Genomic DNA, 57671 nt, shown 5'->3' with positions numbered 1-57671 from the left:
GATTGGGCAGTTATATGACCTATTGCGTTGGCCTCCGCCTGAATAAGGGCCTTGTTTTCATGTCCGACACGCGGACCAATGCGGGCGTCGACAACTTTTCGGTTACGAAGAAGTTATTCAAGTGGGAAATTCCTGGCGACCGCGCGATCACCATTCTGACGGCAGGTAACCTGGCGACCAGCCAGGCGCTGATCAGCCTTTTGGAAGAAAGGTCCAAAACGGCATCCGAACGCAACCCGACGATCCTGGAACAGCCAACGATGTTTCAAGTCGCCCGCCTTGTCGGCGCGACATTGAAAGAGGTGATCGACGAAAGCGGGGTCGACGGACAGGAGTCCAGCGCAAAGTTCCGCGCTTCGGTCATCGTCGGTGGGCAGATCAAAGGCGGTGAGCCGACCTTGTTCCTTGTCTATCCTGAAGGCAATTTCATCGAGGTCACGGACGATTCCCCATTCTTCCAGATCGGTGAGACAAAGTACGGCAAACCCATCCTCGTCCGCGCCTACGACCCCGAGATGAGCTTTGAAGATGCGATCCGCCTATTGATGGTTTCGATGGACTCGACGATCAAGGCCAATCTGTCGGTAGGCCTGCCGCTGGACATGCAAGTTTATGAAAAGGGCAGCTTCCGGATTGGAGCACAAGCGCGTATTGCGGTGGATGATCCATATTTCGCAACTGTTTCAGAGGGTTGGGGCGATGCCCTGCGGGCAGCATTAGAGCACCTGCCCCAATTCTCATTCAACCAAAACTGATCGGTCATCCGGCCTGATCACCTCCGAACCGCTGCCGCCTAGCCCTGCAATGCTCTTACCCCGACATCTCCCTCATCCCGCGCTTGCATGGCGAGCACAGCGGCATGCGCTGCGGCGGCGGTCGTGAAGTAAGGTATTTTGTCGTAAAGGGCGACGGCGCGGATCGAACGGCTGTCTTCGACTGCGGCAGCGCCCTCGGTCGTGTTGAAGACCAGTGCGATGTGTCCGTCTTTCAGCCGGTCGACGATTGTCAGACCGCCCTCGTAGACTTTGTTCACCACTTCGCAATCAATTTTGTTTTCAGTGAGCCAGGCGGCGGTGCCGCGTGTGGCCACGATATTGAACCCTAGTTTCAGGAGTATTTGCGACGCTTCCAACATGTCCGCCGTCTTGTCCGCGTCCTTGATCGAGATAAAGACCGTGCCCGCGTCGGGCAGGTTGGTGCCTGCACCTAACTGTGCCTTGAGGAACGCGCGGGGGAAGGACCGGTCCCAGCCCATAACCTCTCCGGTGGAGCGCATTTCGGGGCCGAGGATCGTGTCGACGCCGGGGAAACGGGCGAAGGGCAAAACGGCCTCTTTCACGCTGAACCACGGGGTTTTCGGGTCGGCAAGGGTGAAGGCATCGCCCAGGGGCAAAATCTCCATCGGGTTGTCGGTGACCGGGTAGGGGTCGCGCAGCGGGAAGTTCGACAGTGGTTCACCTGCCATCAGCCGCGCGGCGATAGAGGCGATGGCGCTATCCGTCGCCTTTGCCACGAAGGGTACGGTGCGGGAGGCGCGGGGGTTGACCTCGATCAGGTAGACCTCTTCGTTTTTGACGGCGAACTGGATGTTCATCAGGCCGACGACGTTCAGCGCCTTGGCGAGTTTTTCGGTCTGCGCGCGGATTTCGGTGATCACTGCGTCGGACAGTGAATGCGGCGGGAGCGAGCATGCGCTGTCGCCGGAATGCACGCCGGCCTCTTCGATATGCTGCATGATGCCTGCGACATGGGTGTTTTCGCCGTCAGACAGGCAATCCACGTCAACCTCAACCGCGCCTGACAGGTAGCTGTCGAGCAGGACGGGGCTGTCGCCTGACACCACCACAGCGTCAGAAATGTAGCGGCGCAGCTGGTCCATATCGCGCACGATTTCCATTGCGCGCCCGCCCAGCACGAAGGACGGGCGGATGACAAGGGGGAAGCCGATGCCTTCGGCGATGTCGAGCGCTTCGGAGTCTGAATGGGCGATGCCATTGTGGGGCTGTTTGAGGTCGAGTTTCTGGACAAGCTGCTGGAAACGCTCACGATCTTCGGCCAGATCAATGCTGTCGGGCGAGGTGCCGAGGATCGGAACGCCCGCATCGTTCAGCGCATTCGCCAGCTTCAGCGGCGTCTGACCGCCGAATTGGACGATCACGCCGTGCAGCGTGCCGTTTTCCTGCTCGACCCGCAGGATTTCCATGACGTGCTCAAACGTCAGCGGTTCGAAGTACAGCCGGTCGGACGTGTCATAATCGGTACTGACTGTTTCGGGGTTGCAGTTGATCATGATGGTCTCGTAGCCCTGATCGGTCAGGGCAAAACAGGCGTGGCAGCAGCAATAATCGAACTCGATCCCTTGGCCGATCCGGTTGGGACCGCCGCCCAGGATGACGACCTTTTTGCGATCAGAGGGCCGCGCCTCGCATTCCGCGTCGCCCATGACGGGCGTTTCGTAAGTGGAATACATATAGGGCGTCTGCGCCTCGAATTCCGCGGCGCAGGTGTCGATCCGCTTGAAAACGGCGGTGACGCCGAGGTTATAGCGGGCCTGTCTGATCTCATCTTCGGTCTGGCCGGTGAGTTCGGCCAGGCGGGCGTCGGTGAAGCCGAGCATTTTTATGGTGCGCAGCGCGTCTTCGGTGACGGGCAGGCCGTTGACGGTGATTTCGGCCTCGGCCTGGATGATTTCGCGGATACGGGCGAGGAACCATGGGTCAAATTTGGTGACGGCAAAGATGTCGTCATCGGACAACCCGTGCCGCATGGCTTGCGCGATAACGCGCAGGCGATCGGGCGTCTGTTTCGCGAGCGCCTTGGTGATGGCCGCCTTGTCTGGCGCCCCGGGAATATCGATATCGTCAAAGCCGGTGAGGCCGGTTTCCATCGACGTGAGCGCCTTTTGCAGCGACTCGTGGATGGTGCGGCCGATGGCCATGGCCTCGCCCACAGATTTCATAGCGGTGGTGAGATAGGGTTCCGCGCCAGGGAATTTCTCGAAAGCGAACCGGGGGATTTTGGTGACGACATAGTCGATCGTCGGCTCGAACGAGGCGGGGGTGACGCCGGTGATGTCGTTGTCCAACTCATCCAGCGTGTAACCGACCGCCAGTTTCGCCGCGATCTTTGCGATCGGGAAACCGGTCGCCTTCGACGCCAGCGCCGATGACCGCGATACCCGCGGGTTCATTTCGATCACCACCATGCGTCCGTCATCGGGGTTGACCGCCCATTGCACGTTGGATCCGCCGGTTTCTACCCCAATCTCGCGCAGCACGTTGATGCTGTGCGTTCGCATGATCTGGTATTCCTTGTCGGTCAGCGTCAGGGCCGGGGCGACGGTGATGCTGTCGCCGGTATGGACGCCCATCGGGTCGACGTTTTCGATGGCGCAGACGATGATGGCGTTGTCGGCCTTGTCGCGGACAACCTCCATCTCGAATTCTTTCCAGCCCAACAGCGACTGGTCGACGAGGATCTGCCCGACGGGGGAGGCATCCATGCCGGAGCGACAGAAATGGATATATTCTTCGCGATTGTAGGCCACGCCGCCGCCGGTGCCGCCCAGGGTGAAGGCAGGGCGGATAATGGCGGGTAGGCCGATCTCCTCCAGTGCCTCAAGGGCGATTTTCACACCCGCGTCCAGGTCGCCATCGGGGGCAGTGACGATTGTGGCCTTGGGATTTTCAATGCCCAGCCGGTCCATCGCCTCGCGGAACAGCTTGCGGTCTTCGGCCATTTCGATTGCTTCGCGTTTGGCCCCGATCATTTCGACGTTGAACTTGTCCAGCACACCCATATCGGCCAGCGCCAATGACGTGTTCAGCCCGGTTTGTCCGCCCATGGTGGGCAGCAGCGCGTCGGGCCGTTCCTTTTCGATGATCTTGGCGACGACTTCGGGCGTGATCGGCTCGATATAGGTCGCATCCGCCAGCCCCGGATCGGTCATGATCGTCGCCGGGTTCGAGTTGACGAGGATGACGCGGTAGCCTTCTTCGCGCAGTGCCTTGCAGGCTTGCGCGCCAGAATAGTCAAATTCGCAGGCTTGTCCGATAATGATGGGCCCCGCGCCAATGATCATGATCGACTGGATGTCGGTGCGCTTTGGCATGGCAGTGCCCCTCAACGTGCAAATTGTTGGGGGTTATAGGCATGGGGCGGGCTTGTGCAAGACGGTTTCGGCGGTGCCGCGGAGGTTCTGCCCGAAAAACTGGAAACCATTTCGATTGTCTTACGTTGAGAAAGGTGATGCAGCAATGAGGAGGCTCCCAAAATGCAAAAGGCTATCTTTTTCGGTGCCATTGGGACGTTGGTCGAAACGTCCGACCTGCAAAGGCGAGCCTTTAACCAGTCTTTTATAGAGATGGGGCTTGATTGGTATTGGGATACCGCGACTTACGCTGATTTGTTGACACGATCCGGCGGTGCACGCCGCGTGGCCGATTTCGCCGCTAACCTGGGTGAGCAGGTGGATGCTGATACGGTCCACGCCCGTAAGGTTGCGATTTTCGATGAGATGCTGCGCCGAGAGGGTCTGCGCCTGCGCGAAGGTGTACGGGACGTAATTGACACCGTACATAATCGCGGCCTCGCATTGGGTTTTGTCAGCAGCACGAGCGAAGAGCAGATCGAAGCGATTTTCGCGGCGCTCGGTAATGAATTGGACAGCGCGGCATTCAATTTTATCGCTGATAAAAGCATGGTGTCACGTGTCAAACCCGACCCGGAGATTTATGAAATCGCCTTGGACCAACTGGGCATAGCCAAAGATGAGGTGATTGCGATCGAGGACTCGCCCGAGAGCGCAGAAGCCGCCTTGCGGGCGGGATTGATGACATATGTCACGCCCGGCGCGTTGCATGTCCGACATGACTTCCCGGCGGAAGCTGTCATTCTATCCACGCTCTCGACCGACATTTTGGAACAGCAGCGGATCGCGGCAGAGTAGCGCTGCTTGACTTCACTAGGTGAAACGGGTGTATCGGGCGAAATTGCTTTGCCCGAGGGACACCGATTATGCATGCCTACCGTTCGCACACCTGTGCTGACCTGACCGCCGCCCATGTGGGCGAAACCGTTCGTTTGTCGGGCTGGGTCAACAGAGTGCGCGACCACGGTGGCATTCTATTCATAGATTTGCGTGACCATTACGGGATCACACAAGTACTGTGCGACCCGGACTCGGCTGCGTTTTCTGCCGTAGAGGCGGTACGATCCGAGTGGTGCATCCGGATCGACGGTGAGGTGAAGGCGCGCGATCCTGAACTGGTGAACCCCAAGCTGCCGACTGGGGAAGTTGAGGTTTTTGTGCGCGAGATCGAGGTTTTGGGCCGTGCCGCCGAACTGCCGTTGATGGTATTCGGCGATCAGGAATATCCGGAAGAAACCCGTCTGAAATACCGCTACCTGGACCTGCGCCGTGAAGCGATGCAGGAGAATATGAAGCTGCGGTCGGATGTCGTCGCCTCGATGCGCAAGCGGATGTGGGATACCGGCTTCCGCGAGTACCAGACGCCGATTATCACGGCATCGTCGCCCGAGGGCGCGCGCGACTTTCTGGTGCCGTCACGTCTGCATCCCGGCAAATTTTATGCGCTGCCGCAGGCACCGCAGCAGTTCAAGCAGCTGATTATGGTGTCGGGCTATGACAAGTATTTCCAAATCGCGCCTTGCTTCCGCGATGAAGACCCGCGCGCGGACCGTTCGCCCACTGATTTCTATCAGCTGGATATGGAGATGTCGTTTGTCGAGCAGCAGGACGTGTTCGACACGATTGCGCCGGTGCTGGCAGGCGTGTTCGAGGAATTTGGCGGGGGTCGTAAAGTCGATGCGCCTGCTGAATGGCCGCAGATTTCCTATCGCGACGCCGCCCTATGGTACGGCACGGACAAGCCCGACCTGCGCAATCCTATTAAAATGCAAGTGGTCTCCGACCACTTTCGCGATTCAGGCTTTGCGATATTCGCAAAGCTGTTGGAGCAGGATGGCACCGAAATCCGCGCGATCCCCGCGCCGGGTGGCGGGTCGCGGAAGTTCTGTGACCGGATGAATGCCTTTGCCCAGAAAGAGGGGTTGCCGGGGATGGGGTATATCTTCTGGCGTGATCAGGGGCAGGGGATGGAAGCCGCTGGCCCGCTTGCGAAAAATATCGGACCGGAACGGACGGAGGCCATTCGTCAGCAACTCGGGCTTGAGGTCGGCGATGCTGCCTTCTTCCTCGGTGGCAAACCCAAGACGTTCGAAACCGTTGCGGGCAAAGCCCGCACGGTGATCGGCGATGAACTGGGTCTGACGAACACGAACCGTTTTGCCTTTGCGTGGATCGTGGATTTCCCGATCTACGAAAAGGATGATGAGACCGGCCGGATCGATTTTGAACACAACCCGTTCTCCATGCCGCAGGGCGGTATGGACGCGCTGACAGGCGACCCGCTGGACGTGCTGGGTTTCCAGTATGACCTCGCCTGCAACGGCTATGAACTCGTGTCGGGCGCAATCCGGAACCACCAGCCCGAGATCATGTTCAAGGCGTTCGAGATTGCCGGTTACGGCGAAGACGAAGTGCGCAAACGCTTCGGCGGGATGGTCAATGCATTCCAATATGGCGCCCCGCCGCATGGCGGTTGCGCGGCTGGGATCGACCGGATCGTGATGCTGCTGGCGGATGAGGCGAATATTCGTGAGGTCATCATGTTCCCGATGAACCAGCGGGCCGAAGACCTGATGATGGATGCACCGTCCGAGCCACAGAACGAACAGCTGCGCGAATTGCGGCTGCGTGTGCTGCCACCGGAAAGCTGATGTTTGCCGCGTCTGTTCCTGTCGCTTTGCAAGCGCTGGATCAGGCGCAGGTTTTGCTGGACAAGACTCCGCCCACGCTGATGTCGGCACGTTTGGCGCCGGGGATGTTCGATCTTTCAGAGCAGTTCGGGATTGTGGCCGGGTTTGCGCTGCGGGCGACATATCCGTTGGTGGGACGCGATGTGCCTAAGCTAGAGGGCGATCCGGCGACCCGACTCTTGCGAGTGCGGATATTGACGGATGATCTGGCAGAGGCGGATTTCATAGGGGCAGCGGAGCGGCAGATCACACACCGAGCGGGCTTTGCCGATCTGACCCAATCGGGCGAGGACTACCTGAAACATTTCGCCCTGCCGAACCTGTGGTTCCACCTATCGATGATCTACGCCATCTTGCGGGCAAATGGTGTGGATGTCGGTAAAGCCGATTTCGACGGATTACATTCCTACCCGGATGGATTTGTTTTTGAAGATTAGACTCGCCCGCCTGCAGTAAGCCTGGACTGAACCAAAGCCGACAATCGGCTGACTTCATGAATGGAATCCTGTCCGGCGCGTCGGCGTTGGACCAGAGCGCGAACGGCTTGATCGAGGTCGTGATCCTCGGCACTGCGCGCCACGCTGCCCAAAAACTGCGTCACGTAGCCGATATCGTGATCTGCATCATTATCGTTGAGAACCGCGGCGATATGGTTCAAGTCGTCTTGATAGGCGATCGGATCCGGGTGGACGCTTTCAGTGCTGACGGCGCGCGGGGCAGGTGGTTGCCGGTCAGCAGGTAGATGCTGCAAAATGGCCGACTGAAAAGCGGCGATGCTGGCAATGGGTTTCGAAAGGAAACCATCGGCACCAGCGGAAATAACTGCACCCTGCGCTGTCGGATCGCCGCTTGTGCCAAGAATAACATCAATCCGCGGCGACGCGGCAGCCAAGGTTTCGATCAAGGCGAGGCCCGATCCGTCGGGCAGACCCAAATCGACCATCAGGACAGAAGGCCTGTATATCGCCAAGTGTCGCTTCGCCGTCTCCAAACTATCCGCCCGCCGAATTCGGGCGCCGGAGCGCAGGCAAAGCAATCGCAACGACTCACTGGCAAAGCGGCTATCCTCGACCACCAACACAGTCAGACCCAAGAGCGGACGTCGGGCGGTGGGTGCGGGCGTCATCATCATATGTTCCAGAGGTTCCATCGCGATTCGCTCCTTCGGTTCCTAGCAGGTTCGTATTCTTTGCAGGACAAGGTGAATCGAATCTTAAAGTCATTCCCGTTGCACCGTTTGCTGCGCTGCGGCATAAGGTTGGAAAGAGGAGAAATTGTATGATCGGTCGTCTCAATCACGTTGCCATTGCCGTCCCTGATCTAGATGTGGCGAGCGCGCAATACCGCACGATGTTAGGGGCGGATGTCGGCGATCCGCAGAATGAACCGGATCATGGGGTGACCGTGGTTTTCATCAACCTACCCAACACGAAAATCGAGCTGCTGTACCCGTTCGGCGACGCCTCACCAATTCAGGGCTTTCTCGACAAAAACCCGTCCGGTGGGATTCACCATGTCTGTTATGAAGTGGACGACATCGTAGCCGCGCGTGATCATCTCCTGGCTGAAGGTGCGCGCGTATTGGGAAATGGCGAGCCGAAAATCGGTGCTCATGGCAAGCCGGTGCTTTTCTTGCATCCCAAAGATTTCAACGGGTGCTTGGTGGAGTTGGAACAAGTCTAAGGGGAAGGCCCCGGACCAAGTCCGGGGGGTGCATCAAGCATCTTCAAGGATCAAATCCGACGCCTTTTCCCCGATCATGATCGCGGGGGCGTTCGTGTTACCAGAAACGATTTCGGGCATTATAGCGCAATCGGCGACGCGCAGGCCTTCAATGCCGTGGACTTTTAGTTTTTCATCTACGACCGCCTCCCTACCTTGCCCCATTTTGCAGGTACCGGTCGGATGATAGATTGACGCCGTGTTGTTGCGTGCCCAATCCAAAGTCGCCTCATAGTCGTTAATGTCGAGGTCGGGGTGCGGGCGGAACTCGGTGCTGATCTTGGTTGTGAGCGGCGCATGGCGCGCGATGCTGCGTGCAATATTCACACCGGCGACGATGGTCTGGCAATCCGTTTCGGTCGACAGGTAATTCGGAATGATCTTGGGATATGTCTTGTGATCATTGCCTTGCAGCCTGATCTCGCCTTTGCTTTCGGGGCGGAGCTGACAAACCGACATGGTGAACGCCGAAAACTTGTCTGCACCCTTGCCCGGATTTTCGGCCGAAAGCGGTTGCACGTGGAACTGAATGTCGGGCGTTTCCACATCTTCGCGTGTTTTCATGAAACCCGTTGCAAGGCTTGCGGCCATTGTCATCGGCCCGGCACGGAACATCAGGTATTTCAGACCGATGCGTGCCTGACCCCAAAGCGTGCTGACCTCGTCATTCAGCGTGGGTTCGTTGCATTTATAGACAAGGCGGGCCTGTAAGTGGTCCTGGAGGTTTTTGCCAACGCCGGGCAGGTCGGCGACAACGTCTATCCCATGTTCAGAGAGTTGCGCCGCCTCACCCACACCCGACAGCATCAGGATCTGCGGGGAGTTGATGGCACCGCCAGATAGGACGACTTCCTTGCCCGCCTTGACGGTATGACGCCTGCCGCTGCGGTCGGTATAGACAACGCCGGTTGCGCGCTTGCCGTCGACAACGACTTTTTCGACCTGTGCATGTGTGATGATCTGCAGGTTGTCACGAGACTTTACAGGATTGAGATAGGCGACAGCCGCACTACAGCGCCGGCCGTTGCGTGAGGTCAGTTGAAAAAAGCCCACACCCTCCTGATCCGCCCCATTATAATCTGGATTGAATTTGTAGCCTGCAGCCTGTGCCGCGGCGACCCAGGCATCCGTGATCGGTCGCTGGATACGCATGTTCGATACGGAAAGCGGCCCTTGGTCACCGTGGAATTCATCGGCGCCGCGCTCGTTGTTTTCGGCCCTTTTGAACAGCGGGAGCACATCATCCCAGCCCCAACCTGCATTGCCCATCTGCCGCCAGCGGTCGTAATCCTGAGACTGACCGCGCACGTAAAGCAGACCGTTTAGCGACGATGAACCGCCAAGAACTTTGCCGCGTGGCCATTCGATTGACCGCCCGTTGAGGCCCGGATCAGGCTCTGTCTTATAACACCAATCGACTGAAGGGTTGTGGATCGTCTTGAAGTATCCAACCGGAATATGGATCCAAGGGTTAAGATCGCGCCCGCCGGCTTCGAGCAGTATAACCTTGTTTTTTGGGTCCGCGCTCAGCCGATTGGCCAGCACACATCCCGCCGATCCGGCCCCGACAACCACAAAATCCGCTTCCATGATCAGATTCTCCCCCTAATCTGGAAAATACTTCTATGCAGAACGGCCAGACTATACTAGGCTTTTTTGAAACCAATAGTCTCAATAATTGACATCTAGGGAGGAAGTCATGGGAGTGAGCAACAAACTAAGCCGCATTTCGCGGCGCGATTTGTTCAAAGTAGCAGGGACTTACGGGATGAGTTCGACGCTTCTGGCGGCGGGCACATTCGGTGGGGCGATGAGCCTTGGCAGTTTGGCCAAAGCGGCAGAATCGACTTATGAAAAGCGCTTTGCGAAAGAGGCCAAGCACACGTTGAAATTCGGCGCTGCCGGTTTCAACCAGCGCAACCTGCTGATCGAGCGGGCAGGGTGCCTTGAATTCGCCCGCGACCTCGAAAGCCGAACGGATGGTGAAATCCGCATTGAGTTCATTGGCGACAATCAAATCTGTAACCAGCTGTCCTGTGTCGAGAAAACACAGCAAGGTATCGTGGATATCTATGCAGCTTCAACGCAGAACTCGGCTGGTGGCGCGCCTTATCTGAACGTGCTGGACTATGCTTACATATTCCGTAGCCGGGCTGATCAGTACCATTTTATGTACAGCCCGAAGAGCCAAGAAGTTCTGCGTGATCCGTTCGAGCAGCGTCACGGCCTGAAATTCCTGTTCAGCCACGCTGAATTGCGCGGCATCCAGTTGGGCCTGTCCTGGCAGGATCGTGACACTGTCACCAGCATCGATCAGTTGAACGGCACTAAAAACCGCGTGACCGGCACCCAACTGGGCCGGATCGCGATGCAGGCACTGGGCCTGAATCCTGTGCCGATTGCTTGGGAAGAAACTCTTGATGGTCTCAAGCAGGGTTTGATTGATGGTGCCGAAACATGGGCATCGGCGGTGGCCTATGCCAACATGTCGCCTGTCGTCAGCCAGTGTGTGGATTTGAAATTCTTCTGCGGCACTGAACATACGGCGATGTCGGCATCTGTCTTTGACGGTATGGAAGGCTATCTGCAGGACGCGATTATGGAATCCGCATATCTGGCGCAGGTCCATGTGCAGGCCGCGAACGAGGCCGCCCTAGTCAATACCGTCGGTTTCTCGAACCCGCAGTTGCCTGGCACGATCTTTGCCCGCGATAACGTGCGTCTGGCCACGCTTTCGGATGAAGAGATCAAGAAGGCCGAGGAAATGTGTTCGCCCGAATTCCAGCCGCAACTGTGGGAACAGTGGCGCGAGCGGATTAACGGTTGGGCCGGTGGTATCGACACCTATCAAGAGATCTATGACGAGGTCCGCAAGATCCCTGCCGACACGTTGGCTGAAAATGTCGAGCCGCGCCGTTGGTGGAAAGCCTAAACTAAGCCTAAGATGGAAAGGGCCAGCGCGACTCAATGCGTTGGCCTTTTTTGACGGACGAGCCGGGCGAACCGGCCTGATGTGGAGGGGAGGCCATATCCATGTGGAGCGATTTTGTATCCATTTTCAGCGCGTTAGCTTCTCAGGATTCTTTCACGATCAGCTCGGCTTTGCGGAGTAATGCAGCCTGGCCTTTTGGAGTTCTGGTGACGCTGGTTGGCGGATTACTGGTCATGGCGTTGTACCGGGCGGTGCCACTTATTGACCGGCACCTCGAGAAAACCATCATGGTCTGGAGCTATCTGGCCATCGCCTTCATCATCTTCTGGGGCGTCGTTGACCGGTTTATCTTCAGCAATCAGCAGCCTTGGTCCACGACGATACCGCCCTTCCTTTTCATGATCATGGCATGGTTCGGGGCGGCGTATAACGTACGGCTGCGGACGCATTTGAGTTTTAGCGAATTTCGCACGCGGATGGGGCCAACAGGGCAGATAGCTTGTCTGATCCTTGATGCGATCCTCTGGTTCGGACTGGCTGTGATCGTGCTGACGACGACGTTGCGGCTGACCGCCAATTCGGCATCGAATTTTCAGATCGTGCTGGGCACCGACAATGTCATGCAGTGGTGGTTCATTGCGACTATTCCCGTGGCCTTCATCATGCTTGCCGCGCGGGTCTTTGAAAACCTTGGTGATGACATCGCGAACTATCGCAACGGCGAACCACTGATCAAACAAGCCGTCATCGGGGGGGATGCGTGATGGATACCGGAACATGGGTCACCATCATTTCGCTTGGGGTGACATTCTTTTTCATGCTGGGCGTGCCGGTTCTGCTGGTCATCGCTTACTGGGTCGTCGGGTGTTCATTCGTGTTGGGCCTGACACTGGACAATATGGGGTCGGAATTGTTGAACGTGTTCAACAAGGGATTTGCGCTGTTGGCGATGCCGCTGTTCATCCTGACAGGTGACCTGATCAACAAATCCGGGATCGCGCGAAGGCTGTCGGATTTCGCCTATTCCTGCCTGGGTTGGATCAGGGGCGGTCTGGCGATGGCGTCGCTCGGTGCCTGTGGTCTGTTTGCCGCGATTTCCGGGTCGAATTCGGCCACGACAGCGACAATCGGGTCCATGTTGCACCCAGAGATGGTCAAGGGCGGTTATGACGAACGCTTTTCTGCGGCCACGGCCGCGGCGGGCGGGACGGTCGGGATCATCATACCACCATCAATCATCTTCATCGTCTACGGATTCCTGATGAATCTGCCGATTTCCGATCTGTTCATCGCAGGGATTATTCCCGGTACGATGATGGTTGTCGGCATGCAGATTGCCTGCTTCCTGATCTGCTGGAAGAATGGCTGGGGCTATCTGATCCCGCTGCAGCTGCTGCGTGTTCTGAAAACAGCATTTGGTGCATGGCTTGGTTTCTTTGCCATCGGGCTGGTGTTGTGGGGGATCTACACCGGTAAGTTTTCACCCACCGAGGCCGCTGGCGTGACGGTAGGCTTTTGTATCATCGCAGGTCTGCTGAGCTATCCCGCCAACAAATTGATGGGGACCAAGGCAGATACACCAGTCGAGCAAAAAGGCTGGGCCGAGATGGCGACGGTCGAAGGGTTCAAGATCTGGGAAGTGCCGTCAATCGTTGTGCGTTCCGCCCAGATCTCGGGCATTCTTGCGCCGTTGATCGCCATTTCGGTCGTGATGCAGCAAATCCTGTCGCTGCTGGGGGCGCAGTCGGTTATCAGCGATTTCGTGACCTCTATGGGTGGACCCACGGCCGTGCTTTTGACCGCGATGGTGATTGTCTTCATTTCCGGTATGATCCTGGAGAGTTTGCCGGTGACGATCATTCTTGCCCCGATTTTGGCACCGATTGTGACGTCGACGGCATTGTTCGGGGCGGATGCGGTTGATCCAGTCCACTTCTCGGTGATCTTCCTCGTGGGGGCGTCCATCGGGTTCATCACCCCGCCATACGGGCTAAACCTTTATGTGGCGTCGGGGGTGACGGGCGTGCCGTATTTCCGTCTGCTGCGTTACACGTTCGCCTATCTGGCGGCGCTGATCAGCGTATGGTTCATCGTGGCATTTGTGCCGGAAACCGCCCTGTTACTGTTGCCTGACCGATAACGGATGAAATGACCGAACAGAGTGCTGCTGATACAACGGGCCAAATTCCCACCAATCTCCGGCTCCTGATGCTGCTGGAGGAGGTGGCCCGCGTCGGCGTACCTGTTACACCGTCCGCCGTGAACGAAACCCTTGGCTTGCCCAAGCCCACGATTCACCGGCTATTTGCCACGGCCGAGGCGGAAGGGTTCTTGCAGCGCGATATCGACGGGCGGTCCTATAGCCCCGGACGCCGGATGCGGTTATTGGCGACGAATACGCTGTCATCGGAACGGGTGCGCACCGTACGGCTGTCGATCCTCAAGGCCCTGGCGACAAAGATCGGTGAGACGTGCAATATCGCGATCCCAGAACGGGATGGCATGTATTATCTCGACCGGGTTGAAACACACTGGCCGCTGCGCATTCAGATGCCGATCGGAACACAAGTCCCGTTTCATTGCACCGCCAGCGGCAAGATGTATTTGTCGACACTACGCACTGACTACCTCGACCGACTTTTGCAGAATGGTAGTTTCGAGAAAAAGACCGATCGCACGATCACCGACTCAAAAGAGCTGCGTGAAGCTTTGGCCGTAACCCGCACGCAGGGCTATGCGACCGATGATGAGGAATTCATGCAAGGTATGAGCGCGGTTGCGGTACCGATTCTTGACGATCGGGGGCGTCTTTTGGCAACCCTATCTGTGCATGCTCCTAGACCAAGATCTAACCTTACAGATCTGATCGGACATCTGCATGATTTGCAACGGGCCGCACTTGAACTGGGGGCGATGGCAGGGCACTGATCCGATGCAAAACGCGCGGCATTTCCGCGCATGGTTGTCGCCGGCTATTTGCTAAATGATCCCGACAAGACCACCGGACAGGGAACTTGTGATGACACTTGCCGTACCAGAGCTGAAATCCTGCCAGAATTGCCCCATACGCTATAACGCTATTTGTTCAAAGTGCGAACCGGAAGAGTTGGTCACGCTGGAACAGGTGAAGTATTATCGCTCATTTACGGCTGGCCAGCCGATCTTTTTTTCGGGTGACCCGTTGGAATTCGTGGCCTCGGTCGTCAATGGTGTCGCCAGCTTGACCCGTACAATGCCGGATGGTCGTGTGCAGATGGTCGGCCTGCTCTTGCCTTCAGACTTTATCGGCCGTCCAATGCGCGAAACGATCAACTGCAATGTGCTGGCCGAAACCGATGTGACACTTTGCTGTTTTCGACGCAAACCGTTTGAACGTCTCATTAAGCAAACGCCGCATGTGGGTGAGCGCCTGTTGGAAATGACCTTGGATGAGTTGGACGCCGCCCGTGAATGGATGCTTGTGCTCGGCCGCAAGACAGCACGCGAAAAGATCGCGTCATTACTTTGCATGATCGCCAAGCGGATGGCGTCTTTGAGACCAGCTGACGGGCGCAAAGTCACTTTCACGTTGCCCATCACCCGCGAGACGATGGCCAACTACCTCGGTCTGACCATCGAAACCGTGAGCCGTCAAATGTCGGCGTTAAAGAAAGATGGGCTGATCGCATTTGATGAGCGGCGTGACATTACAGTGCCCGATCTTGATGTGCTCGAGGAAGAGACCGGAGAGATGGCCTGACGCCATTTGTCAGATATCTGGTCATCGTCTTTGAAATGCTTTGGGGCAGAAACCTGATTAAGCAGTCGCCGTTGCTGTGCTTCGAAACAGTTTAGACCAAACGCGAAACCTCAACAGCGGCCCGCACGAAATCTGCAAATAAGGGGTGCGGCGCAAAAGGTTTGGACTTTAGCTCTGGGTGAAACTGCACCCCGATGAACCAGGGATGATCTTTCCACTCTACGATCTCTGGCAGTTTCCCGTCGGGTGACATGCCGGAAAAACACAGACCGGCCTGTTCCAATGTCTCGCGGTATTTGATGTCGACCTCATAGCGGTGGCGGTGACGTTCTTCGATGGAAGTGCTGTTGTAGACATCTGCTACCTTCGACCCCTCATCCAGCGTTGCGCTATAGGCCCCTAGCCGCATCGTCCCGCCCTTGTCGTCATTGGCCTTGCGGGCAACCTTATGGTTGCCTTGCACCCATTCCTTCAGGTGATAGACGACCGGTTCGAACCGCTTTTTGCCCGCTTCGTGGTCGAATTCCTCTGACCCGGCTTTTTTCAATCCCGCCAAATTGCGGGCAGCCTCGATCACGGCCATCTGCATGCCGAGGCAAATACCCAGATAAGGGATCTTCTTCTCGCGCGCGAATTGCGCTGCCTTGATTTTACCCTCGGTTCCCCGTTCCCCGAATCCTCCCGGAACGAGGATCGCATGATAACCTTCCAGAAACGGTGCGGCATCCTCGCGGTCGAATAGTTCGGCATCGACCCATTCAATCTTCACCTTCACGCGGTTGGCCATCCCGCCATGGGTCAACGCCTCTGCAATAGATTTATAGGCGTCCTCCAACTGCGTGTATTTACCGACGATGGCAACTTTCACCTTACCCTCGGGATTATGAATACGGTCATGCACGTCATGCCAGACATCCAGCTTCGGCGCGGGGGCGGGTGAGATGTCGAAAGCATCCAGCACCGCCTGATCAAGGCCCTCGGCGTGGTAGGCAAGCGGTGCTTCGTAGATTGATTTAAGGTCATACGCTGCGACCACCGCCTCTTTCCGCACGTTGCAGAACAAAGCGATCTTTTCGCGTTCTTTCTCGGGGATCGGCTGTTCGGACCGGCAAACGAGGATATCGGGCGCGATCCCAATGGATTGCAATTCCTTCACGCTGTGCTGGGTCGGCTTGGTCTTCAATTCGCCCGAAGCGGCCAGATAGGGCAATAGGGTCAGGTGCATGAAAATGCACTGTCCACGTGGCTTGTCGTGGCTGAACTGACGGATGGCTTCGAAAAATGGAAGGCCTTCAATATCGCCGACTGTACCGCCGATCTCGCACAGCATGAAATCGACCTCATCCTCGCCGATGCTGATGAAATCCTTGATCTCGTTCGTGACGTGAGGAACGACCTGAATCGTCTTGCCCAGATAATCGCCGCGTCGTTCCTTCTCTAAAACGTTGGAATAAATGCGGCCCGAACTGACCGAGTCGGTTTTGCGCGCGGGTACGCCGGTGAAGCGTTCATAATGGCCAAGATCAAGATCGGTCTCGGCTCCGTCATCGGTGACGAAGACCTCACCGTGTTCAAACGGAGACATCGTCCCGGGGTCGACATTCAGGTAAGGGTCCAGCTTGCGCAGCCGAACCGAATAGCCACGCGCCTGCAAAAGCGAGCCCAAAGCGGCCGACGCCAGCCCCTTGCCTAGCGAAGACACAACGCCACCGGTAATGAAAATAAAGCGTGCCATCGGCTGGGAACTCCCGTGAAAACTTCCAAAATCTGTGGGAAAACGAACGCCAAAGTTCGCATCATCACGGGGTTCAAGCCCTAGCGGATTCGGCGTTTTTTTGCAACCGCTGACCCAAGATCATGTTGCTGAATCTTGCTGCTCAGCAACCCCTTGTGTCATTCGCCGGTTGGGACCAACGGTTCGTCAGACGGCGACGGAGGTAACAAGCTGTCGCCCAAATCGCCAGGGGTCGTCTCATCGTCGCTGCTTTCAATTCCCAAACGGTCCACGACGGATGCACCAGCGGTCTGATCTGCTGCGATCAGCGTCAAAGCGACTGATGTACAGATGAACGCGATCGCCAAAAGCCATGTGAATTTACCGATGGCTGTCGCCGGTGGCCGACTGCCCGTGGCGCCACCGCCGCCGCCACCAATGCCCAATCCCCCGCCCTCGGACCGCTGCAAAAGCACGGTTCCGATCAGGCTGAGCGCTAGGATCATGTGGATGGTTAAAACAACGTTTTCCATTTGGGGCCTTTCGGGTCGCAGTCGCGAACATGCGGTATCTAAAAGCTGTTAGGCGGTCCCGCAACCCCCGATCAGCCCTTATTCATCCACGTCATCCATATCCGCCTGCCCGGTCAAGCGTCGGCGCACAATGGACCAGCTCAGGCCAATCGCCAATACAAACGAAAGGGTGAAAACCGCGATCCAGGTATTCACCGTGGGGTTATCAAGACTGACGATGCCCTGATCGTAAAGCACCCACAAAAGCGTGCCCACTACAGCAAAAACCAGGATCATACCGAACACCCCAATCGACCGCAGCGTCGCCCGCAGATAGATGATGTACCCCACAAGCAGTATCAGCCCAAAGAGCACAGTAAGCGACAGGTTTGTTTCAAAGTTCGCCATGCTCCAGCGGACAAAGTTCCATTCGGTCGGATTATAGGTGGCCGCCAAAAGGACAAATGCAAAGACCCAGCGAATGACAAAACCCATGATCGTTCTCACTTCATATTCCGTTTTGGCAAAGAATGGCGGCGGTCTCCGACGCTGTCCACCCACTTTGCCGCTTTCAAGCGGGCGCCCGCACGGCTATAGGGTGCACGCGATTTTGCAACAGGAAAGCGGTAATCAATGGCAAATGTGGTGGTCGTCGGCGCGCAATGGGGAGATGAGGGCAAGGGCAAGATTGTCGATTGGCTCTCGGAGCGGGCTGATGTCATCGCGCGTTTTCAGGGCGGGCACAATGCAGGGCACACGCTCGTCATCGATCAACAGGTGTACAAACTACACGCCCTGCCATCGGGCGTCGTGCGCGGCGGCAAATTGTCGGTAATAGGCAATGGTGTCGTGTTGGACCCCTGGCACTTGATCAACGAGATTGAAACTTTGCGCGGGCAGGGGGTCGAAATATCTCCGCAGACGCTGATGATTGCTGAAAACACCCCGCTGATACTGCCATTTCATGGTGAACTTGACCGCGCGCGCGAAAGCCAGAACTCGGTGGCCAAGATCGGGACAACCGGGCGCGGCATCGGCCCTTGTTATGAGGACAAAGTTGGCCGTCGCGTAATCCGCGTTGCTGATCTGGCAGATGATGCGACGCTGGAATTGCGGTTGGACCGCGCTCTGATCCATCATGATGCGTTACGCCGTGGTCTGGGGCTGCAGCCGATTGATCGTGACGACGTTCTTGCCAAACTGCGCGAAGTTGCGCCCCAAATCCTCGAATACGCCGCACCCGTCTGGAAAGTGCTGAATGAAAAGCGGAAAGCGGGCAAGCGTATCCTGTTCGAAGGCGCGCAGGGTGCGTTACTGGATATCGACTTTGGTACCTATCCGTTTGTGACATCATCCAACGTCATCGCAGGCCAGGCCGCGACTGGTGTCGGCATGGGGCCTAGTGCGATTGACTTTGTACTGGGGATCGTAAAGGCCTACACAACTCGCGTCGGTGAGGGGCCATTCCCTACTGAATTGGATGATGCAGACGGTCAGCGTCTAGGGGAGCGTGGGCACGAGTTTGGAACCACGACAGGCCGCAAGCGTCGTTGCGGCTGGTTCGATGCTTGCCTGGTGCGTCAAACCTGTGCGACATCCGGTGTATCGGGAATTTCGTTGACTAAGCTGGATGTTTTGGATGGTTTTGAGACATTGCGCATATGTGTCGGCTACGAATTGGACGGTCAGCAACTGAATTATCTGCCTACTGCAGCTGATCAGCAGGCCCGATGCAAACCTGTCTATGAAGAGATTGAGGGATGGTCGGAGTCGACCGAAGGTGCACGTAGTTGGGCCGATTTGCCCGCGCAAGCGATAAAGTATGTACGGCGGATCGAAGAGTTGATCGAGTGCCCGGTCGCCCTAGTTTCCACATCACCAGAGCGCGAGGACACGATCCTCGTTACCGACCCATTCGCCGACTAGGGTGTCATGACCTACAAATCCCGCAAACGCCTTGCCCTCTTCGTTCTTGTCATCGGTCTGCCAGCCTATGTCGTGTTCGCTGTCACGGTCATGAGTGGTATGATGAACCGAGACATCCGGCTGCCGATGCCGGTCGAGCTGTTGGTTTACATCACGCTTGGCATTGCCTGGGCGTTGCCGGTCAAGTGGGTGTTCAAAGGAATCGGTCAGCCCGATCCCGATGCGCCGCCGCAGGATTGACAAAGGAAAAGGCGAGGTTTGCACCTCGCCCTCATTCAGTCTGGCGCATGCGAAACAATCAACCTTGGGCGACATTCCCATCCGGCCGGAAACGTGTATCTTCCGAGACCTGAAAACGACCATTGTTCAGCTTGATAATCCGGCTCTGACGCAACAATCGGCCAAACGACCTTAGCCCATCCTCACGACTGAATTCGTCATTTGCGGCCATCTGTACCTTTTTCATCACCTGTGGACGCGAAAAATCGGTATCGCCTTCGACAAACGAAATATAGGCTGCCGCCGCTTCCAGCAAATCACTTAGCTCGGTCGCACCCTTCTCAGCAGCGAACTCGGCAAAGCCGCCCTTCGCCTCACCGGTTTCTTTCACCGACGCAATCTGGCGCAACCGCTCCGCAGGATCGGCGGGAGGTGTTTCGATCAGTTGCTCTGCGACGAGCTTCAACGGGCGCGAGATGGGTCGGGAAATCGGACGGTCTTCGTTTTCTTTAGGTTTCGTGACTTCGGTCAAATCATCGCGGAAGGCATCCTTGGGGTCCGCGTCGGCATCGCGGTCGCCCAACTGGCGCGCTGCTTCCGTGGCGGCAACGGCCGCCTTAAGCTGGGCGAATGCGTCCCGGTGGCGGCGTCCCTCAGGTTCGTTCAGGCGCTCATCAGCCTGTGACATGATACGTGACATGGCGTCATCGTCGTTTTCAGGCAGGTTTTCGCGTCGCGAAAAGATCTCGCGACGTAAAGCGGGGGCGTCGTGGTCATCAGCCTCTTCATCCGCCTCGACGTCATCATCGTCCGACATCTCCGCTGGCGCAACTTCGTCCTCTACCGTGGGGTCGGACGCCTCATCGTCGTCGGGGTCAATATCCGATAGAATAAGTGGCGTATCTGCGACGTCTTCACCCGAGAAATCAAAATCGTCAACTGGCACATCTTCTTCTTCGTCGGTCGCCCCATCTGGGGTGCCGGTCAAGGCGGACAAGCGGTCAACGACACTCGCGGTTTCGCCCGGTTGTTCTTCATCTGAGCGCGATTCATGACCGCGAGGTGGCGTGCGTCCGACCAAAGCGCGGATGCGCTCCAGCTTGGCGGCGACGCTGTCACCAGCATCGGGCGCATCGTGTGTTGGGGCCGGATCGTAGAAGTTTTCGTCTTCGCCAGTGGCATCATCATCTTGGGCGGTATCATCCGGCGCGGCGACGTCTGCCGGTTCCTCATCTTCCGCAATCACAGCATCGTTTTCACCATCAAATGCCACAACAGAGTCTTCGATGTCGATCTGATCCGGCTCTGATGGATTTTCCGCATCTACGCCGTCATCAGCAGACAAAATTTCTTCCGATGATTGTTCTACGGCCGACAACTCTTCGGTTACGTCGTCATCGTCGGCGGTCGGCAATATGCGCAAAGAGGGGCGTAGCATATCCTCTTCATCAGCCGCACCGTTGGCAGCGGCAACACGCAGGCTGACGCCTTCATCCGTCATCTCAGCCTCTACCGGGCCTTCCTCGGTTTCTTGAACGAGGTCTTCCAATGCTTCAAGGTCAGGTGCCTGAGGCTCCATATCCATAAAACGCTCATGACCTGCCAATTCATGGAAATATGACACAACCGCCTTCATCGTCTCGACCGAGTCTTCAAAACCCTCGAGCCGACACGAGAATGTCCCGTAGGAAACACTCAGAATCTTACTATTTTCGCCCATATTGTCCGCTCTCTTCAACTTTTGGCCGCATGTTGCTGGACAGACATTCCCTCTTAACTCAGAACACCATGACGGTACATTCGGGATCATTTTGTGACCGTTTTGGGGAATGTTTGTGAATAGAGGTAAATAAAGTGCCCACGAATAAGATTGTTTCTGCCGACGGAATAGTCTGTTTGGTCGGCGGTGCGCCGATCGCGTCCACCATGTTGAAAGGTATTTCCGCCTTTGTTCACAAATACATAGCGGTTGACGCAGGGGCAGATCACCTCCTTCTTGCGGGGATCGACCCCGTCACAGTCATCGGCGATCTGGATTCACTATCCGACCACGCTCGTGCCACATTTGGGGACCGTCTTTGCCACATTTCAGAGCAATCGACGACTGATTTCGAAAAGGCCGTCAGCCGAGTCGCAGCACCTGCCATCATCGCCGTGGGCTTTACGGGTGGGCGGATCGATCACCTGTTGGCCGTCCTGAACGTCATCGCAAGACATTCGGCCGAAAGAATTCTTTTGCTGGATCAAGACGATGTCAGTTTTCTGGCTCTTGATCTCACCGCGTTATCGTTACCCAAAGGCTGTCGCGTGTCGTTTATGCCGCTCGGCCGGGCGCGCGTGACAGCGACCGGCGTGAAATGGCCGCTCAGTGACCGGATCATGGAACCGGTCGGGTTCATCAGTTCATCCAATGCGGCATCCGGCGGCCCGATCGCGGTCCAAACGGACGGTCCACTGCTCATCAGCCTGCCACAGGCGCATCTTGAGGACGCCTTGAAAGCTGTCGCTCGCGCAGAATGACATAAAGACCGGCCGCGACGGTGACAAAGATCCCCATCGCGGCAAGACCATTCGGAAGGTCCGAAAAGATCATCCACCCAATCGCCGTACCGAAAGGGATTTCCAGGTACTGCATCGGCGCAAGGGTGGAGGCGGGTGCAAACCTCAGGCTCCATGTCATGAACAAATGGGCCAGCGTACCGATGACACCAAGCGCCAGAAGCAGCCAGATCGTCGCTGCGTCCAACCCCGTCAAACCCGCGCCTTGCAGGTCGGGCCAAACCAGGATGATCGGCGTCAACATCATCGTGGCCTGAAGTCCGCTGACGGCTTGCAATTTGATCGGGTCCATTGCCCGAGCGATCTTGCGCGTCACCATCATGAACAAGGCAAAAACCATCGCGACGCCAAGAGGATAAAGCGCAGGATAACCGACTTCGATGAAGTTGGGCTGAATAACCAGCAACGTCCCAAAAAACCCCACCAGACAGGCGATCAGCCGGTTTAGGCCGACCTCTTCTCCCATCGCGAAATGACCCAGAAGCAACATGATGAAGGGCATGACAAAGGCGATCGCCAATGCATCCGCCAGAGGCAGATAGCGCAAGGCGGTGAACATCAGGCCGATACCGACGATATGAAGCCCCGTTCGCAGCAGTGTCAAAATCAGCATGCCGTTCGGCAGCCGCAGGTTCTGACCGCTGCGGAAAACAATCGGTATGAGGATCGCGGCCTGCAGCACAAATCGGACAAGCAAGAGCAACCCCAAAGCAACTGCGCCACCCAGCAGCTTCGCGATGCTATCCCCCAACGGGGCCAGCACGCAAAAGGCCAGCATCAAAAGCACACCAAGAAAAGGACGGTCAGCAGACATGATGTCAGCCTAGGCTGGCTTTGCCTCACTGACAATCAACGTGCATTACCAAGACGAATAGCGCTGACATGCAGGCTGGTCTCGAATAGATCGGTCATTGCGTTGATGTCTGAAATCGGGCGCAGTGCGACCTTGCGTGCTTTCAAAAGCGTGCGCAGGCTCGTGAGGCGATGTTTTTGGATTGGTTTGACGACTTCCTTGCTGACGGCCATTCCGACATCACCCAGCATTGTAAAACTATCGGCGGGTAGGGTGTATCTCCAAAGCGTCGCTCGTGAGATCGCACCCGCCCAATGGGTCTGAAAATAGGCGGCCCGATCGGCACGACCAAGCCATCTGCATCGATCATCTACATGTGTTCGCTCGGTAGCCCAAACAACGATGCGCGGGCAATCGCGGGGAAAGAGGTACAGGAAATCATAGGCTTCGTTGATCGCCCAGACCAACGGCCCATTTAGCCATTCCCGTCCGGGCGGACGGTCGCGGACGACCCGTCTCGGAACGAATTCGGTAATGTCGCCGACGTCGCTGAAGTGGTACAGGGTGGTCGTGTGTTTGTCAGAATACGTCATCGTTGGTTTCGCCAGGATTATTCGAAAGCCTCAGCCGCGAATGACACGGAAATTGCCAATATTACAACCGACGTCTTCTCGTGCAAAAACCTGCTCATGTTTCAAAACAAATTCCGTGCCATCGAAATGCCATGCACGCAGAACGCATTCGTCGACTTTGCCACCAAGGTGGGTGACATAGATCAGCTGGCTGTTCACGTTGAAATCGACATTGAGCTCCGTTGTCTCCTCACCGCCGAAAGGGGCGGTGATCCCCTCGCCGGTCCCGGTATCGGTGATATCGTAAAGGCGGCAGGACGTTCCGCAACTTAACGCCACAATCGAATATCGACCGGCAAAGTTGGGACCGCGCTCCAATCCGGCCTGAATTATGGGCAAAAAACGCTCGATTTCCCAATCGCTCATCCCTTGGCTATCGATCTCGATCACCGGGTGATCATCAGGGAGGTAATTGAGCGTCGGAAAATCCGCGTAGGATGGGCCTGTCGTGATGATGAATTTGGGCGCGTAACGGATCGTATCCCAATTCGCGCATATGCTGTTCCAAGTGTCCACCTTGTCGGAAAGGTTCTGCTTTGCATACCATTCGGCCTGACTGACCCATGCGGCATATGTGCGTCCGACACCATGTAAGCGCAGGATGTCTGCACCCCGCATCTCATTCGTAATGTCTGGTTCTTCGATCTTCTCGTAATCGGCAACTAGTTCCGGAACGCCAAGCATACGCCCCAGAATGCCACACTCGTGGCTGTCGCGATAAAAGGCATGCCACGTGATTTCATCGCGCATCCGAACCGAGATTCTTTCAAAACCGCGTCGGTGCGCCTCGGCGATCAAAAAATCCGCGCGTTCCGCGACTTTGGGTATGACTTCATGCCACGGGTCCGGGGCGGCGGGTGTTCCGACAAGCGCGAAGACCATAGCCAATTTTTCGAAATAACGCATACGCCAAGGCCTAGCAGTTGGGCACATTCACCGCCAGCCCGCCCAGGGCAGTTTCCTTATACTTCTCGCTCATGTCCGCGCCGGTCTGGCGCATCGTTTCGATAGCGACGTCAAGCGAAACAAGGTGCTTGCCATCCCCGCGCAAGGCGAGCGACGCCGCCGATACGGCCTTGATCGCCCCCAGTCCATTCCGTTCGATACAGGGGACTTGAACCAAACCCTTCACCGGGTCGCACGTCATGCCCAAATGATGCTCGAGCGCGATTTCGGCGGCGTTTTCGATCTGCTCCGGCGTGCCCCCAAGTACGGCCGCAAGGCCGGCGGCGGCCATGGCAGATGCGCTGCCCACCTCGGCCTGGCACCCACATTCCGCGCCCGAAATCGAGGCGTTGAACTTGATCAAGCCGCCAATAGCCGCGGCCGTCAGTAGAAATTCGGGGACCCGCGAAGTGGTGGCGCCCGGCACATGGTCCAGCCAATAACGGATCGTTGCCGGTACGACGCCTGCCGCGCCGTTCGTAGGGGCGGTGACGACTTGGCCACCAGCGGCATTTTCTTCGTTTACCGCCATTGCGTATGTCGACATGTAGTCGTTGATGGTATGTGGCGCGGTCAAGTTCATGCCCCGCTCGGCCAGCAGTGCATCATGAATGGCTTTGGCCCGCCGCCGTACCTTCAGACCACCGGGAAGGGTGCCTTCCCTTGTCAGCCCCCTGTCGATGCAATCGTTCATCACGTCCCAGATGCGGGAAAGGCCGCGATCCAGATCCGTGTCGGACCCACGGGATACTTCGTTCGCGCGTTTCATCTGGGCGATGCTCTTGCCCGAGGTTTCGGCCATCTGCAGCATTTCATCCGCCGTTTTGAACGGGTACGGGACGGCAGGACCACCATCGGCGTCCTTACCAGCCGCCAACTCTTGCGCGGTCAGGATAAAACCTCCACCAACTGAATAATAGGTAATCTCGATTATCACGTCGCCTTGCGCGTCCGTACCACGCAGGATCAATCCATTGGCATGACCTTGCAGCGGCGGGCCATAGTCGAAGATGAGATGTTGCTGTGGATCGAAGGCCAGTTGACCCAGACCATCGGGTTTCACGCAATGTTCGGCCTTGATACGGTTGAGTTCGGCTTCGGCGCGGTCGGCATCATAATCATCTGGTCGAAACCCGGCGAGCCCTAGAATGACGGCGCGATCGGTCGCATGACCAACCCCTGTAAACGCCAGACTGCCGTGCAGCGAAGCCCGCAGCCCATGCACTTTGAAAGGCTGCGCCTGCAGATGATCCAGAAAACGGGCCGCGGCCACCATGGGCCCCATGGTATGCGACGATGATGGGCCAACCCCAATCTTGAACATGTCGAATACGGATAGAAACATCAGAACGGTCGTCCTTCAGGCGATTTGCGCGATTGGTGATCGGGCCATCGGGGCTTAGCGCTAGATAAGCAGTTGGTCTTTTGTCCTTGCGCCGCGTGGTGAGCAAGCACGGTTTCGCAAGATAATTTCAGCGGCTCCGGTTCCAATCGCATGCAAAGCCATGCGTGGTCAGAGGCGGGGCGCATGAGAAAGTTAAATGCCATGGCAGTCACGCTACCGCAACAAGATGGCCGCGTCCGTTTAAATGCGACGCTTGTCATACGAAAGGTGCACGACGATCTCACATCCTTGTGGGCATTTGAGGTCTCGCACCTGCCGGGCAACTTGCCTATAAGACAACGAGTATTTTCGGAGCTGCCGCATGACCAGTGAACTGTCCCCCATCGACAAGGCGAAATTCGTCGCTGCAAAGCAGGCGACCGACTATGTGAAATCCGGTATGAAGGTAGGGCTCGGAACGGGATCGACTGCAGCGTGGCTTGTACAATGTCTAGGCGAGATGGTGCGCGAAGAAGGTCTTAAGATCAAAGGAGTACCGACCTCCAGTCGGACCGCCAAACTCGCGCAGGATGTAGGGATCGACGTGATCACACTCGATGAGGCCCGCTGGCTGGACGTGACCATCGACGGGACCGATGAATATGATGCCGATCTGAATCTCATCAAGGGTGGCGGTGGTGCGCATCTGCAGGAAAAGATCGTGGCGACGGCGAGTGACCGCATGATCGTGATCGCCGATGCCTCAAAAAAGGTCGACACACTTGGTGCGTTCCCATTGCCGGTTGAGATCATTCCGTTTGGTGCCCGCACGACGCAGGCCCTGGTCGAGGAAACGCTTGTCGGCATGGATGTTTTGGGCCGCGAAGTCACCCTGCGCAAAGCTGGCGATACACCCTTTGTGACAGATGAAGGAAACCATATTCTTGATCTGAACCTCAAACGGATCGGCAATCCGCGCCAGCTGAGCCTGATGCTGAACCAAATTCCGGGTGTGGTCGAAAACGGGCTGTTTCTGGATATCTGCGATACCGTCATCGTCGGACATGGCGATGGCCGCGTCACGGTGCGCGACATCGAAGACGACGGTGGGGCCGAGATTCACTTCAACGTGCTCGATGACACCAATATCTTTGCCGATCTCCAGGATTGAACGGCCAATGACCTCTTGGCGCGCCGCGTGACCCAGAACAACATCTCGACCAAAAAACGGAGCAGCAACATGACCTTCGACTACGACCTCTTTGTCATCGGTGGCGGCTCTGGCGGGGTTCGGGCGGCACGGGTGGCCGCGGCGACCGGCGCCAAGGTCGCGCTCGCTGAAGAGTACCGCATGGGCGGCACATGTGTGATCCGCGGTTGCGTCCCCAAGAAACTGATGGTCTATGCCAGCAGCTACCCTGATATCTTTGACGATGCGCGACAATATGGCTGGGACGTGCAGCATGGAGATTTCAACTGGGGCAATTTTCGCACCCGGCTGCATGCTGAACTGGACCGGCTGGAAGAGGTTTATCGCAACCTCCTGAATGGCTCTGACGTCGAAATTTTCGACGGGCGCGCCATCATGGATGACCCCCACACGGTCAGGATCAACGACAAGACGGTAACGGCAAAGCATGTCCTGATCGCGACAGGCGGTCATCCCGTCCGTCCTGACATGCCCAATGCCGATCTGGGGATCGTGTCCAATGACATATTCCTGATGGAGAAAATGCCCAAATCCGTGTTGATCATCGGCGGCGGCTATATCGCTTGTGAATTCGCCTGCATCCTGCATGGTCTGGGGGTCGAGGTGACACAATATTATCGCGGCGCGCAAATTCTGCGGGGCTTTGACGATGAGGCGCGTGGGCTTCTGGCGGACTCGATGATCCAGCGTGGGATCAACCTGCATGTCGGAACGAACATTGTCGAAATGGCCCCGGCGAGCGAGGATCACACCGGCGCGCAACCGACCAACTCCGACGCGGCGATGGGTGCACCGGCACAGGATATCGCAAGCAATCCGAAAAGCGATACAGCTAAAACGGCCAAAGAACCGATCTGGGTGAAGGCCACAAATGGTACCGAGAAGGTCTTTGATCACGTGCTGTTCGCCACGGGGCGGTCGCCAAACACCGATGGCATCGGTCTGGAAGAGGCGGGCGTAAAACTCGGTCGCCGCGGTGAGGTCGCGGTTGATGATTATTCTCAGACATCGGTTCCCTCGATCTACGCTATCGGAGACGTGACCAATCGTGTGCAACTGACGCCGGTGGCCATCCGTGAAGGCATGGCTTTTGTCGAAACGGTTTTCAAAGGCAATCCCACAAAACCTGACCACGACCTGATCCCTTCCGCTGTCTTTACCCAGCCCGAACTCGGCACAGTCGGCCTGACCGAGGAAGAGGCTCGCGAACAAGAGCCGATCGAGGTTTATTGCACCTCATTCCGCCCGATGCAGCAGGCTTTTGCAGGAAAGTCCGAGCGCGTGTTGATGAAACTGGTGGTGGCCAAGGAAAGCCGCAAGATCCTGGGTTGTCACATCGTCGCAGATCATGCCGGTGAAATGATCCAGATGGTCGGGATCGCCGTGAAGATGGGCGCAACAAAAGAGGATTTCGATCGAACCGTGGCCGTTCACCCGACCATGGCAGAGGAAATCGTGACCATGAAAGAGCCTATGCGCAGCGCTTGATTTTGACCGGGCAAGGCACACATGGCACAAGGACTGTCCAGAGCATGGGCATTGAATAAGGAAGCTGAGACACACGATGACAGGAAACACTGGGGGCCCATGGGGCGGCGGCGGGAACAAAGGATCGGGCGGCGGTGATGATGACCGTGGCAATGGCGGTCGCAAACCGGGCGACGACCGGCCCAACATCCCCGAAATCGACGATTTGGTAAACAAGGGCCGCGAGCAGTTGCGCGTTCTGATGGGCGGTGGCGGTCAGCGCGGCGCTAACGGCGGTGGCGGTGGCGGCGGTGCACCTCAGCTTAACCGTGGAACCGTCGGTATCGGACTGATCGTGTTGGCCGGGTTGTGGTTATTTTCCTCGCTTTATTCGGTGCGGCCCGAAGAACGCTCGGTTGAACTGTTTTTGGGTGAATTCCACCAAATAGGCGAACCTGGTCTGAACTTCGCGCCCTGGCCGCTGGTCACCTACGAAAAGGTCAGCGTGACTCAGGAACAGCGCATCGACATCGGCACGTCGACCTCTGGTGGCGATGCAGGTCTTATGCTGACGGGTGACGAAAACATCGTCGATATCGACTTTCAGGTAGTTTGGAACATCGCCGATCCGGCGCAATTCAAATTCACACTGTTTGATCCCGCCGCCACGATCGAGGCCGTATCTGAATCCGCCATGCGTGAAATCGTGGCCCAGTCGGAACTGACACCGATCCTGAACACGAACCGTGGTGCTATCGCGGAAGAACTGGAACGGCAGATTCAAAACACGCTTGATGAGTACGAAAGCGGCGTGAACATCGTCCGTGTGAACTTCAACAAAGCGGTCGCACCCGATATCGAGGTCGACGTGACCGATGCCGAGGGCAATGAGCAACGCAAATCGCCCTTCGACGCATTCCGTGACGTCCAGAACGCCGCACAGGAACGGTCGCGCCTGCAAAACCTGGCTGATGCTTATGCCAACCGCGTTGTTGCCGAAGCCCGCGGTGAAGCAGCGGCGACCCTTGAAATCGCCGAATCCTACCGCGCCGAGGTCGTGAACAACGCAATCGGTGAGGCGTCTCGCTTTGCCGCCGTCCTAAAACAATATCAGCTTGCCCCTGAAGTGACGCGCAAGCGGATTTACCTGGAAACGATGGAACAGGTGCTGGGTCGGGTCGATGTAATCCTGCTTGACGAAAATGGTAACGGCGGCAGCCAAGGGGTCGTTCCCTATCTGCCTCTCAATGAACTGCGCCGCCCGGGAGGGTCGAACTGATGCGGAAATCTGTCTATCTCATCCCCATTCTGGCGCTTGCCGTCATTATCGGTCTTTCATCGATCTTTATCGTGGATGAACGCGAAAAGGCGCTCGTGCTGCGATTTGGTCGTGTTGTACAAGTGCAGGAAACACCCGGTCTTGCGTTCAAGATGCCTCTGGTGGACGAGGTCGTGCGCTATAGCGACCTGATCCTGTCGCGTGACCTTGACCCGATCAGCGTCACACCTGAAGACCAGCGCATTCTGATCGTCGACGCCTTCGCGCGTTACCGGATCGAAGACGTGACCAAGTTCCGTCAGGCGGTCGGTGACGGCGGCGAAACTGCCGCGGGTCGGTCGCTTGATCGGATCCTTGATGACGGCATCCGCGAAGTGCTGGGTTCGGTCACATCGAACGACATTCTGTCGGTCGACCGGGCTGCGTTGATGCAACGGATCCGTGACCGGACGGACCTGCGGGCCGACAACCTTGGCCTGGCGATTATCGACGTGCGGCTGAAACGCACCGACCTGCCGCCGGAAAACCAGACGGCAACCTTTGCCCGGATGATCGCAGAACGGGATGAGGAAGCGGCTGACTTGCGGGCGCGTGGTAGCGAGGCACGGCAGCGGATCGAAGCCGCAGCAGACCGGACGTCGGCTGAATTGCTGGCCGATGCCAACCGCGATGCCCTGATCACCCGTGGTGAAGCCGACGGTGAACGTAACCGCATCTTCGCCGAGGCATTTGGGGCCGACCCGGAATTCTTCGAATTCTACCGGTCAATGACCGCCTACCAGAACTCATTGAACGCCGATAACTCCACGATGGTGCTGTCGCCGGATAATGAATTCTTCAATTATCTAAAGTCGGATACTGGGTTGGCACCACCTGCAGCGGCAGAGGAATAGCCGTCACCGCCAAGACGAATGAAAGGGGCCAGCTGTTACGCTGGTCTCTTTTTTGACGCCCTCCGGTATCGACCACGATGGAATGGTAACCGCTGGATCGTGATCCCCCCCCGTCAACTTTCTGCATGGCGCATCCAGAAACGGAAAATCGACCGTTGCGCCTGAATTGCAGGCGCGGATCAAACTACCGTTCCGGCCCATCTCATGGACGATCATACGATCGGGAAATCGACGCGACCAATCGCCTGGCACAGAATGTCACGACGATACGCGGTCACTGGCGGTCGATCCTCCGGCTTCGCGGGCTAGCGAGGCATTGATTTTCAATCGTATGCCAATCACAGCCTGGTGACGCGGTTTGTGTTGAATAATTCCCGCCCTACATAGATGATCAGTGAAGATGAGGTCGCCCAACCGGATTTGGGCAGTCAACGCAAAAGGAGATTTGCGCGTGAAGACGAAAGCAATCGCAATTCAAAAGGTTAGGGACCGCCGCCCACTCATGGCTCTGTTTACCGCGTTGATGCTGGCATTGGCGCTCGTGCTGGCTCAGGTAACGGCGTCAGAGGCGCAGGCGCGGCCGCAGACCTTCGCCGATCTGGCCGAACAGGTCAGTCCATCGGTCGTGAATATTACCACCAGTACGACCATCGCCGGGCGAACCGGGCCGCAGGGTCTTGTGCCCGAAGGCTCACCTTTCGAGGATTTTTTCAACGATCTTGATCGTGGTCCCGATGGCGGGCAGCGTCGTTCGTCGGCCCTTGGTTCGGGCTTTGTAATTTCGGCTGATGGTTTCATCGTGACAAATAATCACGTGATCGAGGGTGCCGATGAAATCCTGATCGAATTTTACCCCGGCGGTGAACCAGGCGTACCCGCCGAAATCGTGGGCACCGACCCCAATACCGATATCGCGCTCTTGAAGGTCGATCTGGACGGTCTCGAATTCGTCGAATTCGGCGACAGCAACGGCGATGGTAGTCGCGTGGGTGATTGGGTCATGGCCATGGGTAACCCGTTGGGCCAGGGTTTCTCGGTCAGTGCCGGGATCGTGTCGGCGCGCAATCGTGCGCTGTCGGGCACATATGATGACTACATTCAGACCGACGCAGCCATTAACCGGGGTAACTCCGGCGGTCCGCTTTTCAACATGGATGGTGAGGTGATTGGCGTGAATACGGCGATCCTGTCACCCAATGGGGGTTCAATCGGGATCGGTTTTGCGATGTCAGCGGCGGTCGTGACGAACGTGATCGATCAGCTGAAGGAATTCGGCGAAACCCGTCGCGGGTGGCTGGGTGTGCGCATTCAGGATGTTACGCCCGATATGGTTGATGCCATTGATGGTCTTGACCTGGCGCGTGGTGCTTTGGTCACCGATGTGCCTGCTGGCCCGGCCGAGGATGCGGGCATGTTGTCCGGCGACGTGATCCTGAATTTCGACGGAGTCGAGATCGAGGATACGCGCGAACTGGTCCGTATCGTGGGCAACTCGCCGGTGGGCAAAGAGGTGCCGGTCGAAGTCCTGCGTGAGGGCGATATGGAATCGCTGACCGTGACGCTGGGCCGTCGCGAAACGTCCGAGGCCGTGGCTTTCCCCGCATCTACCGAAGAAGATCCCGAAACCGGGTCAGAGGCTGATATTCTGGGTCTGACATTGTCGGAAATCACCGAAGAATTGAGCGATCAATATGGGCTGGACCTCGAAGAGGGGCTTGTGATTACCGGCATCAACCCGGACTCAGAGGCCGCTTCCAAAGGGCTTCTTGAGGGCGATGTAATTACCGAGGCCGGTCAGCAGGCGATCACGAGCATCACCGATCTGGAAGACCAGATCGAAGCCGCGACAGAGGCGGGGCGCAAATCGCTGTTGCTGCTGGTCCGCCGCGGTGGTGATCCACGTTTCGTGGCGCTGGTGCTCGAGGAAGAATAAGCGTTCAGAGCGAGAGAGTGGAACGGGCGAGCTGCCATGGCTCGCCCGTTTTTTTGTCGGGCATTTGTCAGCGACAAGGCCCATCGACGAAATATTGAGCGTCCGGAGCGGCCCGTCTTGCCTTGTCGAGCGGTCGTAAAATGAAAGAAAAACCGTCCGCGTGCAACGCACCGGCTTCACCCGGGCTTCCTAAATTCGTGTTGGAACGGCGCAAGCGACGACATCTTCGTCGGAGTTCCCGAAAGCCTTTCAATTCCTCGAAAATGCATCATAAGGTGCGCGAAACCGAGTTAAGGAATGTCATGGGCATCCCCGACACATTGGCGACCCGCCTGATCGAACTGACGAAACAGCAGAACCTGTCTGGCCATATGCTGATGCTGGGCCGACAGGTGTTTCACGGGACCCGCCGCGGCGCCTCGGCCAAGATGTTCGCGCAAGCGATCAAAGATCATCTTCCGGGCATGACCGAAGATGATCTTCGAAATCCAAATGACCAATACGCCGAGACGTTCTTTCGAAAACTTGGCTTCTCAGCGGTCGACTCCCTCGACATGTCGGATTTTGAGAATGCGTCCATCATCCGTGACCTTGGCAAACCCATCGAAAAAGACCTGCACGAGACCTTCGATGTCATCTATGACGGTGGCACCTGTGAACATATCTTCGACCTGCCGACAGCCTACCGCAATGTCGATAAAATGCTCAAACCCGGCGGAGTGTTTGTGGCCCATTCGCCTGGCAATAACTGGATTAACCATGGCTTTTACCAGATCTGCCCAGAGATCGTATTCGGTTTCTGGGCGCGGGCCATGGGCTATGAAATCATCACTTGCGAACTCCAGCCACTCCGTCCGCATGCCGCGGAAGGTGTGGTCCGGATGAGCAATCCCCTGGTAACGGGGCGGCGTCCTCGCCTGGACGCGGCACCGCCAGGTGGTCTACCGCTTTTGTTGAACTTTGCGGTGCGCAAGCCGATGGAAAGTCGGGCGAGATCCGAAACTGTGTCTCAATCCGACTACGCGGTCAGGTGGAACGAAGCCGCCGAAGCGGAGGATTGAGGCGCGATCAGATCAGCGCGCATTCTGCGGCAGCTCATCAGTGATCTCGTAGTAATCACCCTTCTCCGACACAAAGATATGCATCTTCAACCTTGCCCCGGTCGGTCCGTCGAACGCGCCCATCGCAACCGCTGTCCAATCTCGAAACACCGGGTCCCAGAACAGCGAAGATCCGCATATACGGCAAAAACCGCGCCGGACCTTGTCGGACGATTGATACCAGGTGATATTCTCTTGACCTGCCACCACAACGGCATCACGCGGTACATCGACCGAGGCCTCGAAGTGCCCCGAATGCTTGCGGCAGGCTGTGCAATGACACGCCGAAGGTTGGGGCAGGGGCCCCGTCATCGACAGCGTGACGGCACCACACAGACAGGATCCATGATGCACATCGTTCATGCCGCCACCGCCGATTTCCCGCGGACATTCAAAACCAGCAAGGCCGCGACGATCGCAGCAGCGCCCAGATGGACCCAATGGCTTGCGGGCCACAGGCAGGCCGCACCGGCGATACCCAGAACGATACGGACGGGCCAGCCAATCCGCGCTTCCATGCAGCCCTGCAACGTACCGGCCAGCGCATAGATACCCACGACGCCGAAGCCAAAGATGATGACCACTTCGGCCCATTCACCAGACAAAAGCGGCGAATACGCCATCATCAAAGGCACGATGTAGAGCCCCTTTGCCAGCTTCCAACTGGCTACCCCGGTGGCCATCGCTGGGGCTTTCGCAATCGCCGCCGCGGTAAACGCCGCCAAGGCGACAGGTGGCGTCACATTGCTGTCCTGGCTGAGCCAGAAGATGATCATATGGGACGACAGGATCGCGCCAACAGCGACTTCTGATGGGACGACCATATCGCGCAATGGCGCGGCGACCTCCAACGGCAAGTTGCGGACGATGGCGCTGGCCTCTTCAGACGGGATCGCACCGGTCAAAAGCGCCGGATCAACTCCGCCCAGCATCAGGATCGGCATCGCAGTGGGATCCAATGAGCCTGCGGCCAATGCGTCGATCACGAATCTGTCCTGGATCATCCCTGCCAAAGCCGGGGCGGACAGTGTCGCCAACACGATATAAGCCGCCGTCACCGGCAACCCCATGCCCAACACAAGGCTGGCGATGGCCACCATGATGATCGCAATCAACAGGTTGCCCCCGGCCCATTCGGCGATCATCAGGCTGAACGTGTTGCCGACCCCGGCCGTGGCGATGACGTTAACGATCAGGCCGACGGCGCATAACAGAACGGCGGTCATGATCATCCCCTTGGTGCCCATTACCAGTGCGTCGAACACCGCACGGGGACCCATCGGGTTCTTGGTCAGCCAGCTTGAGGCGACAACGGCGAGGATGCCAAAGACGGCGGCATAGGCGGGGGTGAAGCCCGACACCAGCATCGCGATCAACCCGGCGATGGGGATGATAAAGCTCGCGCCACCTTCGACGAACGCTGACTTCAACGTTTGCCCATCGCTTTCCATCGGGGGCAGGTCCAGCCGCCGGGCTTCGATCCGCACGAAGAAAACAACCGACAGGAAATAAAGAAGCGCAGGCAAGGCGGCGACCGCGACGATGGTTTCATATGGAATTTGCGTAAAGCTCGCCATCACGAAGGCCCCCGCGCCCATAATCGGCGGCATCAACTGACCACCGGTCGAGGATGCCGCCTCGACCCCGCCCGCGAATTTCGGGGGAAAGCCAGCCTTTTTCATCAGCGGGATCGTGATGACCCCGGTCGATGCGGTATTGGCCACCGCCGACCCGCTGATCGTACCAGTCAGGCCCGAGGCGATCACGGCGACGATCCCGGGCCCACCCACCATGCGGCCTGCGACGGCGCGGGCAAGGTTGATGACGAAATCCCCTGCGCCCGACCGGATCAGGAAAGCGCCGAAGATGATGAAGAGGAAAACGAAGGTCGACGAAATCCGGGCGATCGTCCCGAACATCGCGTCATCGCCAAAGATTGACCGGAACGCGATCGACTCCCAAGACAGGCCCGGAAACGAAAATACGCCCCCGATCAATCGGCCCCAATAGCCGACATAGGTCAGTGCCAGAATGATCAGGATCGGAATAACCCAGCCGGTCAGGCGACGGGTCAACTCGATGGCGCCGACGACGCATAGGACGGTCGCTAACCAATCCAGCGTGTTCAGCTTGACGCCGCGGTCATAAATGCCTTGCTCTGCATAAGGCATGTAAACGGCGGCGATCGCGACGGACACGCCCAAGCACAGATCAAAGATCAACATCGGCAGACTGCGCGTCGCCCCACGGATCACGGGAAACAGGACAGCAGCCAGAAACGCGAAACCGGCAAAGTGATAGGCGTTTCGCTGGAATTCCGAGATGATCGGGTCGAAGGCAACATAGATGTGACCGACCGCGATCAGAAAGCACAGGATCGACAGGACGATGCCTGGCACGCCACCAAACTCTCGCTGGGTCGCGCCCTCGGCAGAGCGTTCTTCGGACATCATGTCATCCTTTGAAAAAGGCCCGCGCAAATGCAGCGCGGGCCATGTGCTTTATTTAGCGATCAGACGCTCGGGAATTTCGATCCCCTGTTCCTGATAATACCGCGCCGCGCCGGGATGCAGCGGCACAGGCAGACCTGCAATCGCCTGTTCAATCGCCATCACCTTGGTCGCCGGATGAATGGCCTGCAGGAAGGGCAGGTTTTCATAGATCGTCTTGGTGATCAGATAGACGTTCTCTTCAGGGATATCGGCATGGGTCGCGAGGAAGTTCGGTTGCGCGATGGTGTTGATGTCCTCGGTCTGGCCAGGGTACGTGCCTGCGGGGATCACATAAGGCGTCCACAGACCGCGGTCTCCGTCAGCTTGGGCAACTTGCTCTTCGGTGAAATTCAGCATTTTCACGCTGTCCCCCGCCGCTGCCATCAACTGGCTGACGGCACCGGTGGGGACGCCGGCGGGCGTGCCAATGCCTTTGACCTGACCGTTCTGCAGCGCCTCGGCCGATGGGCCATAGCCCGCGAAGACCAGTTCATAATCGTTCTCGATGTCAACCCCGAACCCCGAAAGAATTGTAGCGTTCGATCCGATCGTGCCGGAGTTCTGGCGACCCAGCGCCATCGCCTCACCTTTCAGGGCAACAAGGTCTTCGATCGTGCCTGTTTCGGCGGCATCGGCGGCCACGACGAACTGTTCCACATTCTGCCACAGCATTGTGACCGAGCGTAGGTGTTCCTGCGGTCCTGCTTCCTCCACCGGGCCGGTGCCGGTGGCGGCGTAATAGCCGAAGAGACCCTGCAGAATGGCGAACTGCGCCTCGCCTTCGCGGATCAAACGCACGTTTTCGCCCGATCCGGCCGAGCTGATCGCCGACATCCCGATGTTTTCGCCCGGCTCCAGCTTGACCTTGACCAGCGTCGATAGGGCCACCCCGACTGGATAATAGGTGCCGCCGGTCGATGCGGTGGCAAGAATATAGCTCGCCTCTTCCGCCTGCGCGGCGGGTGTCACCAAAACCAGACTTGCCGCGACTGCGGCGGTGAACATTTTCATGATGTGTCCTCCCAGAAATTGCCCTTTGCGGGCATATGGGACAGAAAACCTGCTCTGCGATGCAAGGACAAGCAAGATCGCGGACTGCGGCTAAATAGCTGGTAAAAATGTATTTATTGCGGATTGAATGGCGCGCTTTGGTACGGATGTGCGACTTTCCGCACAGCTGATAGCGCCAACACCGACATTCCGTCCGATTCATCGCACAAGACCCCACGGGAATTTGCGCCGCGAACCGGGCATTTCCACTGGTCGAAACAGCCACTGTCCACTACATCTGGCGGGACGAAAACCAGATGGTGAAGGACGAGGGCGGGCAATGGCCAAGATTACTTATGTGGAACACGGCGGGAAAGAGCATGTGGTGGATGTCGCTAACGGGCTGACCGTAATGGAAGGCGCGCGCGACAACGGCATCCCCGGGATCGAGGCCGATTGCGGCGGCGCCTGTGCCTGTTCCACCTGCCATGTCTATGTGGACGACGCCTGGGTCGAGAAACTGCCCGCCAAGGACGCCATGGAAGAGGACATGCTCGACTTTGCCTATCAGCCCGACGCGACAAAGTCGCGGCTGACCTGCCAGTTGAAGGTGACGGATGAACTGGACGGGCTGCGTGTGCAGATGCCGGAAAAGCAGATTTGATGTGGCGCTGGGCGGCGGTTCTGGCGGTCATCGCTGCGCCGCTTTCGGCAGAAACGATTGTTTCGGCGGAATATGCTGGGCCGACGGATCGCTATGCCCATGGTGTGCTCGGCGACGCGATTGAGTGGTCGCGACTGATCATCAATGTGGACACCGAAAAAAATGGAACTCTGTTCACCGAACTTGTTGTCAGGGAAACAAGCTATACTTTCAGGCTTCCCCTCGATCGGGTCTTCGAAGATATCGCACCTCGCTTGGCAGATGTTGATGGCGACGGCGACGACGAAGTCATTGTGGTCGAAACCCAAGTCAGTTCTGGCGCTCAACTCGCCATATATGACGAGACTGGCAAGATCGCAGCAACACCTCACATCGGCACCCGCAACCGCTGGCTCGCACCAATAGGTGCGGCCGATCTTGATGGCGACGGCTATGTCGAGATCGCCTATATCGACCGCCCACATCTGGCCAAGACCCTGCGGGTCTGGCGCTTCAAGGATGGCGCTTTGAGCGAAGTGACCGCAGCCTCTGGCCTGACCAATCACCGCATCGGGGAGGACTTTATCGGCGGCGGCATCCGTGATTGCGGAGGGGGCCCCGAGATGATCACGGCGGATGCCGATTGGTTTAACATCATGGCGACCCGCATGGTTGATGGCATGCTTCAGGCGCGGATCATTGGCCAGTTTGACGGCCCGGCGTCATTCGACGCCGCCCTTAGCTGCTGATCAGGACAAGTAACGTCAGCAGCACCGCCATCTCGACCATCTGCTGTGTTGCCCCCAAAATATCTCCGGTCTGCCCGCCGATCTTCGCTTTTGCGATCAGTGCACAGACCAATGTTGTCAGTGCAACCACGCAGGCAATCATGATGATCCCGACATTCCAGAAGTAAACCGCTGGCACGGCAGCGATGAGTATCGCGATCAATGCTGTCGCGGGGCTTGGCCGCCCGACGGATCGGCTTAGCCCGTCATCCCGTGCATGCTGCAGCAACGCCATGACGCCTACCATCCCCGTGCGGCTGACCATGGCCACCGTCAGGATGACCGGCCAATGCAGACCTGCCGTCACGAAAGGCGCCAGCGCCAGCCAGCGGATCAGGAAAGACAGCATCAAAGCGGACACACCGTAGACGCCGATCCGGCTGTCTTTCATGATCTCCAATCGGCGGTCGCGGTCCCAACCGCCCCACAGCCCATCCGCGCTATCGGCCAGCCCGTCCTCATGCATGGCACCTGTGATGATCACGGATGTGGCAAGGGCCAGCGCCGCGGCGACGCCACCCGGCACGCCCATCCAGACGGCCAGCGATGCAACCGCCGCGACCATGACCCCGACGACCAGCCCGGCCAGCGGATAGGCCCAGCCCGCCGCTGCGCCGCGTGCTGCGACCCTCTCTCCATCTACCGGCACCGGCAGCCGGCTCAGCAAACCGATCGCGGCCACTATGTCCCCCGGTCTCATCATTTTTCCTGCATCCAATCCAGCCTTTTCATTGTGATCCCATTCGTTAGACATGTCCGAAGATTCACGCAACGAGGACCTGATGCCTGCACCGTTTTGCACCCTTTCCGATTTCCGCGCGTTACTGGCGCAGGCCCCGGCCCCCGATCCGTCCGCATTGCAGGGCGCGCAGGATCGTAATGGGCAACTCACCAAGCCGCCCGGCGCCTTGGGGCGGCTCGAAGACCTTGCCATCTGGTACGCAGGCTGGCGCGGCACCGCGCAGCCGACCCTCGAAAATCCGCAGGTGATCGTCTTCGCCGGCAACCATGGCGTCTGCGCGCAGGGCGTCTCGGCCTTTCCGGCGGAAGTGACGTCGCAGATGGTTGCGAATTTTGAGCATGGCGGGGCCGCGATCAACCAGCTGTCCAAGGCTTTTGGGGCCAAGATGGATGTGCATGCCCTGTCGCTTGACACACCGACGCAAGATTTCACGCAAGGGCCAGCGATGACCGGGGATGAGGTTGTCGCGGCCCTTCAAACCGGTTGGTCTGCTGTCGATCCGCAGTCTGATCTGCTGGTGACTGGCGAGATGGGGATCGGGAATACGACCTCTGCCGCAGCCATTGCCCATGCGCTTTTTGGTGGCGACGCCGCTGATTGGACAGGGCGCGGGACAGGCGTGGATGATGCGGGTCTGACCCGCAAGACTGAGGTTGTGGCCAAGGGTGTCGCGCTGCATGCTGCGGACGATCCGCTGGAGGTGCTGCGCTGCCTTGGCGGGCGAGAGCTTGCCGCGATGGCGGGGGCAATCGCTGCGGCACGGCATCACCGCATTCCGGTGATCCTGGACGGGTTCATTTGCACCGCTGCGGCCGCTGTGTTGGCCCGGGCGCAAGCGGGTGCGCTGGACCATACGGTCGCCGGGCATCTGAGCGCGGAGGGGGCACATCAAAGGTTGCTGGATGCGATCGACAAACAGCCGTTGCTGAATCTTGGTTTGCGGCTGGGCGAAGGGTCAGGCGCGGCGCTGGCGATTGGTGTTCTGAAAGGGGCGATTGCCTGTCATTCAGGCATGGCGACCTTTGCGGAGGCGGGGGTGAGTGACGCTTAAGTACAACTCAAGATTGAAAATTTGGCCCTTTGTTTGGTAATTTTGTCAAGTTGGTTACGGATCGATGTGTAACCCTTTGTTTTAAAGTCGCGATCTGGCGTTAGGCGCGATCGGAAAACCATCGGAAAACTATCGGAATTCCGTCGGACCTTCGCGCGCGGTCGGTGGCCGTTTCGTTAACCTTTGCGATCGTGCCTGTGTACCGGTGAAGGCAGCGTGAATGTATCGTTCGGTCGAGGCCCCGGATCAGGTCCGGGGCGGGTGGTCGTGGTCTGACCCCTAACTGGCCTTCCGTTCATTCTCTTGCTGGCGTGCGGCAAGGGCGGTTTCCAGATCGTTGTTCAACGCCTTGGCGCGGTCGACATAGTCGGGGTTCTTATCGACCGGTACACCCGGCTTCCACAGTTCGGCCAATTCGCGCAGGGCGGTTCGGTCGTGCTGGTAGAACGTCTGTTCCAGCTCGGACGCTTCGTAATCCGACAGCCCCAGATTCTCGAGTACGTAGCGCCCGGCGCGGAGTGAGCTGTCGAACATCTCGCGCACGATATCGTCGGCGCCTGCATCGAAAAGTTCATAGACATGGACGCGGTCGCGCGCGCGGGCGACGATGTGAAGGTCAGGGCGTTGCTTACGGGCGTAGGCGACCAGCGTGTTCGCGGATTTCTTGTCATCGACGGCGACCACCAGCACCTTGGCGTCTTCCAGCCCTGCGGCCTGCAACAGGTCGGGTCGGGTCGGATCGCCAAAAAAGCCACGGAACCCGAATTTGCGCATCATCTCGACGGCGGCCAGATTGCTGTCGATCACCACGGTGTCAAAGCCCGCACTTTGCACGAGCCGGTTGACGATCTGCCCAAACCGCCCGATCCCCGCGATGATGACGGGGCCCTGGAAATCGACCTTGTCCGGTTCCATGTCATCCTGATCGCCCCGGCGACTGCTGAGGAATTCGTAAAGGATGAACAGAAGCGGCGTGATCAGCATCGACAATGCGACAACCAACAAGAGCGTGTTTGATTCACCTTGGCTGACGACGCCCTGCTGAACAGAGAAGGAGATCAAGACAAAGCCGAATTCCCCAGCCTGCGCCAGACCGAGGGTGAAGAGCCATCGGTCGTTGCCACGTATTTTGAACAATAATGATAGCACAAAAAGGATTGCCCCTTTGATCAGCATCACGCCGAGGGTAAGGATCAGAATGTAGCCGGGCGCATCGAGGAGCAGGGTAAAGTTGATGCCCGCCCCGACGGTGATGAAGAACAGGCCCAAGAGCAGCCCCTTGAACGGTTCGAGGTCGCTTTCCAGTTCATGCCGGAATTCGGAGTTGGCGAGAACGACGCCTGCGAGGAATGTCCCCAAGGCGGGTGAGAGGCCCACCATGCTCATCAGTACCGCTGTGGCGACGACCATCAGGAGGGCGAGTGCTGTATACATCTCGCGCAGCCGCGCCTGATGGATGTAGCGGAAGACGGGCCGGGTCAGGAAGATCCCGGCAAGGATCACAGCGGCGACGGCGGCGATAGTTACGAGGGTAACACCCCAGCCCGGTAGTCCGTCCACGAGGCTCATCATCGCATGTTCGTCGTGATGGTCGTCGGTGGCGAGATGCACCGACCCATCCTCGCCCATGCGCATCATCGCGGGGGCGGCCAGCAATGGCAGAATGGCCAGAATCGGGATCACGGCGATGTCTTGTGTCAGCAGCACCGAAAAGGTTGATCGCCCACCGCCGGTTTGCATCAGCCCTTTTTCATTGAGCGTTTGCAGAACGATCGCGGTCGAGGACAGTGCCAGCGACATGCCCACAGCCAGCGCAAAGGGCCATTGATATCCCAAGGCCATGCAGGCGCCCATGATGGCGAGCGTTGTTAATGTCACTTGCAGCCCGCCCAAACCGATCAGCCGGTCGCGCATATCCCACAAGGCGCGTGGTTCCAGCTCTAGCCCGATCAGGAACAGCATCATCACGACGCCGAATTCGGCAAAGTGCTGCAGATCCTGCGTTTCGCTGCCGACGAGGCCGGTCAGCGGGCCGATCACGATCCCGGCGAGCAGGTAGCCAAGGACGGAACCCAGCCCCAGACGTGATGCCAGTGGCACCGCGATGACGGCGGCACCGAGATAGATCGTCGCTTGAAACAGAAAGGATTCCATAGTTGACGTATCGCAAGGGAAAGCACGTGGTGCAACGCGGCAGTTTGCGGGTGGCGCTTCGCTGCCCTGCCGCATAGCGTCCGGAAAGCATGGCTGAGAACAAACGCACAGAATTGCGGCGCTTGCTGATCGCGCAGGTGCCTGCGGATTTTTCCGATTGGCTGGATTTCGTCGCGATCGGTGCGCTGCTGGCCTATGTCTGGGTTGTCCCGACTTACGCCTATGCGGTGCTTGGCGTGGCGTTTGGTTTGCCATATCTGTTGGTTGGCCTCTTTGCCGGGGCGATCGTCGACCGGATGAGCCTCAATCGGGTGTTGGTGCTGAGCAATCTGGGCCGTGGGGTCTTTACCGGCGCCCTGTTTTTCGCACCGAACTGGCCGGTGTTGATGGTGTTGATTGCGCTGCGCACGGGTGTCGACACGTTCTTTACCCCTGCCAAGCAGGGCGCGATCCAGGCCCTGACCGATGAGACAACCCGCATGCGCGCAAACGGGCGCAGTCATGCGATCAACCAGGCGTCGAAGATCGTGGCACCGGCCTTGGGGGGTGGCTTGCTGATCATCATGGCGCCGGGGCAGATTTTTTTGCTGAATGCCCTCGTCTCGGTCATCGCCGCGATCATGGTCTGGCGCCTGCATCCGATTGCCCGCCCGCCGGCGGACGATGAGGATGAGCCGGGGATGATGCAAAGTATCCGCACCGGCCTGCGCGAGATCGGTGCAAAACCGATCCTCAAGGCGGCGCTGATCATGATGGGTGCCGGTTACTTTGCGATGTTCTTTTATGACATGCTGATCGTGCCGCTGACCCGCGATTTTGGGTTCTCCGAGACGATCCTTGGCGTGACGCTTGCCTTTGTCGGGGCAGGGGGTGTGCTGGGGTCGCTGATGCTCGGTGAGACGGAACGCCCTTTTCTTTGGATCGCGGCGGGGGCGGGGATTGGGGGGAGCCTGTCGATCGTGCTGGGGCTTTTTGAGGCGACAGGGACGTCGATGCCGCTGTTGCTATATCTCTCCATCTTTTTTGTGCTTGGCATCACCTCGGCCATGGGGCTGGTGCCTTATCGCACGCTGATCCAGAACCACGTGCCGTCAAACCGGATTGGCCGGGTGACCGCGATGAGCGAGGCGATCAATACGAGCGCGATCCTGGTTGCGCCGTTTCTTGGTGCGGCCCTGGCGTCGGTGACATCCTTCGGGGTGGCGTTTATGGGCGGTGGGCTGATGTTTCTGATGCTGGCGGGTCGCGCGCTGATGTTGCGCGATCAGCGTTAGACGGGCAGGGGCGCGTCGGGTTTGACCCGCTCCATCACGATCTGGCTTTGCACCCGGCTGACGGCGGGGTGAGGCAGCAGGACCTGCTGAACGAGCATGTTGAGTGCTGCGAGGTCGGCGCAATAGACCCGCAGCAGGTAGTCAGCTTCGCCAGTCAGCGTCCATGCGCCGACGATCTCGGCCTTGGTGCGGGTCATCCGAACGAAGTCGCGCGCGTTCTGTTCTGTATGGGTGGCCATGACGATCTGGATGAAGGCCTGCACACCAAGGCCGACCTTTTCGGGGTTCAGCGACGCGCGGTAGCCGGCGATGTAACCTTCCGCCTCAAGCCGCTGCCGCCTGCGCCCGGCCTGTGAGGTGGACATGTTCAATCGCTCGCCCAACGCCTGTGCCGTAAGGGTCGAGTCGGTCTGTAGTGCAGCCAGAAGCCTGCGATCACTTTCGTCGAGTGACATGCGCAAAATCCGCGTTCTATATTCCAAACGTGCGCAGAAAGCGCATGTTTTCATTAATATACTTATCATCTTGCTGAAAATACTCAAGAAACATGCGGTAAGATCAGAAAAGTTGCCAGCAGTAGGAGAACAGCCCATGGGTCCTTTCCCCCACGATGCCCCGAAATCGAAGATCACACCTGAAAATCCCGCGGGGACCGATGGTTTTGAATTCGTCGAATTCGCCCATCAGGAGCCCGACACGCTGCGCGATCTGTTCGCGAAAATGGGCTATGCCCATACCGCCACGCACAAGAGCAAGGATATCCAGCTGTGGCAGCAGGGCGATATCACCTACGTCATCAACAATGAGCCCGGCAGCCACGCGCGGGCCTTCGTGGAGGAACACGGGCCCTGTGCGCCTGCGATGGGCTGGCGGGTGGTCGACGCACAACACGCCTTTGACCACGCGGTCAAGAAGGGGGCTACGCCTTATGAAGGCGGCGGCAAAACCATGAACGTCCCAGCAATCGTCGGGATCGGCGGCAGCCTGATCTATTTCATAGATCAGTATTACGAGGCGAACCCCTATAACGATGAATTTGACTGGGTGTCGAATGCGCATCCGACCGGCGTCGGGTTCCATTATCTCGATCACCTGACCCACAACGTCCACAAGGGCAATATGGATACGTGGTTCAAGTTCTACGGTGATCTTTTCAATTTCAAGGAAATCCGGTTTTTCGACATCGAAGGCAAGTTTACCGGCCTTTTGTCACGTGCATTGACATCCCCCTGCGGACGCATTCGCATTCCGATCAACGAGGATCGGGGTGAGACAGGACAGATCGTCGAATATCTCAAGCGGTACAATGGCGAGGGTATTCAGCATATCGCCGTCGGGGCGCATGATCTTTACGACGCGACGGACGAGATCGCGGCGCGGGGTGTCAAATTCATGCCCAAACCGCCCAGCACCTATTACGATCTGAGTTATGACAGGGTCGAGGGCCATGATGAGCCACGCGACCGGATGGAAAAGCATGGCATCCTGATCGATGGCGAAGGGGTCGTGGATGGCGGTGAGACGCGCATCTTGTTGCAGATTTTCTCGAAGACGGTGATCGGCCCGATCTTTTTCGAATTCATCCAGCGCAAAGGCGATGACGGGTTTGGCGAAGGCAACTTCAAAGCGCTGTTCGAGAGTATCGAAGCCGATCAGATCGAACGCGGTGTATTGAAGGCGGGTTGATCGCCCATCGGTGCGCCTCGCCCCTGATGTGATCGGGGGAGTCCGTTCAAGCGGCCGCTTTGTCGAATTTTGATATTGTAAATGGTCCAGCTCAAAGCCACCGTGACCAGATGGGCTATGACATTAACGTTTTCGTATCGAGGTTGCCGCAAAACCCCATTCCGGCTTGGACCACGCGCCTAAATGCCCATGACAGTTTAAGGTTTGAAATACATCCGAGCATAAAGTTTGGACCTGGCCTTAGCGGCTTTTTTCCAATCAAGGTAACAGTACCCGGGCGATGGCCTTTTTCTTCGTCTGAGTCGTACATGTCGGGTTTTGAGATGTCCGTCCGCAGTTTTGATTTTGAGAGCCACTTTGGCCCAAAAAACGGCGACGTCGAGACAAAACGACAACAACTTAGGGCAGAAGAGCTGGACTTAGAGCTTTGGGAGGGTTTCACGTCTCAAATCCTTGTTTCATTCAAATCAAAAAACAGGTTCGAAGCACGGCTTTCCTTTCTTTCCGCAGCTATTTTGACCGAAGAAATGGGCGTAATATGTACTGATCCGCAAACGGGTGAAACGCTGGATCAAGACCGCCTGTTTTCTTGGGCGGCAGAGCGTGTGCGGCAATACGAGTTGGACACACACGGCCAGGACTTAATCTCCTACCCCTTTGATGACTGGAAGTAGCGTCTCTTGAAAAACTGCCATTGGATGCAGCAATTTGAAAGTCCGCTTAGCCCCTATCGGTCCGAAATACTATGCTTAGGGCAAACATCAGCTGAATGTTGCGTGCTTAGCCCTCTGGCACCTGCAACGCATAGGTCCGTCCGCGTTTGACGTAGTTCAGCGCATTGTCCCCGATGGCGGTCACCTGACCGCCATCCAGTGAACTACCGATTTCGACCCGGACATAACGCCCGCTTGACAAGCGAACCAATGCACGGCGTGCGTTCGGACGGCCATAGACCCCGATCAGGTTCATGTCACGCAAACGGATCGCGTCCTCTTGGGTCGCTGCCCTTGCCACACCCCCCGGTACGGGACCGGTCTGGCGCGGTGGTGCGACCACCGCAACACTGGCCTGTGGAACGGCCGTCGATCCTGCGGCGGTGTCACGTGGCTGTTCCCGCTGCGGGGTTGCTTGACGGGCGGCGGCAACGACCCGCGCGAAATTGTCCGGGCGGGTCCGGGGCCGACCTGATTGGGTCACGGCATTGGCGGTTGGATCGACAAATGCGTTTGCTGCCGCCTCTGCCTCTTCCTCAGCGATACCGGCAATGACCGACGTGATGTCCGGGTTCGTGGGCAAATCCTCGCGTATGAGCGGAACCAGATCACTTGGCCGTAATGAGGGGCGCGGTCCGGTCGGTACGGTCGAACCAAGCGCCGCCTCGACGGTCGCATCCGCCGGGTCATCGGCGTCGTCCTGAACAAGTCCGGCGAGCCCGACGCTGCCTGGCGAACGAGTTTCATCTTCCGCTGAAGCGCTATCCTGCGGCACCGCATCCGCGGCGCGCAGTGGCGGGGTCACAGGCGGCGACCCGGCGATCACGACCACACCTTCGGGGGCGGGAGCCAACAACGCCATCCGTTCAAGGTCTTCCGGTGTCAGTGTCGGACGTAGGCGCAGGGTCAAATCCTCGGGCAATCCCGAGAAAACAACAGCCCCTTCCGGGGTGATGGTGCCCTCTGGCGTCGCAGCGACAAAGCCGTCGTCATCCAATGTAAAGGTCGCTTCCGGCGGGGGAGGATCGGCGGGGGCGACAAAACTTAGCCCAGGTTCCAGGGTGCCGGCATCGGGTACGATCGGCTGGGCCACGGCATCGGGCGCGACGTCCGGATCAGGCCATGCCACGCCCGTATTCTCGGCGGTCCGTGGCACGCTCACGATCCGTGGGGCGCGCTGCCAGACCCCGGTCACGGCGTAGATTTGGGCCGCTTCGTCCGGGCTTAGTACCTGGCCGCGCAATACCGGCGCACCAAGACTGGCTTGCGCGGTGGGGGCTTCGGACTGTGGCACCGGCATCGGGTTCTGTGCAGGCAATTCCGCATCAGCCGCCGCTGCTGCGGCCAAGGCCGGAGTGGCGCGCGCCGATACGGCTGGCACCGGTTCCGGTGAAACAACAGATGCGGTCTGCGGCAATGGCGCACTTGGTGGAACGATGTCGAGCAAGGTCACGACAGGTGTATCCGACGATGTCGCCTCGTCAGGATCGGAGGGGATCGCTGCGGGCACGACATTGGCTGTATCCACGGTCTCGGCCTGCGCTGCAGGAACCGTTGGTGTCGTGTCTTCCGATGGGTCGGCCTGGGTTCCGCCGAATTGCATCCACGCCAGCAATCCGGCGAAAACAAAACTCGCTGCCAAGGCTGCGCCGACAAGCGCCTTTTTCGACATGGCCGGCCGTGCGGGCGCAGTATGGGCGCGTCGGGGCGGTGTCGGTGCCGCCGGGATGGCGGCGATTTCGGCAGCGCTTGGCAACCCTGGGGCCGGGGCTGGCGCGACTTGTGTCGTTCCCACGATCCGACGGCGCGCGCGACGCTTATATTTTGGGCGGGCCGTATGGTATTCTTCGATGATCGGGTCGACGGGCATGGCAAAAACCGGGACGGTTTTTGGGGCAGGTGCCGTCGCGATGATTTTCTCAGGCTCTTCCGGCGGCGTGACCGTCGACGCGAACAATTCAGGCTGCTCGGGTTCTTTTGTAACGGTGGGTTCGTCTTGGGCAACGTCATCGTGCCTGGCGGCGATCACTTCCGTCGCGGCAGGCTGATCTGGTCGCGCCTCTTCTTCAACCGACGTATCGTCTGCCACCAGCTCTTCAATGTCTGAAGGCGGCTCAACAGCTTCATCTTCGGGCGGCACGGCGTCAATCTCTGGCGCGTCGTCCGTATGCTGCGCGACCTCGATGTCGTCGGCGTGCTCGATCACTTCGGTCGGGTCGCCAGATGCATTTTCCTTCAAGGTCGCTTCGACTGTCTCGGCGTTCGTTTCATCTGTCACTTCTTCGCGTGCATCGGCAGGGGGTTCGATCGCGGTGTCCGTTTCATCCTGTGACGCCTCTGGAACACGGTCCCCATCATCCAGATGCGGCGCCAGAAGTGTCGCCAGATCGTTTTCTTCCGCCGGCGGCAATTCCTCTTCGGGAATGTCGAAGATCAACAGGCGGGATTTCACGCGGGTCCCGACAATCATGATCGGCAGCACATCGCGTTCGGCTGTCGCACCCATGCCCAGCACGTCGGTGATCGTTCGGGTGGGGCCGAAGAACACTTCGCTTTGGAAGGTGAACGGTTCGGGGATCGCGACAAAGCAAACCGGATTGAATTGGTGCGCGCGGGCGAATGCCTCGGCCTCGTCCAGTGTCTCGCGCGCGACGGCGGCGATATGGGTGCGGCCGCCGCGGCGTTCGCAATCAATGACCAATTCGCTCAGATCATAGGGCGTTTCGCCATCCAGAGCGGCCTGGATGTGTTCGTCGCTGGTTTGTGTCGTGTCCAGCGCCATGTACTTGATCTGATCCAGCGGGATCACGATCTTGCTGCGGATGCCGCCCGGTTCGAGCGCCAGCGCTTTCTTGCGCAGATCGGCCAGTTGCGCGTCCAGATCATCGGCTTCGACATCCGCCTCGCCCACGGGGCGCCAGCCACCGGTGACCCGGTGCAACAGCTGGATGCCTTCGAAAGACAGCGACAGTGCGAAGTTCGTGCTCATGCCAAGCGACTACCAAATTGTTTGTAATGGCAAAACATGTCCCACCATCATGCCGGAACAATAAAGCAGAATACCGCGCAGGAAAAGGGTGGGCCCCCGGGGCCTACCCTTTGGTCATCAGGCGGTCGCCTTGGCCAGGGCCTGATCCAGATCGGCGATCAGATCGTCAGCATCCTCGATGCCGATCGACAGGCGGACGATCCCCGGCCCCGCGCCCGCCGCTTCCTGCTGTTCGGCGGTCAGTTGACGGTGCGTGGTAGAGGCCGAGTGGATGATCAGACTGCGTGCATCCCCAAGGTTGGCGACATGGCTGAAAATCTCGAGACTATCGACCAGCTTGATACAGGCGTCATAGCCGCCTTTCACGGCGACGGTGAACAGGGCACCCGCACCTTTCGGGCAGATCTTGTCGACCAGTTTGAAATAAGGCGAGCTTTCGAGACCGGCATAGGTCACGTAGTCCGTGCGTGGATCATCTTCGAGCCATTTGGCGACTTTCCTGGCGTTCTCCACGTGACGGTCCATGCGTAATGACAGTGTTTCGATGCCCATCAGCGTGTAGTGTGCCGCCTGCGGGTTCATGGTCATTCCGAGGTCGCGCAAGCCGACGGCGATGCCATGGAAGGTGAAGGCGAGGGGGCCGAACGTCTCGGCGAATTTCAGGCCGTGATAGGCGGGTTCGGGTTCGCTGAGCGAGGGGAATTTGTCGTTGGCGGCCCAGTCGAACTTGCCGGAGTCCACCACGCAGCCGCCGGTGACCGTGCCGTTGCCGGTCAGGTATTTGGTGGTCGAATGCACCACCAGCGTGGCGCCATGTTCGATCGGTCGGCAAAGGTAGGGGGTGGCTGACGTGTTGTCGACGATGAGCGGAATACCGGCCTCATCCGCGATGGCCGAAACCGCATCAAGGTCTGTGATGTGCCCGCCGGGGTTGGCCACCGCCTCGCAAAAGATCGCGCGGGTGTCGTCGTCGATGGCCGCCTTCACCGCATCCATGTCGTCAAAATCGACGAACGTGGCCGCCCAGCCGAAACGTTTGATCGTCTGGCTGAACTGCGTGACGGTGCCGCCGTAGAGGCGGCTGGAGGCGACGATATTGCGCCCGGGCTGCATCAGCGGGAAGAGCGCCATGATCTGCGCCGCGTGGCCGGAGGAGCAGCAGACCGCACCTGCGCCGCCTTCCAATGTTGCGATCCGTTCCTGCAAGGCAGCCACGGTCGGGTTGGTCAGGCGTGAATAAATATACCCCACCTCTTGCAAATTGAACAAAGCGGCGGCGTGATCGGCATCGCGGAATACGTAGGCCGTCGTCTGGTAGATCGGCACTTGCCGTGCGCCCGTTGCCGGGTCGGGGCGGGCGCCTGCATGGATTTGCAGCGTATCGAAACCATAGATCGGATTGTCGGACATCGTCTTCTCCCTTTGAAACTGTTGGGCCACGGTGTAGGCCGAAATACACGCGCCCTCAACGACATAGGATCAGAACATGCCCGTCCCGTTTCATTTGGCCTTCAACGTCACCGATCTGGATGAGGCGCGCGCGTTTTACGGTGAGGCGCTTGGCGCGACCGAAGGGCGATCGACCGAAACATGGGTTGATTTCGATTTCTTCGGACATCAGCTGAGCCTGCATCTGGGCGAACCCTTTGCTAGCGCGCCGACCGGGAAAGTGGGGGATCACATTGTGCCGATGCCGCATTTCGGGGTTGTGTTGCCTTTGGTCGACTGGACCGCGCTGGCCGGACGTCTGGAAGAGCGGCAAACGAATTTCATCATCGCGCCGTCCGTTCGGTTCAAGGGTCAACCGGGCGAGCAATGGACGATGTTCTTCCGCGACCCGTCAGGTAATCCGATCGAGGTGAAGGGTTTTGCGAGTGAGAGCGGGGTGTTTGCGCATGACGGATGACATCGGGCCACTCCACCACGGGTGAAGCTGCCACCTGTGCATCGCTGCGCCGTTCGAGACCGGCGCCCCCTGTAATCCATCAGACGTGCATCCGAGGGCCGCGCCCTATCCACACGCGAAAGATGCTATTTTTTCATACCGAGCCTTCTGGCACTGGCGTCATTTCTTGACGTCGCGCGGCTTTGGCATTCATTTGCGATTGTTTGTGACTTTGAACCTGACATCACGCCGCATATACGCGCGCTGGTGTCGTGCTAATGCAAAGGTGTTTAAATGCCCCCATTCACCGGCCTCTGCGCTTTTCCGATTACGCCGACGGCGCCCAACGGCGCTACCGACCTCGACAATCTCGGCACGTTGCTCGACCGGATCGTCGCGGGCGGGGTCGATTCGATCGGTTTGCTTGGCAGTACAGGCACCTATGCCTACCTTACATACAGCGAACGCATGAGAGTGACGGCCTTCGCAGCGGAACGGTTGGCGCGCACATGTCAGTTTATCGTCAGCATCGGCGCAATCCGCACCGATGACGCGCAACGACTGGCCGAACAGGCCGCATCGGTTGGTGCGGCGGGCGTGTTGATGGCCCCGGTGTCCTACACCCCGCTGACGGATGACGAAGTATTCCAGCATTACAGGTCCGTGTCAGAGACCACCGACCTGCCGCTTTGTATCTACGACAATCCCAGCACCACCCATTTCACATTCAGTACCGAACTTCTGGCCCGTCTTGCGGTATTGCCCAACATCTGCGGCGTCAAAACGCTGGTCACGACGGATATGAACGCACATCTATCGTCGTTGCGCGGCGCGCTGCCGACCGGGTTCCAGATTGGCTATAGCGGCGATTGGGGTTGCGCTGATGCGCTCGCGAACGGTGCGGATGCATGGTTTAGCGTCATCGCGGGGGTGCTTCCCGAAGTCAGCGTGAAACTCGCCCATGCGGCGCGAAGCGGTGATAGGGCCGAAACCATCCGGATCAATGATGCGCTGCGGCCCTTGTGGGCGCTTTTCCAGAGTTACGGGAGCATCAGGGTGGTCTACGCGATCGCCCATCAAATGCAGTTGATACAACATGATTTGCCGCTTCCGATCAAACTATTGGACAAATCCACACAGGATCGGGTGAACGAGGCGCTTATCATCTTGAATGATGTCTAGGCCTGCCGGATCGATGTGGAACGGATGATTCCGTTCTTGCGTGATCTGTTTTCACGCCATGCACAGGGCGACTTGATGCCTTAACGCATCCAGAATCCGGCGGCCTTGATCTTGTTGCGTAGCGCCTTTTCCTTGCGGGGCAGGTTATTCTGGTCGAACAACGCCCGGACTTTCTGCCCCCGGCCTTGATAGATCATCCGCTTGAACGGATCGTATTGCTTGAGCCACTTCTTGATTTTGTTTGGCGCGGCCACGCTTTCCAGTGTTGCGACCACCTGATCGGCCTCTCGCGCATAAAGCAGGGGCAGGGTCCGGTAGTGGCAAGTGACATCGCCATCTAACCCTGACAGCTCGGGCCCGGGCCGGCCGCCACCGAAACTATGGATCACCAACGGTAGCACGACCTGATCAAGCCAGGGATCCAGCGGTTGGATCACCAATTCTTCGGGCGGATTGTCACGGATCGATACGGCGTAGTCCGTAAAGCGCTGTCCAAATGCCAGAGGATCCGACCCAAAGAACCAGCCCGCGTTGAAATAAAGATACCGCTCCCAATACTCATCGGGCTGCGACAGGTCGAGCGAACCATCGAAATCCAGCCCGAACCGATCGTAAAGCGATTTCCAGATCGCGGTGTAGCCCGGCCAATACAGCTCTTCGACGGGCCAAGTTCCTTCGCGGCGCATCGATGCAGCGGGGCGGCTGAAGTCGAACGGAACTGCCGCCAGATCACCGGTGACGAGCGTATCGGTGTCGAAAAACACAAAGGGTTGATCGGCGGGCAACGCGGCGAGTGCCTCGATCTTGTTTCCGTGTGGGTAGTTCTTGCCGAAGTGCCGGGATTCAAAGGGTACGATCACCGCACCCAAAGTCTCCAACACCTCCTTGATCGCGGCGGACATGCGCGGGTTCCGATCCCATCGCGGCCCTTCCTGTGGCTCGGCAACATATAGTGTTCCGGTAAAGTCCGGGCTGCCATGGCGCAGTGATGCCGCGAACAAGACGGCTTCGTATTGCAACCGCCCGGCCTGGCCGACGATCAGGATGTTGAATGGTTGAGCCATGTCGCCTTTGATCTTGTCTTTCCCGTCTTGCTCTAGCGTTGGTCCCGCTTAGTGACAACTGTGACGGTCACTGTGGACCCCGTATCAGGGAATATTGCGGCGGACGGCAACTTTGATTTTGAAGCGATTACTCGCGCGTTGTTGGCCCAGGCAGGCAGCGAGGGCATTATTACGGCAAAAATCTCGTTCTAAGCCAAAACAAAACCGATAAGGCTTTGGTCTTGCCCTGCACGGAAAACCTGAAACGCGCACTTTCTCTTGAGAAAAGGCGCCTTGCAGGAACGCCCCACCCGGCCCGCCATATCCTGACTAACCGCGATGGATCCGCGATGCAGTACCGGCGTGTGGCTACCTTTATGCGAGACGAGCGGAAACGGTTGGGCCTTACGGAGTACGATCAACAAGCGCTTCGACACCGTGGCGTGATGGCATTGGCGTGGGCAGGATGCACGGATGAAGAAATCGCTTCATACTCCGGTCACACGACGATGGCGATGATCCGAAAGTATGCAGGCCAGGCCAGACAGGTCATGCGCGCCCGTCAGTCAGCGAAAAAACGTCGGTGAACAGAACAGGACCAGAAAAGGAAACTGATACCTTTTTGGACCGTAAATCTGTAAACCATTGAAAAGATTGGAGGCGAGTACCGGAATCGAACCGGTGTACACGGATTTGCAATCCGCTGCGTCACCACTCCGCCAACTCGCCGCCATGCGTGCGGATATACCATGCCTCCATCTGGCGCAAGACATCTCGGATCCTGTCGATGCCCGTTGCTGACCGCGCGCTTCTGTGGCATGAACCGGCAACGCTTGTGAACGAAAGAGACCGTTTCCGTGAGTGATTTCATAGCCCGCCGCACCATCATGGTCGATACTCAGGTCAGACCTTCTGACGTGACCAAATTCCCGATCATCGACGCGATGCTCGATGTCCCGCGAGAGGCGTTCGTGCCTGCAAATCTGCGCGAGGCCGCGTATCTTGGCGAAAACCTCGAAATCGGCGGCGAGCGCGTGCTGCTGGAACCGCGGACGCTGGCCAAGATGCTGGATGCATTGAATATTCAGCCCGGATATGTCGCACTCGATATCGGTTGCGGGTTGGGTTATTCGACCGCGCTTCTGGCACATATGTGTGATTTCGTGGTGGGCCTTGAAGATGATGATGACCGTGCGGAAGAGGCGCAGTCGCTACTTTCGGAACATGGCATTGACAATGCCGCCGTGGTCCATGGACCGCTGGCGGAAGGCGCGGCGAAATCCGGTCCTTATGATGTCATCCTGATCCAGGGCGCGGTCGAGGCCGTGCCCGAAGCCTTGTTGGGCCAGCTTCGCGAAGGGGGCCGGATCGCCTGCGTATTCGCCGAAGGTGCACTGGGTGTCGTTCGGATCGGGCACAAAATCGACGGTCGCATGACTTGGCGCTTTTCATTCAATGCCGGGGCGCCTGTGTTGCCGGGCTTCCACAAACCTGCGGCCTTCACACTTTAGCATTGGTCCCAGCGCTCGCTTACTGTATCTAAAGGGAAAAATAGAACAAAGAGGCGCAGGACAATGATGAAGCGGGCGAAATGGGCGGCCGTCGCCGTCGCGTTATGTATGGGTTTCGGGGGCGTTGCGCGCGCCGAAACCCTTGCTGACGCGCTTACCTCGGCCTACAATAATTCCGGACTGTTGGACCAGAACCGCGCCTTGTTGCGCGCAGCCGACGAAGACCTCGCGCAGGCCGTATCAGCGACCTTGCCGGTTCTGTCATGGCTTTTCACCGCCAGTAATACGCGCCCAAACAACACACCGGGGGCCGAACTTCTACAGGCCAGTGCCCGGCTGAATGCATCGCTGACGATCTATGATGGCGGGGCCAACCGGCTGGGGATCGAGGCGCAAAAGGAAACGATCCTCGGCACCCGCCAATCACTGCGCTCGGTTGAGCAGGACGTTTTGCTACGTGCCGTTCAAGCGTATATGAACGTGCGCCGAGACAGCGAATTCGTCTCGCTTCGCCAGAACAACGTGCGCCTGATCACGCAAGAATTCCGTGCCGCCCAAGATCGATTCGAGGTGGGTGAGGTCACGCGCACCGACGTCGCCCTCGCCGAGGCCCGCCTTGCTGCTGCCCGCAGCCAGCTCGCCGCTGCAGAAGGTACCCTTGCCCGGTCGATCGAGGAATTCCGCGCCGCAGTCGGTCGCTCTCCGCAAAACCCGACCGAGGTGTCGCCCGCGCCGGTCTCGCGCAGCGAGGCGGACGCCAAGGGTTTCGCGGTCCGTAATCACCCCAATATCCTCGAAGCGCAGCACGCCGTCAGCGCGGCAGAGCTGAACATCGAACGGGCCGAGGCCGCGATCCGACCGAATGTCACGCTGGAAGGGTTCGTGGCGACGGATCCGGATTGGGATGAATCCCGCCAGCTGAGTCTTCAGGCGACGGGCCCGATCTATAGCGGCGGTCGCCTGTCCAGCCAGGTACGCCAGTTCATGTCGCGCCGCGATGCGGCCCGCGCCGGGTTACTTGTCACCGTCCAGGGGATCGAACAACAGGTCGGCAACGCCTATTCCTTTCTTTTGGTCGCCCGCGCCTCGCGTACGGCGTCCGACCAGCAGATCCGCGCCGCACGGGTGGCGTTCCAAGGCGTTCGTGAAGAGGCGACGCTGGGGTCCCGCACAACGCTTGACGTGCTGAATGCCGAACAGGAATTGCTGGACGCACAGGCCAACCTGATTTCCGCCCAGGCGGAAGAGGTTGTCGCCTCTTACCAGGTGCTTGCTGCAATGGGTCTTATGACCGCCGATCATCTGCGTTTGCCGGTCCAGCAATACGATCCGGCCCAATACTACAATCTCGCCAAACAGGCTCCGGTCACGGTGTCTCCCCAGGGCGAGGCATTGGACCGTATCTTGCGCGCGATTGGCGATTAACCGCTTGTTGTTTGAACCGTGTGATTGCGCTACGTTTTTTCGGGCGGGGGCGCAATCGCAGGATTCGGAATGTCTGACGAAGCGAAGTCCAATGAAATCGACGAGGTTATGTCGTCAGTCCGAAAGCTGGTCAGCAAGACCGAGCGTAACGCCGACAATGACGGCGGGCGTCTTCTTTTGACCCCGGCCCTGCGCGTCGAGGGCAATTCGTCCAACGCCGCGAACGGCTCCGCGCCGCAGAACAATGTGCTGCAACTCGATGCGTCCCGTGCGGTCGAGAGTAACGGTCTGGAAGACACGCTCGCCGAACTCGAAGCGGCGATGACCGACGCCCCGGAAGAGTGGGAGCCGGAGGAAACGGAAACCTTCGATGAAACGTCATGGGCCGTCAGTGCTATCGCGGCACAAGCGGAGCAGGGTGAGGAGGACGGCGTGGAAGAAGACGAACCAGTCCTTCCGGCCGAGGAGGAGCCCGATCCGGCCGCCGAACTCGCCGAATTTTTCCAACAGGATATGCCCAAAGACAAAGAGGCCTTGCGCGAAATGATCGTCCAGATCATGCGGGACGAACTGAGCGGCGAAACCGGCGAACGGATCACGCGGAACGTGCGCAAGCTGATCCGGCGCGAGGTGAACCAAATTCTCGCCATGCGTGACCTTTAGGGCGAAATCTTGGTGGCCAAGTCCAGCAGAGCGGTGACATCCAGATTGGTCTCCAGATGCGTCGCCAAATCATCCAGGGTTCTGTCCACCCCGTCTTGATAGGCATAATCGGTCGCCGGTTGGTCAAACCGCTGCAGAAAAGTATTCCGAAACCCGTCCGCCGAGAACAAGCCGTGCAGATAACATCCCAGAACCTTGCCATCCGGTGATGCCGCACCAACTGCGTGTCCGTTCATTTCAAGCCATGCATGCTTGCAATCCGGCCCATCGGTATCCCCGATATGGATTTCATAGCCCGCCACGGTATCGCCGCTTGGGCGATAAATGGCCGCTGTCCGGGCCAGCCGTTTCTCGGGCTTCATCACCGTCTGTATATCCAGCATGCCCAACCCGTCGACCACGCTCGGTGGGCCTTCGATCCCCTCGGGATCGGCAATGGTCCGTCCCAACATCTGATAGCCGCCGCATACCCCCAGAATCTGCCCACCGCGACGTCGATGCGCCTGCAGGTCGACGTCCCAGCCCTGAACACGAAAATCCGCAAGATCGGCGATGGTCGATTTCGAACCAGGAATGATCACAAGATCCGCGTCGCCGGGCAGGGGGCGTCCGGGCGGGATGATGTCGACACTGACGTCCGGCATCGCTGACAACGGATCAAGGTCATCGAAATTCGCGATCCGGTTCAGCCGCGGCACGGC

General features: G+C 58.3%; 52 protein-coding genes and 1 tRNA gene (1 of these 53 only partly in view). 31 read left to right on the top strand and 22 right to left on the bottom strand.

Features of this window, described 5'->3' with window-relative positions; genetic code table 11:
* The first annotated feature begins 14 nt into the window (after positions 1-14).
* Positions 15-755, top strand: a complete 741-nt coding sequence (locus V8J85_RS11820) for a proteasome-type protease (protein WP_339953950.1) — start codon at positions 15-17, stop codon at positions 753-755.
* A 38-nt stretch (positions 756-793) separates the two neighbouring features.
* Here V8J85_RS11820 and carB read toward each other — a convergent pair whose 3' ends face one another.
* Positions 794-4111 carry a carbamoyl-phosphate synthase large subunit gene (gene carB / locus V8J85_RS11815; protein WP_339953949.1) on the bottom strand — a complete coding sequence of 1106 codons (3318 nt, stop codon included), beginning with the start codon at positions 4109-4111 and terminating at the stop codon, positions 794-796.
* Between the two features lie 162 nt (positions 4112-4273).
* Here carB and V8J85_RS11810 point away from each other — a divergent pair, with 162 nt between their 5' ends.
* The 3 genes from V8J85_RS11810 (at position 4274) to V8J85_RS11800 (ending at position 7277) form a co-directional block, all read left to right on the top strand.
* Complete coding sequence (locus V8J85_RS11810) at positions 4274-4948, top strand: HAD family hydrolase (protein ID WP_339953948.1); 675 nt, start codon at positions 4274-4276, stop codon at positions 4946-4948.
* A gap of 68 nt (positions 4949-5016) precedes the next feature.
* Entirely contained in the window at positions 5017-6801 is a 1785-nt protein-coding gene (gene aspS, locus V8J85_RS11805) for an aspartate--tRNA ligase (RefSeq protein ID WP_339953947.1), read from the top strand.
* The gene (locus V8J85_RS11800) at positions 6801-7277 is read left to right on the top strand and encodes a DUF1993 family protein (protein ID WP_339953946.1); all 477 of its coding nucleotides are present in this window, start codon (positions 6801-6803) and stop codon (positions 7275-7277) included. Before aspS ends, V8J85_RS11800 begins: the two co-directional genes overlap by 1 nt.
* Here V8J85_RS11800 and V8J85_RS11795 read toward each other — a convergent pair.
* Positions 7274-7990, bottom strand: coding sequence for a response regulator (locus V8J85_RS11795; protein ID WP_339953945.1), 717 nt, complete (start codon positions 7988-7990; stop codon positions 7274-7276). The two genes, V8J85_RS11800 and V8J85_RS11795, sit on opposite strands and share 4 nt — an antisense overlap.
* A gap of 128 nt (positions 7991-8118) precedes the next feature.
* Here V8J85_RS11795 and mce point away from each other — a divergent pair, with 128 nt between their 5' ends.
* Entirely contained in the window at positions 8119-8523 is a 405-nt protein-coding gene (gene mce, locus V8J85_RS11790; RefSeq protein WP_339953944.1) for a methylmalonyl-CoA epimerase, read from the top strand.
* Positions 8524-8556: 33 nt separating this feature from the next.
* Here the strand turns inward: mce and V8J85_RS11785 are convergent, their stop codons facing one another.
* Positions 8557-10152: a GMC family oxidoreductase gene (locus V8J85_RS11785; RefSeq protein ID WP_339953943.1), complete on the bottom strand. Its 1596-nt coding sequence runs from the start codon at positions 10150-10152 to the stop codon at positions 8557-8559.
* Positions 10153-10261: 109 nt separating this feature from the next.
* Here V8J85_RS11785 and V8J85_RS11780 point away from each other — a divergent pair, with 109 nt between their 5' ends.
* From V8J85_RS11780 to fnrL, 5 genes are all read left to right on the top strand, one after another.
* On the top strand, positions 10262-11494 hold the full coding sequence (locus tag V8J85_RS11780) for a TRAP transporter substrate-binding protein (protein ID WP_339953942.1): 1233 nt from the start codon (positions 10262-10264) through the stop codon (positions 11492-11494).
* Between the two features lie 101 nt (positions 11495-11595).
* The gene (locus tag V8J85_RS11775) at positions 11596-12258 is read left to right on the top strand and encodes a TRAP transporter small permease (protein ID WP_339953941.1); all 663 of its coding nucleotides are present in this window, start codon (positions 11596-11598) and stop codon (positions 12256-12258) included.
* On the top strand, positions 12258-13634 hold the full coding sequence (locus V8J85_RS11770) for a TRAP transporter large permease (protein WP_339953940.1): 1377 nt from the start codon (positions 12258-12260) through the stop codon (positions 13632-13634). Before V8J85_RS11775 ends, V8J85_RS11770 begins: the two co-directional genes overlap by 1 nt.
* An 8-nt stretch (positions 13635-13642) precedes the next feature.
* Positions 13643-14422 carry an IclR family transcriptional regulator gene (locus V8J85_RS11765; RefSeq protein ID WP_339953939.1) on the top strand — a complete coding sequence of 260 codons (780 nt, stop codon included), beginning with the start codon at positions 13643-13645 and terminating at the stop codon, positions 14420-14422.
* A gap of 91 nt (positions 14423-14513) precedes the next feature.
* Positions 14514-15233, top strand: coding sequence for a transcriptional regulator FnrL (gene fnrL / locus V8J85_RS11760; protein ID WP_339953938.1), 720 nt, complete (start codon positions 14514-14516; stop codon positions 15231-15233).
* Positions 15234-15324: 91 nt separating this feature from the next.
* Here the strand turns inward: fnrL and V8J85_RS11755 are convergent, their stop codons facing one another.
* The 3 genes from V8J85_RS11755 to V8J85_RS11745 form a co-directional block, all read right to left on the bottom strand.
* Positions 15325-16968, bottom strand: coding sequence for a CTP synthase (locus tag V8J85_RS11755; RefSeq protein ID WP_339953937.1), 1644 nt, complete (start codon positions 16966-16968; stop codon positions 15325-15327).
* 158 nt (positions 16969-17126) lie between these two features.
* Positions 17127-17480: a preprotein translocase subunit SecG gene (gene secG / locus V8J85_RS11750; protein WP_339953936.1), complete on the bottom strand. Its 354-nt coding sequence runs from the start codon at positions 17478-17480 to the stop codon at positions 17127-17129.
* Positions 17481-17558: 78 nt separating this feature from the next.
* The gene (locus V8J85_RS11745; RefSeq protein ID WP_339953935.1) at positions 17559-17954 is read right to left on the bottom strand and encodes a DUF6524 family protein; all 396 of its coding nucleotides are present in this window, start codon (positions 17952-17954) and stop codon (positions 17559-17561) included.
* 138 nt (positions 17955-18092) lie between these two features.
* On the opposite strand from V8J85_RS11745, the gene V8J85_RS11740 reads away from it, so the two are divergent.
* The gene (locus tag V8J85_RS11740) at positions 18093-19385 is read left to right on the top strand and encodes an adenylosuccinate synthase (protein ID WP_339953934.1); all 1293 of its coding nucleotides are present in this window, start codon (positions 18093-18095) and stop codon (positions 19383-19385) included.
* A 6-nt stretch (positions 19386-19391) separates the two neighbouring features.
* A complete protein-coding gene (locus V8J85_RS11735) occupies positions 19392-19625 on the top strand; it encodes a DUF2842 domain-containing protein (protein ID WP_339953933.1) in 234 nt (77 codons plus the stop codon).
* Positions 19626-19683: 58 nt separating this feature from the next.
* Here V8J85_RS11735 and V8J85_RS11730 read toward each other — a convergent pair whose 3' ends face one another.
* Entirely contained in the window at positions 19684-21324 is a 1641-nt protein-coding gene (locus V8J85_RS11730; RefSeq protein WP_339953932.1) for a hypothetical protein, read from the bottom strand.
* A 134-nt stretch (positions 21325-21458) separates the two neighbouring features.
* Here V8J85_RS11730 and V8J85_RS11725 point away from each other — a divergent pair, with 134 nt between their 5' ends.
* Positions 21459-22124, top strand: a complete 666-nt coding sequence (locus V8J85_RS11725) for a thiamine diphosphokinase (RefSeq protein WP_339953931.1) — start codon at positions 21459-21461, stop codon at positions 22122-22124.
* Here V8J85_RS11725 and V8J85_RS11720 read toward each other — a convergent pair.
* Genes V8J85_RS11720 through V8J85_RS11705 form a run of 4 tightly spaced genes read right to left on the bottom strand, consistent with a single transcriptional unit; the run spans position 22066 to position 25878 of the window.
* Positions 22066-22977: a DMT family transporter gene (locus tag V8J85_RS11720; RefSeq protein ID WP_339953930.1), complete on the bottom strand. Its 912-nt coding sequence runs from the start codon at positions 22975-22977 to the stop codon at positions 22066-22068. The genes V8J85_RS11725 and V8J85_RS11720 overlap by 59 nt on opposite strands.
* Positions 22978-23012: 35 nt before the next feature.
* Positions 23013-23549, bottom strand: coding sequence for a DUF6886 family protein (locus V8J85_RS11715; RefSeq protein WP_339953929.1), 537 nt, complete (start codon positions 23547-23549; stop codon positions 23013-23015).
* A 30-nt stretch (positions 23550-23579) separates the two neighbouring features.
* Positions 23580-24494, bottom strand: coding sequence for a hypothetical protein (locus V8J85_RS11710; protein ID WP_339953928.1), 915 nt, complete (start codon positions 24492-24494; stop codon positions 23580-23582).
* Positions 24495-24504: 10 nt separating this feature from the next.
* Positions 24505-25878: an L-serine ammonia-lyase gene (locus tag V8J85_RS11705; RefSeq protein ID WP_339953927.1), complete on the bottom strand. Its 1374-nt coding sequence runs from the start codon at positions 25876-25878 to the stop codon at positions 24505-24507.
* 361 nt (positions 25879-26239) lie between these two features.
* Here V8J85_RS11705 and rpiA point away from each other — a divergent pair, with 361 nt between their 5' ends.
* The 6 genes from rpiA (at position 26240) to V8J85_RS11675 (ending at position 33700) form a co-directional block, all read left to right on the top strand.
* Positions 26240-27028, top strand: a complete 789-nt coding sequence (rpiA, locus tag V8J85_RS11700) for a ribose-5-phosphate isomerase RpiA (RefSeq protein WP_339953926.1) — start codon at positions 26240-26242, stop codon at positions 27026-27028.
* Between the two features lie 69 nt (positions 27029-27097).
* The gene (locus V8J85_RS11695; protein ID WP_339953925.1) at positions 27098-28555 is read left to right on the top strand and encodes an FAD-dependent oxidoreductase; all 1458 of its coding nucleotides are present in this window, start codon (positions 27098-27100) and stop codon (positions 28553-28555) included.
* Between the two features lie 76 nt (positions 28556-28631).
* Complete coding sequence (gene hflK, locus V8J85_RS11690; RefSeq protein WP_339953924.1) at positions 28632-29813, top strand: FtsH protease activity modulator HflK; 1182 nt, start codon at positions 28632-28634, stop codon at positions 29811-29813.
* A complete protein-coding gene (gene hflC / locus V8J85_RS11685) occupies positions 29813-30706 on the top strand; it encodes a protease modulator HflC (RefSeq protein WP_339953923.1) in 894 nt (297 codons plus the stop codon). Before hflK ends, hflC begins: the two co-directional genes overlap by 1 nt.
* Before the next feature lie 502 nt (positions 30707-31208).
* Positions 31209-32639, top strand: coding sequence for a Do family serine endopeptidase (locus V8J85_RS11680; protein ID WP_339953922.1), 1431 nt, complete (start codon positions 31209-31211; stop codon positions 32637-32639).
* Between the two features lie 302 nt (positions 32640-32941).
* Entirely contained in the window at positions 32942-33700 is a 759-nt protein-coding gene (locus tag V8J85_RS11675; protein ID WP_339953921.1) for a class I SAM-dependent methyltransferase, read from the top strand.
* Between the two features lie 12 nt (positions 33701-33712).
* Here the strand turns inward: V8J85_RS11675 and V8J85_RS11670 are convergent, their stop codons facing one another.
* Genes V8J85_RS11670 through V8J85_RS11660 form a run of 3 tightly spaced genes read right to left on the bottom strand, consistent with a single transcriptional unit; the run spans position 33713 to position 37242 of the window.
* Positions 33713-34102, bottom strand: coding sequence for a GFA family protein (locus tag V8J85_RS11670; protein ID WP_339953920.1), 390 nt, complete (start codon positions 34100-34102; stop codon positions 33713-33715).
* Positions 34099-36192 (bottom strand): TRAP transporter permease, encoded by a 2094-nt coding sequence (locus V8J85_RS11665; RefSeq protein ID WP_339953919.1) that lies wholly within the window; start codon positions 36190-36192, stop codon positions 34099-34101. Before V8J85_RS11665 ends, V8J85_RS11670 begins: the two co-directional genes overlap by 4 nt.
* Before the next feature lie 48 nt (positions 36193-36240).
* Positions 36241-37242, bottom strand: coding sequence for a TAXI family TRAP transporter solute-binding subunit (locus tag V8J85_RS11660; RefSeq protein WP_339953918.1), 1002 nt, complete (start codon positions 37240-37242; stop codon positions 36241-36243).
* Positions 37243-37561: 319 nt separating this feature from the next.
* Here V8J85_RS11660 and V8J85_RS11655 point away from each other — a divergent pair, with 319 nt between their 5' ends.
* Together V8J85_RS11655 and V8J85_RS11650 are read left to right on the top strand one after the other, a co-directional pair.
* The gene (locus tag V8J85_RS11655) at positions 37562-37885 is read left to right on the top strand and encodes a 2Fe-2S iron-sulfur cluster-binding protein (RefSeq protein WP_339953917.1); all 324 of its coding nucleotides are present in this window, start codon (positions 37562-37564) and stop codon (positions 37883-37885) included.
* The gene (locus tag V8J85_RS11650; RefSeq protein ID WP_339953916.1) at positions 37885-38613 is read left to right on the top strand and encodes an FG-GAP-like repeat-containing protein; all 729 of its coding nucleotides are present in this window, start codon (positions 37885-37887) and stop codon (positions 38611-38613) included. Before V8J85_RS11655 ends, V8J85_RS11650 begins: the two co-directional genes overlap by 1 nt.
* Here V8J85_RS11650 and cobS read toward each other — a convergent pair.
* Entirely contained in the window at positions 38603-39355 is a 753-nt protein-coding gene (gene cobS, locus V8J85_RS11645) for an adenosylcobinamide-GDP ribazoletransferase (protein ID WP_339953915.1), read from the bottom strand. The two genes, V8J85_RS11650 and cobS, sit on opposite strands and share 11 nt — an antisense overlap.
* A gap of 79 nt (positions 39356-39434) precedes the next feature.
* Here cobS and cobT point away from each other — a divergent pair, with 79 nt between their 5' ends.
* The gene (cobT, locus tag V8J85_RS11640; protein ID WP_339954188.1) at positions 39435-40445 is read left to right on the top strand and encodes a nicotinate-nucleotide--dimethylbenzimidazole phosphoribosyltransferase; all 1011 of its coding nucleotides are present in this window, start codon (positions 39435-39437) and stop codon (positions 40443-40445) included.
* A gap of 279 nt (positions 40446-40724) precedes the next feature.
* Here the strand turns inward: cobT and V8J85_RS11635 are convergent, their stop codons facing one another.
* Positions 40725-42599: a monovalent cation:proton antiporter-2 (CPA2) family protein gene (locus V8J85_RS11635; protein ID WP_339953914.1), complete on the bottom strand. Its 1875-nt coding sequence runs from the start codon at positions 42597-42599 to the stop codon at positions 40725-40727.
* A gap of 89 nt (positions 42600-42688) precedes the next feature.
* On the opposite strand from V8J85_RS11635, the gene V8J85_RS11630 reads away from it, so the two are divergent.
* Positions 42689-43873: an MFS transporter gene (locus tag V8J85_RS11630; RefSeq protein ID WP_339953913.1), complete on the top strand. Its 1185-nt coding sequence runs from the start codon at positions 42689-42691 to the stop codon at positions 43871-43873.
* Here the strand turns inward: V8J85_RS11630 and V8J85_RS11625 are convergent.
* Complete coding sequence (locus V8J85_RS11625; RefSeq protein WP_339953912.1) at positions 43870-44328, bottom strand: Lrp/AsnC family transcriptional regulator; 459 nt, start codon at positions 44326-44328, stop codon at positions 43870-43872. The two genes, V8J85_RS11630 and V8J85_RS11625, sit on opposite strands and share 4 nt — an antisense overlap.
* 136 nt (positions 44329-44464) lie before the next feature.
* Between V8J85_RS11625 and hppD the strand changes: the two genes are divergently transcribed.
* Both hppD and V8J85_RS11615 read left to right on the top strand, forming a co-directional pair.
* Positions 44465-45559 (top strand): 4-hydroxyphenylpyruvate dioxygenase, encoded by a 1095-nt coding sequence (gene hppD / locus V8J85_RS11620; protein WP_339953911.1) that lies wholly within the window; start codon positions 44465-44467, stop codon positions 45557-45559.
* A gap of 110 nt (positions 45560-45669) precedes the next feature.
* Positions 45670-46233: a hypothetical protein gene (locus V8J85_RS11615; RefSeq protein ID WP_339953910.1), complete on the top strand. Its 564-nt coding sequence runs from the start codon at positions 45670-45672 to the stop codon at positions 46231-46233.
* Positions 46234-46339: 106 nt separating this feature from the next.
* Here V8J85_RS11615 and V8J85_RS11610 read toward each other — a convergent pair whose 3' ends face one another.
* Positions 46340-49261, bottom strand: a complete 2922-nt coding sequence (locus V8J85_RS11610; protein ID WP_339953909.1) for a hypothetical protein — start codon at positions 49259-49261, stop codon at positions 46340-46342.
* 117 nt (positions 49262-49378) lie between these two features.
* On the bottom strand, positions 49379-50671 hold the full coding sequence (locus V8J85_RS11605) for an O-acetylhomoserine aminocarboxypropyltransferase/cysteine synthase family protein (protein ID WP_339953908.1): 1293 nt from the start codon (positions 50669-50671) through the stop codon (positions 49379-49381).
* Positions 50672-50747: 76 nt separating this feature from the next.
* On the opposite strand from V8J85_RS11605, the gene V8J85_RS11600 reads away from it, so the two are divergent.
* Positions 50748-51167 (top strand): VOC family protein, encoded by a 420-nt coding sequence (locus V8J85_RS11600; protein WP_339953907.1) that lies wholly within the window; start codon positions 50748-50750, stop codon positions 51165-51167.
* Positions 51168-51440: 273 nt separating this feature from the next.
* On the top strand, positions 51441-52328 hold the full coding sequence (locus tag V8J85_RS11595; RefSeq protein WP_339953906.1) for a dihydrodipicolinate synthase family protein: 888 nt from the start codon (positions 51441-51443) through the stop codon (positions 52326-52328).
* Positions 52329-52408: 80 nt separating this feature from the next.
* On the opposite strand, the gene V8J85_RS11590 is transcribed toward V8J85_RS11595, so the two are convergent.
* Positions 52409-53392 carry a hypothetical protein gene (locus V8J85_RS11590; protein ID WP_339953905.1) on the bottom strand — a complete coding sequence of 328 codons (984 nt, stop codon included), beginning with the start codon at positions 53390-53392 and terminating at the stop codon, positions 52409-52411.
* A gap of 215 nt (positions 53393-53607) precedes the next feature.
* Here V8J85_RS11590 and V8J85_RS11585 point away from each other — a divergent pair, with 215 nt between their 5' ends.
* Entirely contained in the window at positions 53608-53958 is a 351-nt protein-coding gene (locus V8J85_RS11585; protein ID WP_445285898.1) for a hypothetical protein, read from the top strand.
* Positions 53959-54026: 68 nt separating this feature from the next.
* Here V8J85_RS11585 and V8J85_RS11580 read toward each other — a convergent pair.
* Positions 54027-54100, bottom strand: a tRNA-Cys gene (locus tag V8J85_RS11580).
* A 128-nt stretch (positions 54101-54228) separates the two neighbouring features.
* On the opposite strand from V8J85_RS11580, the gene V8J85_RS11575 reads away from it, so the two are divergent.
* The 3 genes from V8J85_RS11575 to V8J85_RS11565 all read left to right on the top strand — a co-directional run bounded on the left by V8J85_RS11575 (position 54229) and on the right by V8J85_RS11565 (position 56970).
* Positions 54229-54882: a protein-L-isoaspartate O-methyltransferase family protein gene (locus V8J85_RS11575; protein WP_339953904.1), complete on the top strand. Its 654-nt coding sequence runs from the start codon at positions 54229-54231 to the stop codon at positions 54880-54882.
* 63 nt (positions 54883-54945) lie between these two features.
* Entirely contained in the window at positions 54946-56307 is a 1362-nt protein-coding gene (locus V8J85_RS11570; protein ID WP_339953903.1) for a TolC family outer membrane protein, read from the top strand.
* 69 nt (positions 56308-56376) lie between these two features.
* Positions 56377-56970 (top strand): hypothetical protein, encoded by a 594-nt coding sequence (locus V8J85_RS11565; RefSeq protein WP_339953902.1) that lies wholly within the window; start codon positions 56377-56379, stop codon positions 56968-56970.
* On the opposite strand, the gene V8J85_RS11560 is transcribed toward V8J85_RS11565, so the two are convergent.
* A protein-coding gene (locus tag V8J85_RS11560) for a cobyric acid synthase (protein WP_339953901.1) crosses the window boundary here: on the bottom strand, positions 56967-57671 show its final stretch. It continues 753 nt past the right edge of the window; only the last 705 of its 1458 coding nucleotides appear in the window; the start codon falls outside the window, past its right edge; the stop codon is at positions 56967-56969. The two genes, V8J85_RS11565 and V8J85_RS11560, sit on opposite strands and share 4 nt — an antisense overlap.

The sequence above is a fragment of the Yoonia sp. 2307UL14-13 genome (assembly GCF_037572755.1).
Taxonomy (GTDB): Bacteria; Pseudomonadota; Alphaproteobacteria; order Rhodobacterales; family Rhodobacteraceae; genus Yoonia.
This window is presented reverse-complemented; position numbering and strand designations above follow the sequence as displayed.

Excerpts from the sequence above, each read along its gene's own strand:
- V8J85_RS11820 (WP_339953950.1), top strand. The coding sequence starts at position 15 with ATGACCTATTGCGTTGGCCTCCGCCTGAATAAGGGCCTTGTTTTCATG.
- V8J85_RS11745 (WP_339953935.1), bottom strand. The coding sequence starts at position 17,954 with ATGGGTTTTGTCATTCGCTGGGTCTTTGCATTTGTCCTTTTGGCGGCC.
- V8J85_RS11730 (WP_339953932.1), bottom strand. The coding sequence starts at position 21,324 with ATGGGCGAAAATAGTAAGATTCTGAGTGTTTCCTACGGGACATTCTCG.
- cobT (WP_339954188.1), top strand. The coding sequence starts at position 39,435 with ATGCCTGCACCGTTTTGCACCCTTTCCGATTTCCGCGCGTTACTGGCG.
- V8J85_RS11755 (WP_339953937.1), bottom strand. The coding sequence starts at position 16,968 with ATGGCACGCTTTATTTTCATTACCGGTGGCGTTGTGTCTTCGCTAGGC.
- V8J85_RS11570 (WP_339953903.1), top strand. The coding sequence starts at position 54,946 with ATGATGAAGCGGGCGAAATGGGCGGCCGTCGCCGTCGCGTTATGTATG.
- rpiA (WP_339953926.1), top strand. The coding sequence starts at position 26,240 with ATGACCAGTGAACTGTCCCCCATCGACAAGGCGAAATTCGTCGCTGCA.
- hflK (WP_339953924.1), top strand. The coding sequence starts at position 28,632 with ATGACAGGAAACACTGGGGGCCCATGGGGCGGCGGCGGGAACAAAGGA.
- mce (WP_339953944.1), top strand. The coding sequence starts at position 8,119 with ATGATCGGTCGTCTCAATCACGTTGCCATTGCCGTCCCTGATCTAGAT.
- V8J85_RS11565 (WP_339953902.1), top strand. The coding sequence starts at position 56,377 with ATGTCTGACGAAGCGAAGTCCAATGAAATCGACGAGGTTATGTCGTCA.
- V8J85_RS11630 (WP_339953913.1), top strand. The coding sequence starts at position 42,689 with ATGGCTGAGAACAAACGCACAGAATTGCGGCGCTTGCTGATCGCGCAG.
- V8J85_RS11715 (WP_339953929.1), bottom strand. The coding sequence starts at position 23,549 with ATGACGTATTCTGACAAACACACGACCACCCTGTACCACTTCAGCGAC.
- V8J85_RS11655 (WP_339953917.1), top strand. The coding sequence starts at position 37,562 with ATGGCCAAGATTACTTATGTGGAACACGGCGGGAAAGAGCATGTGGTG.
- V8J85_RS11660 (WP_339953918.1), bottom strand. The coding sequence starts at position 37,242 with ATGAAAATGTTCACCGCCGCAGTCGCGGCAAGTCTGGTTTTGGTGACA.
- hflC (WP_339953923.1), top strand. The coding sequence starts at position 29,813 with ATGCGGAAATCTGTCTATCTCATCCCCATTCTGGCGCTTGCCGTCATT.
- V8J85_RS11770 (WP_339953940.1), top strand. The coding sequence starts at position 12,258 with ATGGATACCGGAACATGGGTCACCATCATTTCGCTTGGGGTGACATTC.
- V8J85_RS11650 (WP_339953916.1), top strand. The coding sequence starts at position 37,885 with ATGTGGCGCTGGGCGGCGGTTCTGGCGGTCATCGCTGCGCCGCTTTCG.
- V8J85_RS11600 (WP_339953907.1), top strand. The coding sequence starts at position 50,748 with ATGCCCGTCCCGTTTCATTTGGCCTTCAACGTCACCGATCTGGATGAG.
- V8J85_RS11735 (WP_339953933.1), top strand. The coding sequence starts at position 19,392 with ATGACCTACAAATCCCGCAAACGCCTTGCCCTCTTCGTTCTTGTCATC.
- V8J85_RS11705 (WP_339953927.1), bottom strand. The coding sequence starts at position 25,878 with ATGTTTCTATCCGTATTCGACATGTTCAAGATTGGGGTTGGCCCATCA.
- fnrL (WP_339953938.1), top strand. The coding sequence starts at position 14,514 with ATGACACTTGCCGTACCAGAGCTGAAATCCTGCCAGAATTGCCCCATA.
- carB (WP_339953949.1), bottom strand. The coding sequence starts at position 4,111 with ATGCCAAAGCGCACCGACATCCAGTCGATCATGATCATTGGCGCGGGG.
- V8J85_RS11695 (WP_339953925.1), top strand. The coding sequence starts at position 27,098 with ATGACCTTCGACTACGACCTCTTTGTCATCGGTGGCGGCTCTGGCGGG.
- V8J85_RS11795 (WP_339953945.1), bottom strand. The coding sequence starts at position 7,990 with ATGGAACCTCTGGAACATATGATGATGACGCCCGCACCCACCGCCCGA.
- V8J85_RS11675 (WP_339953921.1), top strand. The coding sequence starts at position 32,942 with ATGGGCATCCCCGACACATTGGCGACCCGCCTGATCGAACTGACGAAA.
- V8J85_RS11635 (WP_339953914.1), bottom strand. The coding sequence starts at position 42,599 with ATGGAATCCTTTCTGTTTCAAGCGACGATCTATCTCGGTGCCGCCGTC.
- cobS (WP_339953915.1), bottom strand. The coding sequence starts at position 39,355 with ATGATGAGACCGGGGGACATAGTGGCCGCGATCGGTTTGCTGAGCCGG.
- V8J85_RS11605 (WP_339953908.1), bottom strand. The coding sequence starts at position 50,671 with ATGTCCGACAATCCGATCTATGGTTTCGATACGCTGCAAATCCATGCA.
- V8J85_RS11800 (WP_339953946.1), top strand. The coding sequence starts at position 6,801 with ATGTTTGCCGCGTCTGTTCCTGTCGCTTTGCAAGCGCTGGATCAGGCG.
- V8J85_RS11710 (WP_339953928.1), bottom strand. The coding sequence starts at position 24,494 with ATGCGTTATTTCGAAAAATTGGCTATGGTCTTCGCGCTTGTCGGAACA.
- V8J85_RS11780 (WP_339953942.1), top strand. The coding sequence starts at position 10,262 with ATGGGAGTGAGCAACAAACTAAGCCGCATTTCGCGGCGCGATTTGTTC.
- V8J85_RS11680 (WP_339953922.1), top strand. The coding sequence starts at position 31,209 with ATGGCTCTGTTTACCGCGTTGATGCTGGCATTGGCGCTCGTGCTGGCT.
- V8J85_RS11625 (WP_339953912.1), bottom strand. The coding sequence starts at position 44,328 with ATGTCACTCGACGAAAGTGATCGCAGGCTTCTGGCTGCACTACAGACC.
- V8J85_RS11740 (WP_339953934.1), top strand. The coding sequence starts at position 18,093 with ATGGCAAATGTGGTGGTCGTCGGCGCGCAATGGGGAGATGAGGGCAAG.
- V8J85_RS11595 (WP_339953906.1), top strand. The coding sequence starts at position 51,441 with ATGCCCCCATTCACCGGCCTCTGCGCTTTTCCGATTACGCCGACGGCG.
- V8J85_RS11670 (WP_339953920.1), bottom strand. The coding sequence starts at position 34,102 with ATGAACGATGTGCATCATGGATCCTGTCTGTGTGGTGCCGTCACGCTG.
- V8J85_RS11810 (WP_339953948.1), top strand. The coding sequence starts at position 4,274 with ATGCAAAAGGCTATCTTTTTCGGTGCCATTGGGACGTTGGTCGAAACG.
- aspS (WP_339953947.1), top strand. The coding sequence starts at position 5,017 with ATGCATGCCTACCGTTCGCACACCTGTGCTGACCTGACCGCCGCCCAT.
- hppD (WP_339953911.1), top strand. The coding sequence starts at position 44,465 with ATGGGTCCTTTCCCCCACGATGCCCCGAAATCGAAGATCACACCTGAA.
- V8J85_RS11590 (WP_339953905.1), bottom strand. The coding sequence starts at position 53,392 with ATGGCTCAACCATTCAACATCCTGATCGTCGGCCAGGCCGGGCGGTTG.
- V8J85_RS11665 (WP_339953919.1), bottom strand. The coding sequence starts at position 36,192 with ATGATGTCCGAAGAACGCTCTGCCGAGGGCGCGACCCAGCGAGAGTTT.
- V8J85_RS11775 (WP_339953941.1), top strand. The coding sequence starts at position 11,596 with ATGTGGAGCGATTTTGTATCCATTTTCAGCGCGTTAGCTTCTCAGGAT.
- V8J85_RS11720 (WP_339953930.1), bottom strand. The coding sequence starts at position 22,977 with ATGTCTGCTGACCGTCCTTTTCTTGGTGTGCTTTTGATGCTGGCCTTT.
- V8J85_RS11615 (WP_339953910.1), top strand. The coding sequence starts at position 45,670 with ATGGGCTATGACATTAACGTTTTCGTATCGAGGTTGCCGCAAAACCCC.
- V8J85_RS11765 (WP_339953939.1), top strand. The coding sequence starts at position 13,643 with ATGACCGAACAGAGTGCTGCTGATACAACGGGCCAAATTCCCACCAAT.
- V8J85_RS11610 (WP_339953909.1), bottom strand. The coding sequence starts at position 49,261 with ATGAGCACGAACTTCGCACTGTCGCTGTCTTTCGAAGGCATCCAGCTG.
- secG (WP_339953936.1), bottom strand. The coding sequence starts at position 17,480 with ATGGAAAACGTTGTTTTAACCATCCACATGATCCTAGCGCTCAGCCTG.
- V8J85_RS11785 (WP_339953943.1), bottom strand. The coding sequence starts at position 10,152 with ATGGAAGCGGATTTTGTGGTTGTCGGGGCCGGATCGGCGGGATGTGTG.